At 71.7% G+C, this 57,055-nt stretch carries 39 protein-coding genes and 11 pseudogenes (1 of these 50 only partly in view); 22 read left to right on the forward strand and 28 right to left on the reverse strand.

Annotation, left to right across the window (positions count from 1 at the left end; all coding sequences use genetic code 11):
- Positions 1-112: 112 nt before the first annotated feature.
- Genes ACZ4W9_RS12875 through ACZ4W9_RS12885 form a run of 3 tightly spaced genes read right to left on the reverse strand, consistent with a single transcriptional unit; the run spans position 113 to position 9,945 of the window.
- On the reverse strand, positions 113-1,528 hold the full coding sequence (locus ACZ4W9_RS12875) for an NAD(P)/FAD-dependent oxidoreductase (protein ID WP_467935202.1): 1,416 nt from the start codon (positions 1,526-1,528) through the stop codon (positions 113-115).
- On the reverse strand, positions 1,525-2,010 hold the full coding sequence (locus ACZ4W9_RS12880) for a nuclear transport factor 2 family protein (RefSeq protein WP_467935203.1): 486 nt from the start codon (positions 2,008-2,010) through the stop codon (positions 1,525-1,527). Before ACZ4W9_RS12880 ends, ACZ4W9_RS12875 begins: the two co-directional genes overlap by 4 nt.
- A 6-nt stretch (positions 2,011-2,016) precedes the next feature.
- Positions 2,017-9,945, reverse strand: a complete 7,929-nt coding sequence (locus ACZ4W9_RS12885) for an SDR family NAD(P)-dependent oxidoreductase (RefSeq protein ID WP_467935204.1) — start codon at positions 9,943-9,945, stop codon at positions 2,017-2,019.
- A gap of 461 nt (positions 9,946-10,406) precedes the next feature.
- Between ACZ4W9_RS12885 and ACZ4W9_RS12890 the strand changes: the two are divergent.
- Positions 10,407-10,644, forward strand: a pseudogene (locus tag ACZ4W9_RS12890) (NAD(P)H-binding protein); the annotation flags it as partial.
- A gap of 19 nt (positions 10,645-10,663) precedes the next feature.
- On the opposite strand, the gene ACZ4W9_RS12895 reads toward ACZ4W9_RS12890, so the two are convergent.
- The 4 genes and pseudogenes from ACZ4W9_RS12895 to ACZ4W9_RS12910 form a co-directional block, all read right to left on the reverse strand.
- A complete protein-coding gene (locus ACZ4W9_RS12895; RefSeq protein WP_467935205.1) occupies positions 10,664-11,227 on the reverse strand; it encodes a GNAT family N-acetyltransferase in 564 nt (187 codons plus the stop codon).
- A 72-nt stretch (positions 11,228-11,299) separates the two neighbouring features.
- Positions 11,300-11,935: a YceI family protein gene (locus tag ACZ4W9_RS12900; RefSeq protein WP_467935207.1), complete on the reverse strand. Its 636-nt coding sequence runs from the start codon at positions 11,933-11,935 to the stop codon at positions 11,300-11,302.
- A gap of 118 nt (positions 11,936-12,053) precedes the next feature.
- Positions 12,054-12,968, reverse strand: coding sequence for a YceI family protein (locus tag ACZ4W9_RS12905; RefSeq protein WP_467935208.1), 915 nt, complete (start codon positions 12,966-12,968; stop codon positions 12,054-12,056).
- A 948-nt stretch (positions 12,969-13,916) separates the two neighbouring features.
- Positions 13,917-14,726, reverse strand: a pseudogene (locus tag ACZ4W9_RS12910) (helix-turn-helix transcriptional regulator); the annotation flags it as partial.
- 136 nt (positions 14,727-14,862) lie between these two features.
- Between ACZ4W9_RS12910 and ACZ4W9_RS12915 the strand changes: the two are divergent.
- A pseudogene (locus tag ACZ4W9_RS12915) lies at positions 14,863-15,766 on the forward strand (NAD-dependent epimerase/dehydratase family protein).
- Here the strand turns inward: ACZ4W9_RS12915 and ACZ4W9_RS12920 are convergent.
- Positions 15,730-16,512 carry a hypothetical protein gene (locus ACZ4W9_RS12920; RefSeq protein ID WP_467935209.1) on the reverse strand — a complete coding sequence of 261 codons (783 nt, stop codon included), beginning with the start codon at positions 16,510-16,512 and terminating at the stop codon, positions 15,730-15,732. The pseudogene ACZ4W9_RS12915 and the gene ACZ4W9_RS12920 overlap by 37 nt on opposite strands.
- 234 nt (positions 16,513-16,746) lie before the next feature.
- On the opposite strand from ACZ4W9_RS12920, the gene ACZ4W9_RS12925 reads away from it, so the two are divergent.
- A complete protein-coding gene (locus tag ACZ4W9_RS12925) occupies positions 16,747-17,256 on the forward strand; it encodes a DinB family protein (RefSeq protein ID WP_467935211.1) in 510 nt (169 codons plus the stop codon).
- An 86-nt stretch (positions 17,257-17,342) separates the two neighbouring features.
- Positions 17,343-18,254 (forward strand): IS982 family transposase, encoded by a 912-nt coding sequence (locus ACZ4W9_RS12930; protein ID WP_467935212.1) that lies wholly within the window; start codon positions 17,343-17,345, stop codon positions 18,252-18,254.
- A gap of 14 nt (positions 18,255-18,268) precedes the next feature.
- On the opposite strand, the pseudogene trpD reads toward ACZ4W9_RS12930, so the two are convergent.
- The 5 genes and pseudogenes from trpD to ACZ4W9_RS12955 all read right to left on the reverse strand — a co-directional run bounded on the left by trpD (position 18,269) and on the right by ACZ4W9_RS12955 (position 26,782).
- A pseudogene (gene trpD, locus ACZ4W9_RS12935) lies at positions 18,269-19,200 on the reverse strand (anthranilate phosphoribosyltransferase).
- 312 nt (positions 19,201-19,512) lie between these two features.
- Complete coding sequence (locus ACZ4W9_RS12940) at positions 19,513-20,601, reverse strand: RICIN domain-containing protein (RefSeq protein WP_467935213.1); 1,089 nt, start codon at positions 20,599-20,601, stop codon at positions 19,513-19,515.
- Positions 20,602-21,002: 401 nt separating this feature from the next.
- Positions 21,003-21,422 (reverse strand): annotated as a pseudogene (locus ACZ4W9_RS12945) (hypothetical protein); the annotation flags it as partial.
- Between the two features lie 89 nt (positions 21,423-21,511).
- Complete coding sequence (locus tag ACZ4W9_RS12950) at positions 21,512-22,108, reverse strand: RICIN domain-containing protein (RefSeq protein ID WP_467935214.1); 597 nt, start codon at positions 22,106-22,108, stop codon at positions 21,512-21,514.
- 1,338 nt (positions 22,109-23,446) lie between these two features.
- A complete protein-coding gene (locus ACZ4W9_RS12955) occupies positions 23,447-26,782 on the reverse strand; it encodes a CHAT domain-containing protein (protein WP_467935216.1) in 3,336 nt (1,111 codons plus the stop codon).
- Between the two features lie 273 nt (positions 26,783-27,055).
- On the opposite strand from ACZ4W9_RS12955, the pseudogene ACZ4W9_RS12960 reads away from it, so the two are divergent.
- A pseudogene (locus ACZ4W9_RS12960) lies at positions 27,056-27,243 on the forward strand (IS701 family transposase); the annotation flags it as partial.
- A 283-nt stretch (positions 27,244-27,526) separates the two neighbouring features.
- On the opposite strand, the gene ACZ4W9_RS12965 reads toward ACZ4W9_RS12960, so the two are convergent.
- On the reverse strand, positions 27,527-28,879 hold the full coding sequence (locus ACZ4W9_RS12965) for a hypothetical protein (RefSeq protein ID WP_467935217.1): 1,353 nt from the start codon (positions 28,877-28,879) through the stop codon (positions 27,527-27,529).
- A gap of 841 nt (positions 28,880-29,720) precedes the next feature.
- Between ACZ4W9_RS12965 and ACZ4W9_RS12970 the strand changes: the two genes are divergently transcribed.
- Positions 29,721-29,915: a hypothetical protein gene (locus ACZ4W9_RS12970; protein ID WP_467935218.1), complete on the forward strand. Its 195-nt coding sequence runs from the start codon at positions 29,721-29,723 to the stop codon at positions 29,913-29,915.
- Positions 29,916-30,547: 632 nt separating this feature from the next.
- On the opposite strand, the gene ACZ4W9_RS12975 is transcribed toward ACZ4W9_RS12970, so the two are convergent.
- The gene (locus ACZ4W9_RS12975) at positions 30,548-32,005 is read right to left on the reverse strand and encodes a uracil-xanthine permease family protein (RefSeq protein ID WP_467935220.1); all 1,458 of its coding nucleotides are present in this window, start codon (positions 32,003-32,005) and stop codon (positions 30,548-30,550) included.
- Positions 32,002-33,126: an aryl-sulfate sulfotransferase gene (locus ACZ4W9_RS12980; protein ID WP_467935221.1), complete on the reverse strand. Its 1,125-nt coding sequence runs from the start codon at positions 33,124-33,126 to the stop codon at positions 32,002-32,004. Before ACZ4W9_RS12980 ends, ACZ4W9_RS12975 begins: the two co-directional genes overlap by 4 nt.
- 192 nt (positions 33,127-33,318) lie before the next feature.
- Between ACZ4W9_RS12980 and ACZ4W9_RS12985 the strand changes: the two genes are divergently transcribed.
- Positions 33,319-33,873 (forward strand): helix-turn-helix domain-containing protein, encoded by a 555-nt coding sequence (locus tag ACZ4W9_RS12985; protein WP_467935222.1) that lies wholly within the window; start codon positions 33,319-33,321, stop codon positions 33,871-33,873.
- 407 nt (positions 33,874-34,280) lie between these two features.
- On the opposite strand, the gene ACZ4W9_RS12990 is transcribed toward ACZ4W9_RS12985, so the two are convergent.
- Genes ACZ4W9_RS12990 through ACZ4W9_RS13010 form a run of 5 tightly spaced genes read right to left on the reverse strand, consistent with a single transcriptional unit; the run spans position 34,281 to position 36,723 of the window.
- Positions 34,281-34,889 (reverse strand): alkaline shock response membrane anchor protein AmaP, encoded by a 609-nt coding sequence (locus tag ACZ4W9_RS12990; RefSeq protein WP_467935223.1) that lies wholly within the window; start codon positions 34,887-34,889, stop codon positions 34,281-34,283.
- Between the two features lie 22 nt (positions 34,890-34,911).
- Positions 34,912-35,565 carry a DUF6286 domain-containing protein gene (locus ACZ4W9_RS12995; RefSeq protein WP_467935225.1) on the reverse strand — a complete coding sequence of 218 codons (654 nt, stop codon included), beginning with the start codon at positions 35,563-35,565 and terminating at the stop codon, positions 34,912-34,914.
- 52 nt (positions 35,566-35,617) lie between these two features.
- Positions 35,618-36,022: an Asp23/Gls24 family envelope stress response protein gene (locus ACZ4W9_RS13000; RefSeq protein ID WP_467935226.1), complete on the reverse strand. Its 405-nt coding sequence runs from the start codon at positions 36,020-36,022 to the stop codon at positions 35,618-35,620.
- On the reverse strand, positions 36,019-36,186 hold the full coding sequence (locus ACZ4W9_RS13005; protein WP_467935227.1) for a hypothetical protein: 168 nt from the start codon (positions 36,184-36,186) through the stop codon (positions 36,019-36,021). Before ACZ4W9_RS13005 ends, ACZ4W9_RS13000 begins: the two co-directional genes overlap by 4 nt.
- Before the next feature lie 48 nt (positions 36,187-36,234).
- The gene (locus tag ACZ4W9_RS13010; RefSeq protein ID WP_467935324.1) at positions 36,235-36,723 is read right to left on the reverse strand and encodes an Asp23/Gls24 family envelope stress response protein; all 489 of its coding nucleotides are present in this window, start codon (positions 36,721-36,723) and stop codon (positions 36,235-36,237) included.
- A 156-nt stretch (positions 36,724-36,879) separates the two neighbouring features.
- On the opposite strand from ACZ4W9_RS13010, the gene ACZ4W9_RS13015 reads away from it, so the two are divergent.
- The 3 genes and pseudogenes from ACZ4W9_RS13015 to ACZ4W9_RS13025 form a co-directional block, all read left to right on the forward strand.
- Positions 36,880-37,458 (forward strand): RNA polymerase sigma factor, encoded by a 579-nt coding sequence (locus ACZ4W9_RS13015; RefSeq protein ID WP_467935229.1) that lies wholly within the window; start codon positions 36,880-36,882, stop codon positions 37,456-37,458.
- The gene (locus ACZ4W9_RS13020) at positions 37,449-38,147 is read left to right on the forward strand and encodes a hypothetical protein (RefSeq protein ID WP_467935230.1); all 699 of its coding nucleotides are present in this window, start codon (positions 37,449-37,451) and stop codon (positions 38,145-38,147) included. The genes ACZ4W9_RS13015 and ACZ4W9_RS13020 overlap by 10 nt, the downstream gene beginning before the upstream one ends.
- Before the next feature lie 361 nt (positions 38,148-38,508).
- A pseudogene (locus ACZ4W9_RS13025) lies at positions 38,509-39,027 on the forward strand (relaxase domain-containing protein); the annotation flags it as partial.
- 94 nt (positions 39,028-39,121) lie between these two features.
- Here ACZ4W9_RS13025 and ACZ4W9_RS13030 read toward each other — a convergent pair.
- A complete protein-coding gene (locus ACZ4W9_RS13030) occupies positions 39,122-40,021 on the reverse strand; it encodes a GNAT family N-acetyltransferase (RefSeq protein WP_467935231.1) in 900 nt (299 codons plus the stop codon).
- Between the two features lie 262 nt (positions 40,022-40,283).
- On the opposite strand from ACZ4W9_RS13030, the pseudogene ACZ4W9_RS13035 reads away from it, so the two are divergent.
- A pseudogene (locus ACZ4W9_RS13035) lies at positions 40,284-40,895 on the forward strand (IS701 family transposase); the annotation flags it as partial.
- Between the two features lie 87 nt (positions 40,896-40,982).
- Here ACZ4W9_RS13035 and ACZ4W9_RS13040 read toward each other — a convergent pair.
- Positions 40,983-41,390, reverse strand: coding sequence for a RidA family protein (locus tag ACZ4W9_RS13040; protein WP_467935232.1), 408 nt, complete (start codon positions 41,388-41,390; stop codon positions 40,983-40,985).
- A 144-nt stretch (positions 41,391-41,534) separates the two neighbouring features.
- Here ACZ4W9_RS13040 and ACZ4W9_RS13045 point away from each other — a divergent pair, with 144 nt between their 5' ends.
- Positions 41,535-41,915, forward strand: coding sequence for a winged helix-turn-helix transcriptional regulator (locus tag ACZ4W9_RS13045; protein WP_467935234.1), 381 nt, complete (start codon positions 41,535-41,537; stop codon positions 41,913-41,915).
- Between the two features lie 205 nt (positions 41,916-42,120).
- Here ACZ4W9_RS13045 and ACZ4W9_RS13050 read toward each other — a convergent pair whose 3' ends face one another.
- Positions 42,121-42,882: a DeoR/GlpR family DNA-binding transcription regulator gene (locus tag ACZ4W9_RS13050; RefSeq protein ID WP_467935235.1), complete on the reverse strand. Its 762-nt coding sequence runs from the start codon at positions 42,880-42,882 to the stop codon at positions 42,121-42,123.
- An 89-nt stretch (positions 42,883-42,971) separates the two neighbouring features.
- Here ACZ4W9_RS13050 and ACZ4W9_RS13055 point away from each other — a divergent pair, with 89 nt between their 5' ends.
- Positions 42,972-44,183 carry an MFS transporter gene (locus tag ACZ4W9_RS13055; protein ID WP_467935236.1) on the forward strand — a complete coding sequence of 404 codons (1,212 nt, stop codon included), beginning with the start codon at positions 42,972-42,974 and terminating at the stop codon, positions 44,181-44,183.
- Between the two features lie 110 nt (positions 44,184-44,293).
- Entirely contained in the window at positions 44,294-45,298 is a 1,005-nt protein-coding gene (locus ACZ4W9_RS13060; RefSeq protein WP_467935237.1) for an LLM class flavin-dependent oxidoreductase, read from the forward strand.
- A gap of 414 nt (positions 45,299-45,712) precedes the next feature.
- Here the strand turns inward: ACZ4W9_RS13060 and ACZ4W9_RS13065 are convergent, their stop codons facing one another.
- Positions 45,713-45,883 (reverse strand): transposase, encoded by a 171-nt coding sequence (locus ACZ4W9_RS13065; protein ID WP_467935239.1) that lies wholly within the window; start codon positions 45,881-45,883, stop codon positions 45,713-45,715.
- 333 nt (positions 45,884-46,216) lie between these two features.
- Here ACZ4W9_RS13065 and ACZ4W9_RS13070 point away from each other — a divergent pair, with 333 nt between their 5' ends.
- On the forward strand, positions 46,217-47,359 hold the full coding sequence (locus tag ACZ4W9_RS13070; protein WP_467935240.1) for a methyltransferase domain-containing protein: 1,143 nt from the start codon (positions 46,217-46,219) through the stop codon (positions 47,357-47,359).
- A 519-nt stretch (positions 47,360-47,878) separates the two neighbouring features.
- On the forward strand, positions 47,879-48,670 hold the full coding sequence (locus ACZ4W9_RS13075; RefSeq protein ID WP_467935241.1) for a hypothetical protein: 792 nt from the start codon (positions 47,879-47,881) through the stop codon (positions 48,668-48,670).
- Positions 48,671-49,061: 391 nt separating this feature from the next.
- Here ACZ4W9_RS13075 and ACZ4W9_RS13080 read toward each other — a convergent pair whose 3' ends face one another.
- Entirely contained in the window at positions 49,062-49,979 is a 918-nt protein-coding gene (locus tag ACZ4W9_RS13080) for a helix-turn-helix domain-containing protein (protein ID WP_467935243.1), read from the reverse strand.
- A gap of 161 nt (positions 49,980-50,140) precedes the next feature.
- Here ACZ4W9_RS13080 and ACZ4W9_RS13085 point away from each other — a divergent pair.
- From ACZ4W9_RS13085 to ACZ4W9_RS13100, 4 genes and pseudogenes are all read left to right on the forward strand, one after another.
- Positions 50,141-50,733, forward strand: a pseudogene (locus ACZ4W9_RS13085) (UbiX family flavin prenyltransferase).
- A 177-nt stretch (positions 50,734-50,910) separates the two neighbouring features.
- Positions 50,911-52,470 carry a UbiD family decarboxylase gene (locus tag ACZ4W9_RS13090; RefSeq protein WP_467935244.1) on the forward strand — a complete coding sequence of 520 codons (1,560 nt, stop codon included), beginning with the start codon at positions 50,911-50,913 and terminating at the stop codon, positions 52,468-52,470.
- A gap of 73 nt (positions 52,471-52,543) precedes the next feature.
- A pseudogene (locus ACZ4W9_RS13095) lies at positions 52,544-52,920 on the forward strand (threonine aldolase); the annotation flags it as partial.
- A 25-nt stretch (positions 52,921-52,945) separates the two neighbouring features.
- Complete coding sequence (locus ACZ4W9_RS13100) at positions 52,946-53,119, forward strand: hypothetical protein (protein WP_467935245.1); 174 nt, start codon at positions 52,946-52,948, stop codon at positions 53,117-53,119.
- A 317-nt stretch (positions 53,120-53,436) separates the two neighbouring features.
- Here ACZ4W9_RS13100 and ACZ4W9_RS13105 read toward each other — a convergent pair whose 3' ends face one another.
- Positions 53,437-53,937, reverse strand: a complete 501-nt coding sequence (locus tag ACZ4W9_RS13105; protein WP_467935246.1) for an NUDIX hydrolase — start codon at positions 53,935-53,937, stop codon at positions 53,437-53,439.
- 159 nt (positions 53,938-54,096) lie between these two features.
- Here ACZ4W9_RS13105 and ACZ4W9_RS13110 point away from each other — a divergent pair, with 159 nt between their 5' ends.
- The gene (locus ACZ4W9_RS13110) at positions 54,097-54,846 is read left to right on the forward strand and encodes a hypothetical protein (protein WP_467935247.1); all 750 of its coding nucleotides are present in this window, start codon (positions 54,097-54,099) and stop codon (positions 54,844-54,846) included.
- Positions 54,847-54,850: 4 nt separating this feature from the next.
- Here the strand turns inward: ACZ4W9_RS13110 and ACZ4W9_RS13115 are convergent.
- Positions 54,851-55,443 (reverse strand): annotated as a pseudogene (locus tag ACZ4W9_RS13115) (transposase family protein).
- Between the two features lie 167 nt (positions 55,444-55,610).
- On the opposite strand from ACZ4W9_RS13115, the gene ACZ4W9_RS13120 reads away from it, so the two are divergent.
- A protein-coding gene (locus ACZ4W9_RS13120) for a fibronectin type III domain-containing protein (RefSeq protein ID WP_467935249.1) crosses the window boundary here: on the forward strand, positions 55,611-57,055 show its 5' portion. It continues 823 nt past the right edge of the window; 1,445 of the gene's 2,268 nt are visible here — the first part of the coding sequence; its start codon is at positions 55,611-55,613; its stop codon lies off the right edge, out of view.

Consider the following 57,055-nt stretch of genomic DNA (forward strand, 5'->3'; position numbering starts at 1 on the left):
CCTCCCCCCCCCCCCCCCCCCCCCCCTCCCCCCCCCCCCCCCACCCCCCCCCCCCCCCCCCCCTGCCCCCCCCCCCCCCCCCCCCCCCCCCCCCCCCCCCCCCCCGCGTCTGTCAGGTCGTCAGCAACGCCGACTCGTTGGCACGCAGGGGCGGTTCGGCCGGTACCGGCGCCCCGGCGGGCCGTGCGGCGAGGCGCTGCACGGCCGCGACCACCTCGGGAGACCGCAGCCGGGTCAGTGGTGCGGACAGGGTGGTCACCTCCATCGTCGCGGCGGCCACGGCGGGCTCGGAGAGCGCCGCGGTGGACACCAGGTCCGCGAACTGACGGCCCGCGTCGGAGGGGTCGGCCAACCGGGCGTCGGTGACCTCGGAACGGCAGCCCGGGTAACCGAGGTCCTGGGTGGTCGCCAGGATCCACGGGTCGTCGACGACCGCGCTCACCGCACGCTGGACGCGCTTGGCGAGCTGAGGGCCGAGGCCGCCGAGACGGCGCAGCTCGCCGTCCAGGGCCTGCGCCGCCTGCGCGGCACAGCTCATGCCGTGTCCGTACACCGGGTTGAAGGCCGCCAGCGCGTCGCCCATGACGGCGAAGCCCTCCGGCCACCCGGCGACCTGCTCGTAGTGCAGCCGCCGGTTGTGCGTACTGCGGGAGCCCTGCACCTCCGTGACCGGCTCGGCGCCCGCGATGAGACGGCCGACGATCGGATGACGTACCGCCTGCGCGAACGCGGCGAACCCTTCCTCGCCGTTCGGAGGCTCGGCTCCCCGGGTCCCCGAGACGGTGACGATCCACCGGCCGTCCTCGATCGGGACGAGCACCGCGCTCTGCCCCGGCCGTCCCGAACGGTGGTCCGGGTAGACGCTCACCACGGGAAAGTCCCGCTCGGCCCCGGCCGGGGCACGGAAGACGCGGCTGGAGTAGCGCAGCCCCGAGTCGACGGTCTCCTCCCGCACGGGCGGCAGTCCCAGCTCCGCCAGCCACTTCTTCGCAGGCGAGCCGCGTCCGGTACAGTCCACGACGAAGTCCGCCGCCAGCTCCACCGGCCCGCCCGAGCCGTCGCGCGGCCGCACCACGACCCCGGTGACCCGGCCGCCCGCTGCCCGGGGGCCCACCACCTCGACGCCGTCGCGCAGGGTGATGCGGCTGTCGCGCAGCACCGCCACACGCACCGTCCAGTCGAGGAGCTCCCGACTGCACGTGATCATGAACTGGGCGCCCTGAAAGCGCTGCTGCCAGCCGTACGCCGTCAGCGACACCACGTCCGCCGGCAGCCCGATCCGGTGCCCGTCGGCGGCGAGGAGCCGGTCGGTGGTGCCGGGCAGCAGCGCGTCGATCGTCCGCGCGCCGCCGGACATCAGCAGATGGGCGTGGCGCGCCTGGGGCAGCCCCTTGCGCAGGTACGGCCCGTCGGGCATCGTGTCGCGGTCCACGACGGTCACGGAGTCCACATGAGCGGCCAGGACACGGGCCGCCAGCATCCCGGCCACCCCTGCCCCCATCACCACCGCATGCTTCGAGTCGGTCATCGGGAGACCACTTCCTGCTCCTCGGGCTCGGCGGGACCCAGGTACACCACGTCGGACTTGCCCCAGTAGCCACGCATGTCGTTGATCAGCCCGTCCGCCCCGACCTTCACGGCCATCACGTAGTCGAACCGGATCCGCAGAGCGGAGCCGCCCTCCTCCTCGGGCGGTGCGGGAATGTAACCCAGGCGGACCAGATTCGGTCCCCAGGGCAGGTAGTTCATGGTGGTGACGACAGGGACGGCGGCACTGGCACCGTCCTGCGCCGCGACCGGTGCGCCGAAGTCCTCGAAGGCCTGGCACTCGATGGCCGCGCCCGCGTGCGCACGCAGCGCCTCGATACCGGACCGGGGCCCGGTGCCGACCGGGTCCTCGTACGTGACCGCGGGCGAGTACAGGGCGAGCAGCCCTTCCAGGTCACCGGCGTTGATGCGGCGGCAGTGTTCCACCACCAGGTGCTTGCAGAGCATCTCCGTCTCGGACATGGCCGCTCACATGCTCACGTCGGTGGTGCCCCAGAAACTGCGGACTTCCTCGATCAGCCCCTCCTCGCCGACCGCGAACGTCATCACCGCCTCGACGGTGAGCCGTTTGCGCTCCGGGTCGGTGATGTTGACCAGGTCCGCGGTGAGCGACGCGGCGACATACCGGTCGTCTTGGGCGCAGACGATCGACTTGACGGTGTCCTTGATGTCGGCCTCGACCATGGTGACCTGGAAGAAGTGGCGCAGCGCCTCGTGGCCGCGCGCGACGGACACGCCTATCGGGTCCTCGATGAAGCCGTCGGGGGCGAACATGGCGACCACCCCGTCCACGTCACCGGAGTTCAGCCTGCGGTAGTACTCCGTGATGATCTTCTTGCGGGTGGGCTCGTCGGTCATGGTGCTCCCTGAATCGGTGGTGCTCGGCCGGAACGCGCCGAGCCAGTAGGGCTCGCGCTGGAACGGATACGTCGGCAGGTCGACCCTGAGGGCGGCCGTGTCTGCCAGCAGCGCGGTGAGGTCCAGGCCGGCCCCGGCCGCCCACAGCCGGGCGAGCTCCCGGTCCAGGCGCGCGGCGGGGGAGGAGACCGGATCCGCGTCGCGGGCCCCCAGGTCCAGCACGAGACCGGCGAGCCGCGGCGCGTCGCCGCTCGGGGCCGGTGCCGCGCCCGCGAGGAGGGCCTCGGCGTCGATCTTCTCGCCGCCGCCGTCCACCAGTGCCGCGATCAGCGGGGGAGCGGCCCTCAGGTCGTCCACGGTGTCCGCGCGGCCCGCCGCCACGCAGGCGGCCTGACCGAGCGTGAGACTGCCGGCGACGTGAGCGGCGGCGATCTGCCCGCTGCCCCGGCCGAGAAGGACGTCCGGGCGCATGCCCCGGCTCTCCAGCAGTCGATGGGCGGCGACCAGCGCCACGAAGGCGGCGGCGACGGTGTGCTCGTGCGCTTCGCCGGGCGCGGGCGGCGGACCGTCCAGGTGCGGTGCGAGCGCGCCGGCCGCCTCGTCCCAGGCGCGGGCATAGGCGGGGAACGCGGCGTGCAGCGCGGCCTCGACGGACAGTTCGCGCCCGTCGGCGTCCGGCAGCAGGACGGCGAGCCGGACCTCCTCGTCGTCCGCCCGGCCGCGCACCACACAGGGGTGCGGGTCGCCGGCGGCGAGCGCGTCCAGCGCGTCGAGCAGGTCCGTTCGCGTCTGCGCGAGGACGACCGCCCGCTCCTCGAACGCGGTCCGGGCGGCCAGGGACCGGGCCACCTCGTGCGGGCCGAGCGCGAGGTCGCCGGCCACCCGCTCCCGCAGCCTGCGCGCCGCCGAGGCGAGAGCGGGCCCGGAGCGGGCCGACAGCAGGCATGGCACGGGCAGGCCGGTGGTGCGGGGAGCCGGACCGGGCGACGGGACGCCGTCCGGGTCGGGCGACTGTTCGAGGATCAGGTGCACCTTGGTGCCGTTGCCGCCGAACGACGACACCCCGGCCCGGCGCGGACGCCCCGTCTCCGGCCACGCCACCGCCTGGAGGGGCAGCGTGATGCCCCCGCCCGCCCAGTCGACGTCCGCCAGCGGCTCGGCGGCGTGCAGCGCCTCGGGCACGATCCCGTGCCGCATCGCCAGGACCGCCTTGATGACCCCGACGACCCCCGACGCGGCATGGGGATGACCGACGTTGGCCTTGACCGACCCGAGCAGCACCGGACGGTCCACACGATGCCGCCCGTACGCCTCGATGACGGCCTCCGCCTCCACCGCGTCCCCCAGCGGCGTGCCCGTCCCATGCGCCTCGACGACGTCGACGTCCTGCGGACCGAGCCCGGCGTCCGCCAGCGCCAGCCGCATGACCTCGCTCTGCGACGGGCCGTGCGGCGCGGTGAGCCCGTTGCTGGCACCGTTGTGGTTCAGCGCCGAACCCCGGATCACCGCGAGCACGGGATGCCCGCGCCGCCGCGCCTCGGACAGCCGCTCCACCACCAGGACCCCGGCCCCCTCACCCCAGCCGACCCCGTCGGCGTCGGCGGAGAAGGACTTGCAGCGGCCGTCCGAGGCGATTCCGCCGAGATTGTCGAACGCGACCGGGAACGCCATCACGGTCACCCCGCCGACCAGCGCCGAGGAGCACTCGTTCCGCAGCAGCGCCTGGCAGGCCAGATGCAGGGCGACACCGGAGGACGAACAGCCCGTGTCGACGGCGAGCGTCGGTCCCCGCAGCCCGAACGTATAAGCCACCCGGGCACACGCGAAGGGCGAACCGGCCCCCGACGACACGTACGGCACGCTGCCCGCGGGGACCTGCCGCATGTCCGAGACGTAGTTCTGGGTGAAGGTCCCCACGTAGACACCCGTACGCGACCCGCGCATCCGGCGCGGGTCCTCACCGGCCCGCTCCCACGCCTCCCAGGCCAGCTCCAGCAGCAGCCGCTGCTGGGGGTCCACCACCAGGGATTCCTCCGGACTCATGCCGAAGAACGCCGGGTCGAACCCGGAGGCCCCGGTGAGGAAACCGCCCTCGGCCAGCAGCCCGACACCGCGCAGGGAACCGTTCCACGAGGCCATCCGCTCCAGGTCCCAGCCCCGGTCGTCCGGGACCGGCCCGATCGCGTCCCCGCCGGACACCAGCAGCTCCCACAGCTCGTCCGGCGACCCGATGCCCCCCGGCAGCCGGCAGCTCATCCCGACGACCACCACCGGGTCGTCGGTGCGGTCGGCACCGGTCACGGCCTCGGGGACCGCCGCCTCGGGAGCGTCTCCCGCGAGGCGGGTGCGCAGATACGTGGCCATGGCCTGCGGAGTGGGGTGGTCGTACACCAGGCCGACCGGCAGCCGCAGACCGGTGACCGAGGAGAGCCGGTTGCGCAGTTCGACCGAGCTGAGCGAGTCGAAACCCAGCTCACGGAAGAGACGCCCCGCCCCGACCGCGTCCCCGTCGGGATGACCCAGCACGGCAGCGGCCTGCTCCCGCACCAGCTCCAGCACGATCCGCGTCCCGTCGGCCACGGACTCCCCGGCCAGCCGGGCCGCCAGCCCCGTACGGTCCTCGGACCCCGCGCCCGAGCCCGCCTCACGGCGCTGCGGAGCACGGATCAGGCCCCGGTACAGCGGGGGCGGCCGATGCCCGGCGAGCCGGCGCGCGAGCGTGCCGAGATCCGTCGGCACCGGCACGAACAGCGCCGTCTCGGTCCGCACGGCGGCGTCGAACACCGCCAGGCCGTCCGCCGTGGACAGCGTGCCGAACCCCGCGTCGGCCATCCGCCCGCCGCCGTCCACGGCCACACGCCGGGTCAGCTCGCTCAGTTCCTCCCACATGCCCCACGCGAGCGAGGTGGCGGGCAGACCGTGCGCCCGCCGGTGCGCGGCCAGCGCGTCGAGACAGGTGTTGGCGGCGGCGTAGTTGGCCTGCCCGGCCGTGCCGAGGACCCCCGCGGCCGAGGAGAACAGCACGAACGCGGCGAGCGGGAGGGAACGCGTCAGGTCGTCGAGGTGGCGGGCGGCGTCCACCTTGGGCCGCATGACGCCCGTCATCCGCTCCGGCGTCAGATCGCCGAGGAGAGCGTCGTCGAGGACGCCCGCCGCGTGGATGACGGCGGTGAGGGGCCGATCGGCGGGCACGTCCGCCAGAACCGCGGCGAGCGCGTCCCGGTCCGCGACGTCGCACGCGACGGCGTCGGCCTCGGCGCCCAGGCCGGCGAGTTCCCCGGCGAGTTCCCGGGCGCCGGGCGCGTCAGGCCCACGCCGGCTGAGCAGCAGGACCCGGCGCACACCGTGCTCGCGCACCACATGCCGGGCCAGAATTGCCCCGAGCGTGCCGGTCCCGCCCGTGATGAGCACGGTCCCCTCCGGATCGAGAGGACGGTGCCCGGCGGCGGGAGCGGTGGAGGGCCGTCCGAGCCGGGGCGCCCGCACCGCTTGACCGCGCACCGCGAGCCGGGACTCCCCGGCGGCGAGCGCCTGCCTCAAGAGGGCGACGGACAGCGGGCCGTCGCAGTCCAGCAGCAGCAGCCGCCCGGGATGCTCGGCCTCCGCCGCACCGACCAGCCCCCACAGCGCGGCGGCCGCCACATCAGGAGCCTCACCGGCCTCCACGGCCGCCGCACCCCGGCTGACCAGGACCAGCCGGCTGTCCGCCAAGCCCTCCTCGGCCAAGAACGCCTGCAACGTCCCCAGCGCCCACACGGCGACAGCCTCCGGACCGTCCCCCGCCGGCACCGGCACGATCACGGCCTGCGGTGCGGGCAGCCCGCAGCCGGCGACCCCGGCGAGATCGGGGTGCACGACACAGTGGCCGCTCAGCCCGTCCACCTCACCACCGGTGAGCGACACCCAGGACCCGACGGCCACGTCACCGGCAGGCACCACCGGCACCCACTCGACACCGAACACGGTGTCCCGAGGCAGGCTCACGGGCATCCCCGCAACCCGGTCGGCGGGCGGCCCGAACACCACCGGCCCCAGCTCCGCCAGCGGCTGCCCGCCCGCGTCGGCCAGCGTGACGACGACCGTGCCGTCGGCCTCCGGCGACACCCGCACCCGCGCACTGTCGGCGCCGGTGGAGTGCACGACGACACGGCCCAGCGAGACCGGCGCCCGGTACCGCGTGTCGCCGTCGTCCCGCGCCAGGTGCCAGGCCCGCAACGCGGCGTCCAGCAGGGCGGGATGCACCCGGTGGCCGCGCACCTCACGGGCCGCGTCGCCGAGCGCGACCTCCGCGAAGACCACGTCCCCGTGCCGCGCCAGAGCACGGATCACCGCCGTCCCGGGCGAGCCGTCGTCGTCCGGGAACGCCAACGCGACCGCGTCGGACGGCGGCCACGCGCCGTCGAACCCGGCCGCGGCCTGAGGGAGCGAGGTGAGCGTGGCAGCGGCGTACCGGACCCACCGCTCGTCCTCCACCGCGGGGTGGCAGGCGTGCACCGCGACCCCGGCGGCCGCGTCGGCGGTCACCTGGACCCGGGTGGTGCCCTCCGGCAGGACCAGCGGCCGTTCCAGGGACAGCGCGGCCACACTCGCCCCGACCTCGTCGGCGGCCCGCACGGCCAGCTCCGCGAGGACACCCGCGCTCATGACGGCCGGGCTCTCGACCTCGACACCGCCGGTGAGGACGACCGCGTCACGGTCGGCCAGCCGCACCGCCACCCCCAGCACCGGATGCCGGGCGTCGTCCAGGCCCAGCGCACGCGGATCCGTCCCCGACCCCGGTGACAGCCAGTAGCGGGCCCGCTGGAAGGGGTACGTGGGCAGGGCGACGTCCCGCGCGTCGACGCCGTCGAACAGGGCGGCGAGGCTGATCCGGGTGGACCGCACCGCCACCTGCGCCAGCGAGGTCCGCAGCCGCGGCAGCGAACCGTCACCGCGCTGCAACGTGCCGACGGCCACGACGTCCGCCCCGGCCTCCTCCGCACACTCCTCCACGGCCGCCGTCAGCACCGGATGCGGACTGGCCTCGACGAACACCCCGTGCCCCGACGCGAGCAGCGCCCGCACCCCCTCCTCCAGCAGCACGGGCTGGCGCAGGTTGCGGTACCAGTACGCGCCGTCCAACTGCGACGTGTCGATCCAGTCCCCGGTCACCGTCGACCAGAACGGCACCTCGCACCGCCGCGGCACGATCCCCGCCAGCTCCGAGGCCAGCCGCTCCCGCAACGACTCGACCTGCGGCGAGTGCGAGGCGTAGTCGACCGGGATGCGACGCACCCGCACCCCGTCGGCCTCACACGCCTCCACGAAGCGGGTGAGGTCGTCGGCGCCGCCGGATACGACGGTGGAGCGCGGCCCGTTGCGGGCGGCGACCGACAGCGAGAGCCCGGCCCGCCCGGCCCGTCCCTCCACCTCGCCGGCCGCCAGCGCCACCGAGGCCATCCCGCCCCGCCCCGCCAGCTCCGCGGCGATGGCCTTGCTGCGCAGCGCGACGACCTTGGCCCCGTCCTCCAGCGACAGCGCGCCCGCCGCGCAGGCCGCGGCGATCTCCCCCTGGGAGTGCCCGAGGACCGCGGCCGGCCGCACCCCGTGCTCCTGCCACACATGAGCCAGCGAGACCAGCACCGCCCACAGCACGGGCTGCACGACCTCGACCCGGCCGAGCGCGGCCTCGTCGTCCAGGACGTCGCTCAGCCGCCAGTCCGTCCAGGGCGCGAGAGCCTCCTCGCACGCGGCGAGCCGGGACGCGAACGCGGGGGACTCCTCCCGCAACCGGGTCGCCATCCCGGTCCACTGGGACCCCTGCCCGGGAAACACGAACACCGTCTTGCCGCGCACGTTCGCCTGCCCTGCCACGACCAGCGGCGACGGCTCGCCCCGGCTCAGCGCACCGAGCGCCTCCCGGGGAGCGCCGAAGCCGTCGGCGAGGACGACCGCCCGGTGCTCGAACACCGTGCGCCCCGCGGCCAGCGCGGCCCCCACAGCGACGGGATCCGACTCCTCGCCGCACCACCGGGCGAGCTGCCCGGCGCGGGCCCGCAACGCCTGCGCGGTGGCCGCCGACACCAGCCACGGCACGGGACCCCGCGCCAGCGGCCCGTCCGACGGCCGGCCCACGGGCTCGGCAGGCGGCGGATCGTCCTGCGCGTCGGCCTGCTCCAGCACGATGTGCGCATTGGTGCCGCTGATCCCGAACGAGGACACCGCCGCACGCCGGGGCCGCCCGGTCTCCGGCCAGTCGAGAGCCTCTTGGGCGAGACGCACATGCCCGGCGCTCCAGTCGATGTGCGGGGAGGGGGCGTCGACGTGCAGGGTGCGCGGGATGTGGCCGTGCCGCAGCGCCATGACGGCCTTGATGACGCCGGCGACACCGGAAGCCGCCTGGGTGTGCCCGAAATTGGACTTGAGCGAACCGAGCCACAGAGGCGGCGCGCTCTGCGGCCGCCGGCCGTAGGTGGCCAGCAGGGCCTGCGCCTCGATGGGGTCGCCGAGGGTGGTGCCGGTGCCGTGGGCCTCGACCAGGTCGACCTCGTCGGGGGAGAGACCGGCGTCGGCGAGGGCGGCGCGGATGACGCGCTGCTGGGACGGCCCGTTGGGCGCGGTCAGCCCGTTCGACGCACCGTCCTGGTTGACGGCGCAACCACGCAGCACCGCGAGAACCCGACGGCCCGCGCGGCGGGCGTCCGACAGCCGCTCCACGAGCAGCAGCCCCACGCCCTCGGCCCAGGACGTGCCGTCGGCGGCCGCGGCGAACGGCTTGCTGCGGCTGTCCGGCGCCATCATCCCCTGGCTGCCGAAACCGTGGAAGATACTGGCGGTCGACATCACGGTCACCCCGCCCGCCAGAGCCAGCGAACACTCACCGGCCCGCAGCGCCCGCACCGCGAGATGCAGGGCGACCAGCGAGGAGGAGCAGGCGGTGTCCACGGTGAGGGACGGCCCCTCCAGCCCGTAGACATAAGAGAGCCGCCCGGACAGCACACTGCTGGCCGTCCCGCTGACGAGGTAGTTCGCCACCCCGTCGGGCAACTCGGTGACCCCGGTCCCGTACCCGGTGTTCGCGGCTCCGACGAAGACCCCGGTCGGGCTCCCCTTCAGCGAGCCGGGCACGATGCCGGCCCGCTCCAGGACCTCCCACGACGTCTCCAGCAGCAGCCGCTGCTGAGGATCCATGGCCAGCGCCTCACGGGGCGCGATCCCGAACACGGCCGGGTCGAACAGGTCCGCCCCCTCGACGAACCCGCCCCGCGGAACCGTCCCGTCCATCGCGGCGAGCTCGAGCACCTGCTGCTTCCAGCCGCGCCCCGCCGGCAGATCCCCGATCGCGTCGGTCCCGTCGACGACCAGACGCCACAGGTCCTCCGGCGAGGTCACATCCCCCGGATAGCGACACCCCATCCCCACGATGGCGATCGGCTCCCGGTCCGCCTCACTCAATTCCTCATGGCGCGCACTCAGCCGCTCGTTCTCGGCACGCAGCCTCTCGTTCTGGGTCAACGACGCCCGCAGGGCCTCGACGAGCTGATCGGCAGGGGCGGTCATCGCGGACTCCGCTCGTTGCAGGGGGAGTTGTTCCCGGATCGCCGACAGCCAAGGTGACGCGGCACGACGGGGCCGCCGCACAACCTATTGACCTCGCCGCCCCGCCCCAACCCCTACTGCCGCTCCCCACCCCCTGTTCCCGGAACTCCGCCCCCTGCGGGACCTGGACACAGCCCTGCCCACGGCCGGGGACGGCGATCGCGGGGTCCAGGGCCGGCCCGCTTCCCTTACCGCACGGGCCGGCCACGGTGCACCCGGCGCGCCTTCCGGCCGTCCGGACACCGCCCCGGCGCCTGGACCGCCTCCGCGCCTGCCTGCCGGTGAGGTGTTCGCTGCTGCTTCCGTGGCTGACAGAGGGCCTTGCAGACGGCCTCGGACTCCGCCGTGCCGACGCCCCACCCCAGGACCCGCAGTCCGCCCGCATCCGGCGCGCGGTAGGGGACGGCACCCTTCAGCTGCTCGCGCACTTTTCCAGCCTCGTGCTCGATCCGTTGGCGAACCGGCGTCTCGGCCGCACTCCGCACGAGGACATGCGTCGCATGGAGGCCCTCGTCTGTCAGACGGACCTCGACTGGACCCTCGTCCGGCCCTCCGGTCTTTTCGTCCACCCCGCCGTCACGGCTTGCCTCACCCCCGGAGAGCAGCGCCGGCGGCGTGTTCACCGCTCGTGCCGACCTGGCCGCGAGCATGCTGCACGAGTGGCGCCGGGCGTGCGACCTCAGCGCTGCCGCTCCCACTGTTCCTTGGTGATCTCGTATCGTACGCCGCCATGTTCGGAGCCCTCGACCATCTCCATGTCGGACGGAGTGGGAAGGGTGTCCGCGAGTGACATGTCGAGTTTCTCCATGACGTTGCGCGAACCGCGGTTCACGGACATCGTCTCGGCCCAGACCATGCGTACACCGAGTTCCGTGAACGCTTTGGTCAGCAAGGCCCGTGAGCCCTCGGTGGCATAGCCCTTGCCCCAAGCTGCCCGCCGCATCCGGTAGCCGAGTTCGACTTCGTCGAGCGGGCCCTCCGGCTCGGGACGCAGGATGTACCAGCCTATGAATGCGTCACCGTCCTTCTCGTGCGCGGCGAACAGTCCGAGGTCGCCCCACTTCTCGTAGCCGGCGAGGATGTTCGGCAGATGGCGTTCGCGGATGATCTCCGGCGGGGTGGGACTGCCGCCGGTCAGATAGCGCATCACCGCCGGGTCGCTGTCCAGCTCGATCAGCAGGTCCGCGTCATCGGCGGTGAAGCGGCGCAGGATGAGACGTTCGGTCTCCAGGTAGGTGTCCACGAGCCGATCATGCCTGGAGCGAGCCGAGCGACCCAATGGTTTTCCTGCGACTCCGAGTGCTCCCGGCGCCGCCTACGACGTCGACCGGATCGCGGAGATGTCGAACTGCAGCCGGACCTTCTCGCTCACCATGGCGCCTCCTGCCTTGAGGCGCTGGTTGTAGACCAGGCCCCACTCGGTGCGGTCGATGGTGGTGGTGCCGTCGAATCCGGCCCGCTCGAAGCCGAACGGGTCCAGAACGGAGCCGAGGTAGTCGAGTTGCAGGTCGACGGGCCGGGTGACGTCGCGGATGGTCAGGTCCCCGGTCATGCGGAAGGTCTCTCCGCCTTCGTGCACGGTGGAGGTGCTGTGGAAGGTCATTTCCGGGTACTGGCGCGCGTCGAAGAAGTCGGCGCCGATAATGTGCGCGTCCCTTTGCTCCACGCCCGTGTCGACGCTCGCGACCCGGATGACGAGGTCGGCCCGCGACTCGGAGGGCTGGGCTCCGTCGAAGTACAACGTGCTGTCGTAATCGGTGAAAGCCCCCCGGACCGTCGTGACCATGGCGTGCCGTACGGAGAATCCGATGTGGCTGTGGGGGCGGTCGATCGTCCATCGCCCGGTCAGGGCTTGAAGTGCCGGGTCGAGTGCGGCACCCCCGGACGTGGCCCCCGCGAGAGCCGGGGGCGGCTCGCTGACGGCGGTCTGGCGTCGGCCGAAGATACCCATGATCGTGAGCCCTTTCCCATCCGATTGCTCTGTGCTGCCAAGGCGTCGCCGGGGCGCTGCCCTGATCGGTGACCCCGCCCGAGGTGGAAGCGGTCGACGGTGAACCCGCTACGCGGCGTTACTTCGGTGGCGTGGGCGTGTCGTGGGTGCGGTACATCGCCTGTACGTCCAGCTCCAGTTGGACGGTCGGCCCGACGACGGCGATGCCGCGGGCGAGCATGGAGCGCCAGTTGAGGGTGAAGTCCTCCCGGTGGAGTTCGGCCTTCGCGAGGGCCGCACAGCGCAGCTCCTGTTCGTAGCCTCCGTTGATCGACCCGAGGTAAGTGGTGTCGAGGCCGACGGAGCGGCTGGTGCCGTGCATGGTGAGGGTGCCGTGCAGGGTCCACTTGGAGCCGCCGCGGTGGGCGAACCGGGTGCTGGTGAAGTCGATGTACGGGTAGCGTTCGACGTCCAGGAAGTCGGCCGAACGCAGGTGGTTGTCGCGGGTGTTGTTGCCCGTGGTGACACTGGAGGCGTCGATGCGCACCGCCACCTGTGAGTCGGCCATGTTCGGAGCGATGCGGATGCTGCCCTGGAAGCGGGTGAACCGCCCGTGGACATGGGCCATGCCGACGTGCTTGGCGATGAACCGGATCGCGGTGTGCGGAGGGTCGAACAGCCAGGTGCCGGCTGTCGGCAGTTCCAACTGGCGGGCGGGCTGGAGCGCGACCTGTGCGGTCGGCCGAGCCACTCCGGCCGCGATGTCGAGGTCCTCGCGGGCGGGTGACAGGCCCTCGGCCACGATCATCACGCTGTAGGAGCCGGGTGGCAGCGTCGCTATGAAGTAGCCGTGGGGGTCCGTGACGCCACGCGTCGCGATCCGGTGGCTGTCCAGCGCGGTCACGGTGACCTCGGCTCCGCCCATGGGCTGCCCCACGGGATCGAGCACCTCGAAGCCGAACGCCCCGGCGCCGGGCGGCAGCGGGACCGAGATGCTCGACACGGCACCGGAGGCACCACGGGAACGCCGACGACGGAGCAGCCCGAGAGCCATGGAGTACACCCTTCTTCTCCTGCGTCTCGGTTACGCGACTCGCTCGGAGTTCTTGCATTCCCGGTCGCTCAGAAACGTGGACGACAGGAGGACGGACGCAAAGCCAGTAGTTCGCCGACGATCATAAAGCGCTCCGCGAGCAGGTCACCCGAGCCGGTGTCGAAGCTGGTCAGCCTGCTCGAGGACGGTGCGGGGCCACATATCGGTACATCGGCCGACCATATCGCCACAGCTCGATTCGTTGCCTTGAGGCAATGCTGTGGTGAAGGGCACGGAAAAGAGCCCGGATGTTCACAACCGATCTGCGGTTTCATCACGAGCCTGACACAGAACTCGCCGTGCTGCAGCCCTTCCGCGGGTCGGTGAGAAGGAGGCGCCGCCAGACGTCGGCGAGTATCTCGATATCCACACTGCCCGTCGATCGACCTGCTGCGCGTCGGTCTCGCGTGCACCGAGTCACCTGACGCGGGGACTCGCTGCTCCGGGTTCCGCTCCTCGTCGCAGGGGAGGGACACGCCGCGCGCGGCGCCCCACAGCCACTCCTCGCGGGTGAGGCCCGGCTCGCGCAGGGCCGCGTCCCGGCAGGCGGCGATGTGTTCGGGCCGGGCCCTGCCGATGACCGGGAGGATGCCCACCGGGTGGCGCTGCAGCCACCACAGGAGAACGGTCTGTGGTGTGGTCCCCTTGCGCCGGGCGAGATCCGCGACGAGCCGACTCACCGGTGCGTCGGGGTCGGCGAGGAGGCTGCCCCGGGCGAGCTGCCCATGCCAGGTGCTGCTCCTGGGGAGCGGGGGCCTGGTGGGGGGACGTAGTTCGCAGCGTTGAACGCGGCAGAACAGGACGCGGTGTGCTGTCGATCGCCTCGTCCAAGCGCTCGCCGTGGCCATCGGGCAGGGAACGGACTGGGAAAAGTGCGCACGCGGTCAGGAGCGCCTCGGCGTCAGGTCCTTGCAAGCCCACCACCCGCAGCAACTGCAAGCGCTCATACGACTCCGTGCCCGGGCGAGCCGTGAGATGACGAGCTGCTGGTTGTGGTCGGAGTTGACGAGGACCTCGCAGTCGAGTTCGAGGATACCGATCGCAGGATGCCGGAAGCGTTTCATGGTGGCACGGCGCACGGCGACCTCGTGTTTGTTCCAGAGATGGGTGAACTCCTCGTCGGCGGAGCGTAGTTCGGCGACGAGGTCGGCGGGTTCGGGGTCCGTGGGGCGGGCCGAGGCCACCGCTCGCAGGCCGGCGACGTGCTCTCGGGCGCGCACCGGGCGGTCCTCGGGCGGGAACAGCTCCTGGGCCGCCGGGTCCAGGAAGAAGCGGCGGATCATGTTGCGGTCTCGGGGCGGGCGGGCGAGAACGTCTCCGCTCAGCGCCCGCGACAGCGCGTTCGCCGCAGTCGGTCACCACGATCGCCGGGGTGTCGTGCAGCCGGTCCAGCACCAGGAGCAGGCCCGGGCGCACGTGCGTGCTGGTCGCCTCGCGGCGCGGCGGCTCCTGACCGGTGAGGTGGAAGAGGTGGTCGTGCTCGTCCTTTGTCAGACGGAGGGCGCGGGCCAGCGCGGTGAGCATCTGGCGGGACGGGCGCGGGCCCCGGGACTGTTCCAGCCTTGTGTAGTAGTCCACGGACATGCCCGCCGGCTGGGCCACCTCCTCGCGGCGCAGCCTCGGCGTACGGCGGCGGGCGCCGGCCGGGAGACCCACGTCGGAAGGGGCCAGGCGGGCACGAGCCCGACGCAGGAAGTCGGTGAGTTCGACTCGGTTCACCTCTCCAGGGTGGGGGCTCCCGGCCGGCTCATCCAGGGACTGCCGATCCCCTGATGCAGAAGTCTCTGCCGGTCGTTCCCGCATCCGCCGAGGCTGGTCTTCAACGACAGGCGACACAGTGCGTGAGGAGCACATGATGCTGACATTGGTGACTGGTACGACGGGACAGGTCGGACGCCGCTTCGTGCCGCGGCTGCTGGCCCAGCGGCAGCCGGGCGAGCAGGTGAGGGTCCTGGTGCGGGACGCGGCTCGTGACGAGCGCTTCGCGGGGCTGGGCGCCCAGGTCGCCGTAGGAGACATGCGCGACGCGGAGACACTCGGCGAGGCGCTCGCCGGCGTGGACGCCGTGGTGAACGTCGCCGCCTCCTTCCGCGGGGTGCCCGACGAGGAGGCGTGGGCCGTCAACCGGGATGCCGCGGTGGCCTTGGGCCGCGCCGCGCAGGCCTCCGGCGTGGAGCGGTTTGCGCAGGTCAGCACGAACAATGTGTACGGCGTCGGACGGGGCCGCCCGCTGACCGAGGAGGACGAGAGCCGGCCGGGCGGCGCGTTGTGGGGCGCCTACCCCGAGTCCAAGGCCGAGGCCGAGCGCGAACTGCTTGCGCTCAAGGGCTTGGACGTACGCATCGGGCGGCTCCCGTTCATCTACGGGCGACGACGACCCGCACCTTGCCAACTCCTTGCGCTGGGCCACCGGCTGGGCACCGCACCAGCGCCTGCAGATGACCCACCACGCGGACGTCGCCCAGGGCCTGATGCGTCTGCTGTACGCGCCGGGTATCGCCGGCCGGATCTACAACATCGCCGATGACGCCCCCGTCACGACGGTCGAGCTGTACCAGCTCAACGGCGTCCAGGTGTCTGCCGGGCTCCAAGAGTCCACGGACCCCGACCCGTGGTTCGGGATCACGTCCAACCAGCGCATCCGCCGGCTCACCCGGCCGCTCGGTCGGGCAGCTCTCCTCGGCCTGTGCGGGTGGCTCGGTCTTCCCTGTCCCGTCGGGGATCAGAAGACCTCTTTTCCGCTGTTGAGCAGCATCTGATGGTATTGCTTGTAGTAGTTCCCGAGGTCAGGGCTCGTCAGGCTGTATCCGCGCACAACGTCATCGTCCATCGTGATGGCGCAGAAGACGGTTCTCTCGTCAATGACAGCGATGCTCAGCACGTTGGTGACATCGATCTGAATATATTTGAGTCTGTATGCTCCCTTCCGGAGGCGACGCTTGCTGTGTTCTCGTTGCTCTTCTACCCACTCGCGCATGGCAGGGGTCGCGGGTTCGGGCATGACCCGGAGGAGCTTCCTGTGCGACTTGGCGTGCACCCAGGAGATGCACGCTCTGAAGTAGTCGTCCGCCGCCTTGTCGTAGGTGGGAGGAACACGCCGGAAGTAAGTGGCCCGGACCTCGAAGTCCGCCTCCTTGACAGCGCTGGTCAGAGCTTCGTAGAACTCCTTGGCGTTGCTGTAGTGGGTGGCCGTTCCGTTGGCCTCGGCGATCTTCTTGATTTCCTCTCGGTTGCCTTCGGTCAGTTGCCGGATCGACTCCATGCTATTGAATGCGAGACCGGCAATAAAAAGAGCGATCACCGGAACCCATCCGTTTGCAGTCCATGCCGCCTTTACCACATTCCATACGGTTAAGAACCCGGCTGCGAGGATCGGCCCCCAGATGGTTACACGAGCGCGCCATTTCTCGGCACCTAAACCGGCCGTTGATCTCACCACGACTCCCCTTTCACGGTCAGGACCTGCACCATGACCAGCATCCTCAGGCGCTTCTTCGCCGGTCAATCATGTCCACATGGTGAGACGGTTGCGGATGCGCGCCACGACGTCGAGGCGGACACGGGCTAGATGATCGATTCCAAGGGGTAGTTGCGGCTGCGGGGCTCAATGAGTTTTTCTGGTTCCTGCGTTCGGCGATCTCCGTGGGAGCAATCAGGTCCGGCTGACGGCCCTCGTCTGGGACAGTCGACGGGAGTAGATACTGGCCCTCAACGCAGGCACGGATGAGGAGCGCAACCAGTGACCAGCGACAACCGCATAGGACCGCCCAGTTTTGGCAGCGAACGCGACATGCTGCGGGATTTCCTCGACTACCACCGCGCAACCCTCGTCATGAAGTGCGAAGGGCTCACTGACGAGGAGCTGCGACAGCAGTCGATGCCGCCGTCCACGCTTTCGCTGCTCGGTCTGGTGCGGCACATGGCGGAGGTGGAGCGTGCTTGGTTCCGTCGAGTGTTCGAGGACCACGACGCGCCCATGGTCTGGTCCGACAAGATCGACTTCCAGGCGGCGTACGACGCGAGTGCGTCGACCAGGGACGAGGCGTTCGCGGCCTGGGAGGCCGAGGTGGAGAACTCGCGCCGTATCGAGCGGGAGGCCAAGTCCCTGGACCAGGCCGGGTATCAGCCCCGATGGGGCGAGGAGGTGTCGCTGCGGATGGTGATGGTGCACGTGCTCCTGGAGTACGGCCGCCACAACGGGCACGCGGACTTTCTGCGTGAAGGTGTCGACGGGACCGTGGGCGCCTGAGTCCGCGGGAGCCATTGCTCTCCACAGGCTGATCCGTTCCAGAGAATCACCCGCGGGGTTGGAAGGAGGGAGTCCAACGTCAGTGTGTGAAGACAGAGTTGGACTCCCTCGCCACGGCACTCTATGTGAAGACCGACGACCTGCTGAAGGACTCACCGCACCTGGCACCCTGGCGTCCGGCGGTCGGGATCGCTCCGCAACTAACCGATGCCGAGCTGGTCACGCTCGCGATGATGCAGGCCATGCTGGGCTTCACCTCCGAGGCCAAGTGGCTCCGCCACGCCCGCGCCCACCTGGGGCACCTCTTCCCCTACCTGCCCAAGCAGCCCGGCTACAACAAGCGCATACGCAAGGCCACCGAGCTGCTGCGGCGGGTGACCCGGGTGCTGGCAACCGACACCTCTGTATGGAGTGATGACGTGTGGATCGTGGACTCCACGCCGGTGGAGTGCGGACGCTCCCGCGAGACCGTCAAGCGCTCCGACCTGGCCGGATGGGCCGAGTACGGGTACTGCGCCAGCCACAGCCGCTTTTTTTGGGGCCTGCGCCTGCACCTGGTGTGCACCCTGCAGGGCCTGCCGATCGCCTTCGCCCTGACCGGGGCCAAGGCCGACGAACGCGAGACCCTGCTGGACCTGCTCGCCGCCGAACCGGAACTGGTCGCCGCCCGGGCCGGGCAGACGCTGATCGGCGACAAGAACTACTTCGGCCGCGCCTTCGAGCACCAGTTGGCCGAGCAGGACATCCGGCTGCTGAGGCCGGCCCGCAAGGACGAGCCGGAGCGGGCCGGGACACCCCTGTTCAAGCCGTTGCGGCAGGTCATCGAGTCGGTCAACGAGACCTTCAAGGGCCAGCTTGACCTCGAACAGCATCGAGGCCGCACAGGCGGTGTCATCGCCCGCGTCATGCAACGCATCCTCGCGCTGACGGCCGCGATCTGGCACAACGACCACACCAACCAGCCCGTGCTACGCTCACTGACCGCCTACGACCACTGACCTGTTGGAATCGATCACCTAGTACTGCAACGGTGTTTGCGGTGACTGATGGTCAGGTCAGGGGCTGTATCCGCGTTGTCTGTAGTGGCTGGTGCGGGCCTGGTGCTGTCGTCGGCGGCGCCAGGTCGCAGGAGGTGCTCGACGGGTGTGGGCCGGCGGTCGGCGGCGGTGGTGATCTCGTGGAGGTCGTCGTCACCGCGCGCGAATAGGGCCCGGGCGCCGCGATCGGTGAGGATGGCGGCGGGGACTGGGGCGAGACCCCGGTGGGAGGAGCCGACGAGGGTTGCTCCGGGATCGGCCGGATGGGTCAGCGGCGCCGAGTGGTTGATGGTCGTCGGGACGCCGAGCGCCTTACGGACGGGCCCGGCGTGCCGCAGACCGCGGTGGAGCTTCGCTACGAAGGTGAAGTCGATCCCGGCTTCGCGCACGCAGCGGGCGACAGCATCGGGGCACAACTCCAGGGACAGACCGAGAGCCTCGGGAACATCGGCACTGCCCGCCTTGGAACTGACACTGTGACCGCCGTGTTTGCGACGGGGATGCCGGTGGCGGCGACGACGATGGCGGACAACGTCGAGACGTCGACGGTGTGGGCGCCGTCGCCTCCCGTACCGACGATGTCGACGACCCGGCTGCCGTCGACCGGGGGCGGAACGACCCGCTCCATGAGTGGGTCGAGGAGCCCGCGCAGCTCGCCTGCGGACTCGCCCTTGGCGCGCACGGCCACGAGGAATCCGGCCAGTTGCGCGGGCTCGGCGGCGTCGTCCACGACCTGACGCATGGCCCAGGCCGTGTCCTCGGGTCCGAGTCGGTGCCGGCGGGCAGGCGCGGCCAAGCGCGGGCGGCGGGTGTCACGGGGGTCTTCTCGGTGCAGCCGGCCCCTGGTGGTGCGGGGGCGAGGGGCTGCGGGACGGCCTGAGGTCCGCGGCTGTGCCCGGCTCGGCATGACCCGCGCACTGCTTCGGACAAGGTTCGCCACGCTGCCACCGAATTCCTCCTGCGGCTCACCGACTCGCCCACCAAGCCGCCCCGGCGCTGTCCGAACCTCATGAACAGCAACTGCTGAGACGTCGAGCTGACGCCTGCCGGTGGTCTTCTTTTGCCCCCTGCATCACCGCCTTTTGGAAGTGGTCGGTCGCATGCCACTTGGCCCCAGTCGTCGGCCTTGATCGCGGACCGAAGCGCACTACGGCACCATCCGCGGCCTGCGCGCCGGCGGCCCGAGGAACCTCTTATCCGGGGGTGCGGCGGGGGAGGGTCAGGAAGCGCTGCCGCAGCCGGAGAAAGTGCTGCTGGTCCGGGCCAGGTAGATGCTGGCGCCGCCCTGGTCGTCGCTGAGCAGCGGGACGGTCAGGGTGTCGTCGGCGGTCCAGGGGTAGCCGTTCACGTCGAAGGTCCAGGTGCCGGTGACCTTCGTCGCCAGCTCCGACAGCGCGACCCAGCCGTACTGCGCCGGCGGCACGCTGATGGTGAGGCTGTTGCCGAGTTCGTCGGTCAGGCTCTGGGTGACCTTGCCGTTGATCTGTGTGCTGATCTTCGCGGTGACCGGGGTCGCGCCGCCGGTGCCGAGCTCGGTGCCGAGGCTGAAGCCCAGCTCGGACTGCCAACCGGTGGTGCGCTTCATGGAGAACGTCCAGGGCACCGCCGCCGTCGTGCCGTTGTACCAGACGGGCGAGACGCACTGCTGCGGCAGCGGCGCGGCCGGGGCCTGGACCCGGGTGCGCCAGGAGCAGCTGGAGGTGTCCTTGACGCAGCGGACCGCCGCGTGGTCGACGGCCGCAGCGATGGCGGCCTGCTGGGCGCTCGCGGGCAGCCGCCACTGCTGGGCCTGGCTGCCGTTGCAGCCGTAGGTGTCGGTCCAGGCGTCATTGTGCTGTGCGTTGTACCATACGTCCAGACACTTGTCGTCCTGGGCGTTGCGGACCATGAAGGCGCCGGAGCCGCCGGCGACGGGCTGCAAGTACCAGCGTTCGCCGCTGCGGCCGTCGCAGGGCTGCTGGGTGAGTGGCAGCCCGGCGGTGGCGCATTTGCCGGTGTCGTCGTTGACGAGGGTGAAGGAGCCGTCCGTGCCGAGGTTGGCGCTCCACTTCTGGTGGTAGCCGGGGGCACTGTTGGTGACCAGGAAGACGCCGTTGCCGGTGTTGCCGTTCTGCACGTCCAGACCGCGGCCGTTGCTCACCGAAGTCAGCGTCAGGCCCGTCAGCTGAGCCGGGTCGGGGGCGACGGTGGCGGCGCTCGCGGGGGCCGCCGTCCCGGCGGTGACCCCCACGAGCACCGCGAGCGCGCCGAGTCCGACGGCGGCCGCGCGCCGGGCCCGGAACCATCGGGATATGGGCTGGTCTACCATGGGCTGTCCTTTCGCCGGTTGCAAGACCCGGGGAAACTAGCCCGCGCGGGTTCCGGCACGGCGTGCAATCCCGGTAATCGTCCGGGTAAACCCGCTCTTTCCCGTCAACGGCCCTTTCCGGACACCCCCCGGTGCCCCGCGTCAGCGCCTCAGGGTTGGCGGAGAGACGGTCCAGACCCAGCAGGGCCGCGCCGAGCACCGGGCGCGCGGTGACGACCCGGACCCAACGTGGGCGCGCGGGCCGCCAGCAGGGCCCGGTCGCCGTCGTCCAGTCGGGGGTGCCCGGCAGCGAGCGCGCTGCCGCTGAGCAGCATCGGGGCCAGTTTTGTCCAGTGGCCTTGCCCTGTCCGCCGCGTGTCACAGCGCCTCCTCGGTGAGCAGCCGCAGCCTCAGTCACTGAAGATTCGGCCGACGGCCGGGAACCGCGCGGTACGGTCGTCAGGCCGCATCCCCACGCAGTTGACGCTCGCCCCGCAGACCACCGCCACGCCCAGTGGCTTGGCGACGCCCGCCCGCAGAATCGCGAAGGTGTCGTTGCGGACTTCCACCGAGCCGCCCCAGTCGGGCTCCTCCAGCCCGGTCGCCAACTGTTCCTCCTCCACGGGCAGACCGGCGTTGGAGAGACAGGCGGAGACATGAGTGATCCGGTCGAGCCCCGCCTCGGCGAGCGCGTCGAAGGCCGCCGGCACGCCCACCCTTTCCTCGGTCTCCGGGTGTCGCTGAGGCGGGGAGTTTCGGACGCCGGAACCTGGTGACTCAGGGACGCTCTGGGCCACGAGCTTCCGCAGGGTGGCGGGGGTGGCGTGCGGTGCACTGGCCATCGCTCTGGTGGTCCGGGCTTCTCGGTGTGCGATGCGCGAAGCGGATACGCCCGGAGTCCCGAGAAACGCAGCGTTCCCCGGGTGCGGGGTCAGCGCAGGGTGAAGCGCTGGTCCTTGCCCTTGTTGCACGACCAGAGGATCACTGGGGTGTTGTTTGCGGTAGAACCGCCCTTCACCGACAGGCACTTGCCGCGTTGGTTTCCCTGGTTCGGATGGACGTTGCACTTGCTGAGGTTGCCCGCGCAGTTGATCCAGAACTCCTGGTTGATGCGGCCGTTGCAGCTCCACAGGATCGGCTGGCGGCCCTTGCTGTAGTCGCTTCCCTGAATGTCCACGCAGAGCCCGCCGTTACTCACCGGCCTGATGGTGTAGGTCGGGGGAGTGGAGCTGACAGTGACAAAGGACCACTTCTGGTTGGCACCCCCCACGCACTTGTACTGGTCGATCTTTGCGCCCTTGCGGATGCCTCCGTGCGCGGTGATGCATCGTCCGCTGGTGTGCTCGGGCTTCCAGTACGCCGAACTGGGCAAGTAGGAGGAGGCTACCTTGGCGCTGGACCCATCGGGCTGTGCGGTGGCCGGCTGCCGCGGGCTTTCGGCGCTCGCGCTTTGGGCATTGGGAGCACCGGCCAGCGCGAGCAGCGCGGCGCCGGCCAGTGCGGGCAGGGCTGATTTGAGGCTCATCATGAGGTCTCCGAGGTTGGAGGTGGAGGGCGGGGAAATCGGATCCAGCCGTCCCGTGTGCATGGGGTGTCTCGGCACGCTTCCGGCCGGGGCCCAGGGAGCGCCGATCAAGGCGAGCGCTGTACGCCACGCAGCCGCTGGTGCATTTGTTGCCTTGCTCCGCCGAACAAACGGCGCAGCGACTCCCGCAGGGGGCGCGGCTATACCCAGCTGATAATCGGAGTGCATTGTTCCCCGCTGCGCATCGGATTGGTGGTCGTGCCTTCACTCACGAAGATAGGCAGATCTGTCGCCGTGCACATCCAGCACAGGTTTACCTTGGTGTTCACCCGACGCGGTAGGGACGTCAACTGAAGTGGTAGAGTACGGCTTTCCTCGGCACTGATAACAGCGCCTAAAAGAACGGGCGCTTGGTGCCTTCGGTTACACGTTTCCCGTCTCGCCGTCGGCGATGAACCGTGTCAGGGAGCGCTCCAGCAGCTCCAGGAACTTCCGTAGATCATCGGCCACCTTGTCGAGCTCCGGCTCGCCCAGCGACGCCGTCCGTGTCCGGTAGACAGCCCCATCAGGGCCCGGCGTAGGCCAGGCCGCCGCCGTTCGATCCGATGACCAGGCCATGGGACTTTCGGTCTGTGCCGGCATCGACGATGCCAGTCCTACTGGAGCTGCTGCAGGACGAACATCATGGCCACCGGTGACGGTGCCCCCGTCCTCATCGACCCCGCAGTGTCCTATACCTGACCGGAGGCCGACCTCAGCATGCTGTGGTGCTCGCCGCGCCCAGCCGTCGCAGAGCGCTTCTTCGCCGCCTACCGGGAAATCGCCGGGCTCCAGGACGGTTGGCAGGCGCGGATGCCGATCCTCCATCTTCGCGAACTCCTCAGCACCATCGCGCATGGTGACGACGACTAGGACGCTGCTGAAGCAGTCCGAGAGATCGTGAGACCGTTCCGGAACCGCGGGGGGATCGTGCCGCGCGAGACAACCTGATCTTGTCGGTGCCGAGGGCGACGCTTCCCAGGGCCACGCGATGAGACATCTTTCGAGCGTCTGGAGAACCGTCCCACTTCGGTTCGACTGCCCACCCGGGGGCGGGGCTGTCCACGGCGGGGGCCAGCATCGGCTCGGGCAAGGACCAGCTCATGCTCTGATGCCTTCCGCACGGCCACTACCTCCCCGGGCCGGGCGACGAGCACTTCACGCCGCTCGTCATCGAGAGCGGAGCGGATGTTCGACCAGTGCGACCGAAACAGGTTGAGCAGGTCCTCGGCGTTCACGCGGTACTACTTGTGCGTGCGTGCCGCATACGAAGAACCGGGGTGCCCTTCTGCGTGCGTGTCGCTACGAAGGGCCGGGATGCCCCTGGTGGATGAAGGAGGCCCAGAGCGCCGGCCGGGTGAGACCCGGCAGTTCGGCCTCGCCCGGGGTGAGTACGTCCAGCACGCCGTCGGGCAGCCGACGCCCCGGATCCAGCATCCACAGCTGCGCCGCTCGCAGGGCGCCGGCCGGATCGAAGCCCTCGACGGCCACGAAGTGGTGGAAGACCGCCATCATCAGCGCGGAGGTGTTGTCGGTCGTCGTCCACCGTGAGCCGACGACGTTCCGCGCGCCCCGCGCTATGAAGGCCGTTGCAAGGGTCAGTGCCTCGTCGTGGTCGCGGGTGCTCAGATCCGTCTCGCACGCGCTCAGGACGACCAGCGGCCCGCTGGCCGGCCGAGCCGTGTCCTCGGCCGGGCAGTCCAGCAGGCGCGTTACGGTCAGCATGCCCGCGTCCGGCAGGGCTCCGGGGCCGCCCAGCCCGGCGGGCCAGGACTCGGAGTCGCCGGGGAACGCCAGGCTGAGCGCCGAGACGGTCGGACGCGAACCCGCGGAACCGTGCGACGCCACATGCAGCAGCGAGAGCGACCGCTCGTGTCCGGCCGTCAGCAGCTCCAGCAGTTCGGCCGGAGTTCCGGGCGCCTCCGGGGGAGCGGGCGGCTGGTAGAAGTCACCGAACAGCCTCGCCCGCGGATAGAAACCGGCGTGCAGCGCGCTGATCTCCCGTTCCGCGTGGGTCAGTGTCAGCCGGGGATCCGCCACCAGCACCGGCGCCGAGTCCACCGGGATCCTCTCGCGCCCCGCCGCGAGGAGGAACTGACGGCCCGAGGCGGCGTAGCTCACCACCATGTCCTGGCAGGCGTAGCGGTACCCGTCCCCGTCGCGCACCCGCGCCGCGTGCCAGGGCACCACGCCCAGGTTCCCGCAGGGCACCAGGACGACCCGGGGCGCGGCGGGCGGATGGTCCGCACTTTCGCCGGCGCCCGAGCGGAGTCCGGCGGCCAGCTCGCAGACTTGTGCCATCACCCCGGACCAGGCCCAGTCGCAGAGCTTTCCGAGGGCTTCCTCCCAGGCGTGCTCGGCGGCTTCGTTCCGGGACCGGGACCGGGCCGCGGCCGCGTCCAGGTATCCGGCCAGCGGCCCGCTCCCCTTGCCGGACAGGGCGGGCACCAGGGCGCTCACCGCCCCCGTCTCAGGGGCCAGGACGAGGGCCATCCCCGGATTCTCCGCGTCCCCGGGCACCAGGTAGACCAGCATGTCGGTGTCGGCCGCGGCTGCCGCGTCGCACAGTTCCTCGATCGTCGGGATGTCGAACAACTGCCGACGATCATCGTCGCGCCGGTAGCCGAGCGCTTCCAGCGCGCGGCGGCGCAGACTGCTGGGGAGCTGCCCGTCCGGCTCACCTGACCGCGAGGCGGACGCCTCGCCCCAGGCGTCGGCCAGCTCTCGCCTCCCCCGCGCCCGCAGCAGCTCGGGCACCCCCGCGGAGGCCGAGGCGGCCTGGAGCACCAGCGCCCGGCTCCATTCCAGGGCCTCGACCGCCTCGGCCGGGCGACCGCACACCGCGGCCCAGCGGGCGACCAGGACCCCGCGTTCGCCGCCGCTCCTGGCCGTCACCAGGCCGTGCTCGGCGCCGGACTGCAGGAGAACGTCGGCGGCGACGGAGTGCAGGGAATCCAACGCGGCGGTGAAGGCCGCATCCAGGTCGGCCGGGTCCTCGGTGTGGTCGGACCGGCAGGCGTACGCCTTGGCGAGGTGCCACAGGACGTTTCCCGCGAGCAAGGTCTCCTCGCCCCGCCGGATTCGCTCACGGATCCGTTCGAAGCCCGCGATGGCCTGATCGAGATCGGCGGGATCCTTGGTGTGGTCGTACAGGGAGAGCAGGCCCACCGCTGTCGGGAACTCGCCCTCCTCGCTCGCGGGCGGGATGGCGAGGCCTGCGCGGATCAGCTCGGGGTCGTTCTCCTCCCGGCCGCGCTGGATCCGGATCAGGCGGGTCAGCTCCCGGGTCAGCTCCTTGAGGGACGGTGACAGATCCTCCAGCCGCACGGCTTCCTCAAGGCAGGCGTACCTGCGCCGTCGATCCGAGGCGTCGCCGCGCAGGGCGCCTCGTGTGTCGTAGGCATGGGCCAAGGCCAATAGGATGTTGACGGCGATGTCGTCGTCCCGCGGTGCACTGTTCCGAAGGCTCACCAGTTCGTCGAGGACCGCGTCCAACTCGGCCAGGTCTTCTGCCTGTCGGGCCCGCTCCAGTCGGGACAGCGCAAGGACGGTCCGGGTCATCACGGTGAGACTCAGTGGGGACCGGGTCTCGGCGAGGCGCTCCACCGCCGCTTCGAGGAGCTGGTGGCCGACTGCCGCGTCCTCGAGGCTCCCGCCGACCGCCTCGGCGCCGCCCACGACCGCGGACCGCAGCGCGTCCACCATGGCGTCCAGTTCGTGCCCCGCCGGGAGCCGGCCGGAGACGCCCGCCATGCGGCCGAGCGCCGAGTCGAGCAGGTCGGGGTCACCGTTACGGAAGGCCGTCAGCGCTTCCCGCAGGGCCTGGGGAATGGCGTCCAGTGCGCGGTCCTCGGGCCGGAGCGGGGGGTGCACCGGGTCCCGGTCCAGTTCCTCGTTCATCTTCCGGAGCGTCTCCGGGCTGATGAAGCCCGGGTGAAGGGCCTGGAGCGCGGACAGTACCCGGGCTCTTTCCCGTGACTGCGCCTCCGCCGTGCCCGCCTCGGACCGATCGGGTTGGCCGGACCGGAACTCCTCAATCGTGGACGCTGGTTGCTCCCGGAAGCGTTCCCGGGCCTTGCTCACCGCCGCGATCTGATCGGCCCAAGGGAAGTCGTCCGGAAGCACGCCGGCGAAACGCTCGCCCGTCACCCGGGAAGCACCGCCCGGCCGCAGCATCTCCGTCAGCAGGCCGAGTGCGGGGACCGCTCGGTCGAGGACCTGCCGCAGCTCGGGCGGCATCGGCAGAGCCTGGACGTCGGTGAAGAGCCGGGGCAGTTCCGCGACGTCGAAACTCCCACCGTCCTTGAGATACCAGTCCATGAAGGCCGCGTGGTCGGGAAGCCCTCCCGCGCGCCCGCCCAGCTCCGGGCCCGGGAACAGCGTCACCAGCAGCCCGAACGCAGCACACCGCCGCTCCCATTCGGGTGCCTTCGGCTCGGCGTCGCGGATCTGGCGCATGTACCTCAGCACCCGCCCGCGGTCCTCGGCCGCGCCCCCGCTCGGGCCGGCGTACCGCAGCGCGAGCAGCACGCCCAGCCGTGCGACCACCGTATGGCGCACTGCCTCGCGGGAATCCAACAGTCGCTCCAGCTCGGTCAGTTCACTGATCGCCCGGTCCTGGATCCCCGGTTCGGACATGACTTCTAACCGGGCCGCTGCCGGGACCTCGGTGAACGGAATCAGCGGATCGGCCCGGGCCGCGGCGTCCCGAGCCCACATCCGCAGTGCCTGTGCCCCACCGCTGTCGTCACTCATCGCTTCCCCAATCGAGCCGCCTGCCCCGTCTCACGGTCCTCGCATCATGCCCAGTCGAGCGCCGTCGGTGGCGGATACGGGGCACCGGACGCAAAACGACCTGGATTCAACCACATACCGACCGCAACCCGGCCGGTGGGCGGAGATCGCCGGCTGGTCGAGCACGACTACCGCGAACTCCAACACCGTCTGGGCCTCGACCACTTCGAAGGCCGCACCTGGCGCGGCTGGCACCACCGCTTCACCCTCGTCACCGCCGCCCAGTCCTTCCTCACGCTCCGGTGGCCCGACCCAAAGCACACACGCCGGCCTGACTCGCCACCAGGTCCTCGACGCCCTCCCGCGGCGGACATCGCCCCCGGCGACCGCACTGGCGGCTGCGGGACCGCCCTGGACGGCCTCGCCACGGACGAGACCGGCGACAGCACCATCTCCGTCGAGGACTACGCCGTCGCCCTCCTCGAACCCGCGGGCTCGGCTGCCGGCTCCTGCTGTGGTGATCGTTGTCGGACCGGGGGCGGGGTGCGTTCGGCGCGGGCCTTCATGCTCGGAGGTGACGAAAGGGTGGCGTTGCGGCGGCCGTTCCCGGTCCTGGAGCGGCGCTCGCGGTGGTGTGGGCGTGCCCGGTCAGGAGCGCCAGACCACGGCGTGGTGCGAGCCCGCCAGGTAGGTGGCCAGGGGCGTTCTGATCGACACGCCCGCCAGGGTCCCGCTGTTGTTCACCAGCGTGGCCGCGCTGTAGGGGTCCCCGGGTGCGGTGCCCAGCATGGTGGGCGTCCCGTCGGCGGCCCAGCGTACCGCCAGCCTGTTCTCCCGGGCGGGGTTGCCACTCCAGAGGTCGCCCGCGACGAGTCCCGCGTCGTTGATGTCGGCGGGGGAGCCGGCGGAGGCCGGGTACTCGGCGGGGACCGCCAGCACGGTGACGGCCCCGCCCGGATTCCAGCGTTCCGCCGTGCGGGCGCCGGTGTCCTGGTCGTAGTGCGTGACCGTCACGGAGCCCCGGGCGTTCAGGGCCGTGGCGGCGGCGGAGGGACCCAGGTCCCGCAGGACGCCGCCCGGATTCCAGCGCACGGCGTGGGACTGCATGTCGCCCGCGGGGTACGCCCTGCGGCTGTCGCCGATGACCACGCCCGCGTCGTTGATACCGGTGGCGTCACTGGCGTCGTGATCGGGCCAGCGCTTGCGGGCCGCGGCCCCGAGGTCGGCCGGTACCCCCGACGCGCTCCACTGCACGGCGTGCCGGGCGGTCAACCCGCCGTTCCAGGAGTACCCGACGACGACGCCGGCGCGGTTCAGGGCCACGGGCACGCTGTAGGCGTCGCCGGACAGCGGGGGCAGCTTCACGATGCCGCCGTCGGGCCCCCAGACGACACCGAGACCCTCGTCGCTGCCACCCTCACCGCTCCAGGAGACCCCGATGACCGCGTCCGCGTCGTTCAGGGCGACGGCCCGGCTGTGGGCGTCGCCGGGAAGGGGCGCCAAGGGCGTGACGACCCCGTCCGGGCTCCAGCGGACGGCGTGGCCGTGCCGGGCCGCGGAGGCGGTCGCCTCGGGCCATGAGTAACCCGCCGCGCTGCCGGCCGCGTTGACGCCGACGGCTCTGCCGTACAGGTCGCCTGGGGCGGGTGGCAGGGCGGTGATGCCGCCGTCCGCGCCCCAGCGCACCGCGTGATCTCTGAAGGAGGCCCGGTAGACGCCGTCCGCGGGGCTGGAGTAGCCGACGATCACCCCCTCCTCGTTCAGCCCTGTCGGGTCGCTGTACCAGTCGCCCGGCAGGAACGGGAGCTGGGTGAGGGTGGGAACGTTTGTCGCGGCGGGGGCCGGGGAGGCGGCCGCCACGACGCAGACGGCGGCCAGGGCGGCGGCGGTGAGACCCGCGCGCAACCGCCCCGGACGGAGGTGCGGGTCCCGCCCCGGATGGACGCGCGGGTCCGGTAACGCGGGTGACGAGGGGGTCCGGCTCGCAGTGTGCGCGGTCATGGCTTCTCCGTGAGGTGGACGGCCGCGGGCGACGGTACGGGGCCGAGCGTAGTGCGCACCACCTTGGTATGGACATGCCGGAAACATGAACACCTCCGAGTACTCCAGCGCGACTTCGTGCTCTATCCGCTCGAGTGGTCGCCGAGTCGGCGCCGGCAGTGGCTGCGGCGGGCGGTGACTTGATGACGTCTGCGCCAGTATGGCCAGTGCGGCAGCCTGTGGGGGCACGTGCTGGTGGGTTCAGCACGCCCGCACCGTCGTACTGCCCGGCCCCGGGCTTCGCCGTCCTGTACGGCGACGCGGACGCGTGGGGGAGGTGCTGCTCGCGGCGGGTCCACCCGTCCCGCGCCGGTTCCGTTCGTCCAAGGGCCACTGTTCGGTCCGCCCTGTTCAGCTTGGCCGCCGCCCGGCCCGCCGCCCCGCGCCGACGGCCGCGCGTGCCGGCCCCGCGCGGCGGCCGCGGTCGGCGTCTCGTCAACCGGGTCGGCCGGTCTCCGGCCGTGGCGCGCCGGAAGCTCTCTTCTGGACACCCCAGGGGGAGGAACTGCTACCGACCCAGCCCCGAACTGTCTCCCACTCCACTGCCTGACCCCTGCCGGACTACGCTGACCTCCCAACCCGGCATCGCCGGCTGCTTCGTGCCTTGGCGGCGGGAACGCTCGCCGAGCGCGGCCTGCCGGGTTCCCGGGACGTCCTGCGCGCCTACGTCGGGCTGCCCGGCACCGACTGAGCCGCACGGTGCAGCGAAAACGGCTGCCGCCTGCCGTGGGCGGTCATGAGCACGCAAGCCGTATGCTGCGATGGTCCGGCGAGCCGCCCGTTGAAGGGAAACCGTCCCACCGTGTTCCGAGAGACCCCCGTCTACGACCGCCTCGTCGCCGAACGCGGCGACATCCCCGTCCAGGTCCGCGGTGAAGCCGACCGGATACGCCGCGACCTGGCACAGGTACTGCCCTGGGCGGCCACCGCCCATCCGAGCGCACCGCAGAACGTCTTCGAGCCCAAACACCTCCCCACCGCCCTGCGAGGACGGTGACAGCAGTGGCCGAAGACAGCACCCGGGTGGCGACGAGGAGACAAGCGGGCACGTGACGTGTGCGAAGGCATGCTTGATCGCCGAGCCCCCGTCCGACTGAGACCTTCCGGTCATCGACTGCCCGCCCCGGCCGGTGTATCCGCGTTCCGCCACCCCGCCCGGTCAGTCCCCGCCCCGCCCTGATGGGCCCCCTCGCCCGCGCTCCGCAGCTCCGCGCGCCTAGTGTGCCTGTCCGGCCCCGCTCGCGGCGCGCCTCCAGTGCGGCAGCTGACGACCGCGAGACGGTGTAGACCCGCATGGTCGTGGTAACACCAGCGTCGGAACCCGGCCACCGGACCCTTAGTGGGCGCCGTAGGTGTCGGTCGTGCGCAGGACGGAGGGCCGGGCGGGCGGGGCGGCCAGCGCTGGAGCAGGTAGTGCTCGGTGATGGTGTCGGGGACGAGGCCGACGGCGAGGTCACGGCCGCGGGTGTGGACGCGCAGCCGGTAGTTGCCGGGGCCGGCCGCCGCCAGGGAGGGCAGGTCGTCGTCCGGGTCGGTCGTGAGGGAGATGACGTGGAGGGCACCGGTGCACATCGAGGTGTCCGAGACCGTGACGCCTCACTTCCAGGAGTGGCGCAACAGGCTGGAGCGTTACGGCGTGGAGGCATTCCCGGTCATCTGGTGACCGATGGCCCCGCCGCCTGACTCCGGCTCTTCCGCGTTGCGCGAGCAGGTGCCGCAGGACGCCTGCGTGGTCACTCCGGTAACACGCGGTTCCGCCGGGACGGGGGCTCGAGGCACCCGGTCGAACCGGCCGAGCAGCGCGGTGAGGAGGACCGCCGTCAGGGTTCCGGCGACGACGCCGCTGCCGAGGATCGTACGGGCCCACTCGGGGAACCCCGCGTACAGCTCCGGACTGAGCAACGGCAGCAGTCCCACCGTGAGCGCGAGCGCGGCCGTCAGGTTGCCCGTACCCGGGCCGGACAGGTCGGCTCGGCGGAGCATCTCGACGCCCATGACGGCGATGACGGCGTAGACGACGAGTGCGGAGCCGCCCACGACGGCCTCGGGTATGCCGGCCAGCGCCCGCGACACGGGCGTGGCCAGGCCGGCGACGATCAGGAGCACGCCTGCCCCGGCGGTCACGAAGCGGCTGCGGACCCCGGTGAGCCGGCCGATGCCGATGTTCTCGGCGCTGGTGATCATGAGGGAAGTGCCGAACAGCCCGCCGGCCAGGGAGACGAGGGCGTCGGCGCGGGCGACGCGCGGAACATCCCGTTCGGGAGCGGGGGTTCGGCCCACGGTCTCACTGTTGAGCACGGTCTGCCCGGTGATCTCGGCCAGCGTGGTGAGGCTGAACACGAGCAGGGGAAGGGCGGCCACGAGGTCGAAGCGCGGTGGACCGAAGGGCAGGAAAGCGGGCAGCGCCAAGCCCTTGCCTGGCGCGGGGGCGAAGGCGCCGAGGCCGGTCGTCACCGCCAAGACGGTTCCGGCCGCCATCCCGATGAGGACGGAGGTCTGACGCCAGACTCCGCGCAGCAGCACGTACGCGGTGACGGTCGCCGCGACCGTGAGCGCGGCCAGGAGCACCGCGCGCGGCTCGCCCCTGCCGTCCGGGCCGGTGACGAGCCGGGCGGCGACGCGGATCATCGCGATCCCGATGAGCAGGACGGTCACGCCCATGACCAGGGGTGGGAGGAGCCGTACGACACGGGTGTACAGGGGCAGTACGGCGAGCAGCAGCGCTGCCGCCAGGAGGACGGAACCGGTGGCGGTCGGCGCGCCGTGTTCCTGGGCGATCTGGAGGAACAGTGCCGTCGCGGCACCGCCGGGCAGCATGACGAACGGCAGGCGGCCGCCGATCCGCCACACCCCGAGGGACTGGAGCAGGGCGCCCGCGCCGCACAGCAGCAGGACGGTGCTCAGCAGCGAGGCCGTAGCACCGGGCGGCATCCGCAGGGTGCCGGCGACGAGGAAGACGGTGGAGACGGGGGCGGCGATCATCGCCAGGACGTGCTGGGCGGCGAGCGGCACGAGCCGCCGCAACGGCACCCGCGCGTCGACGGCTTCGGGGGAGCGGGGGGCGGGAGGGGCCGGGATGCTCGTCATGCCGTCGCGTCCAGCCACGGGATGTCGGCCGCCGTGTAACGGTAGGCGCGGAAGACGGCGTTGGGTTCGGACGGGAAGAGGCCCCGGACCTCGCTTTCGCGGTAGCCGGCGAAGTACGGGACGACGTACTCCCAGCACAGGTAGCCGTCCTTCGTCACCTCGAACAACCGCCCGGACGGAGAGTCGGTCACGAGCGTGTTGCCGTTCGGCAGGCGCTGCGCGGAGCCCATGAAGGGTGCGAAGAAGAACTCGCGGGCCGGGTCGTGGTACTCCCACACGATGTCCCCGCCCGCCCGGTCGATCTCGATGACGCGGGAGTACGGCACGTCGTGGCCGGGCCGGAAGACGCCGTTGTCGAAGACCAGCAGCCGGCCGTCGTCCAGTTCGGTGGGCGCGTGCTGCTGGCTGACCGTGCCGGGGCGGCTGCGCCAGAGGATCTCGCCGCTCTCGCGGCTGATGACGACGAGGGCCGATACGCTGCGCAGGCTGGCGAGGATGTTGCCGTCCCGCAGGGGCGTGACACTGTTGATGAGGGGCCAGTGTTCACGGGCGTACGCCTCGTGCAGCGGGAAGGACGCGCGGTCGAGGTGCTCGGCGGCGCGCCAGGACCACAGGAGTTCACCGTCCGGGCCGACCTCCCTGATGGTGTCCGCCCAGACGGTGCCGCCCGCGGCTTCGGAGCCGGGCGCTCCGCCCCGTACGGCCGCCGCCTGGGCGCCGGTCAGGGCCTCCAGGGCCGTATAGAGGATCCGGCCGTCTTCGAGGTGGTGGGCGTCGTGGTGCTGGAGGGGGTCGCGATGCTCGCGCAGTACCGTGCCGTCGGGTGCGGCGCGGAGCATGACGCCGCCCCGGTACTTGTGCCACATCGGGAAGAGGGCCTTCTCTCCCGGGAGTACCCCGTTGTAGGCGAGGGTTCCGTCGGCCAGGAGGCGGGCGTGACGGCCGGGCCGGTAGGGGAGGTCCCAGCGGTGGACGGTGCGGCCGTGGATGTCGACGAGGTAGATCTCGCCGGTGCCGGTGAGCGGTGCGTAGAGGGTGTAGCCGTCGCACACGGCCGTCTCGTCGAGGGCGATGAGGCCGGTGGGACGCCGGCGGCGTGAGTTCTGGTCGATCGATGGCACGTCGGACCTCCTCATTGCTTCAAATTTTCTTTGATGTGATCAATCGACTTTGACAGTAGAGAGGTTGTGTGACGGGCGTGTGTCGGCGGTACGAAACCGCCTGCGGCCTCTCGGCGTGTGCCGCGTAAGGTGCCGTCAGGCATCGGCGACCAGCGAGAACGGCGCCGCGGGGCGGGAAGGGACGGGACGACCATGGAGGCCGGGAACACACCTCGGGTCGGTGCTGCCGTACGGCGTCGCCGCCGGGCACTCGATCTGACGCTCGCCGAAGTGGCGCGGCGCAGCGGGCTCTCCTCCCCGTTCCTGAGCCAGATCGAGAACGACCGGGCGCGCCCCAGCATGCGCTCGTTGCAGCGGATCGCGGACGCCCTCGCCACCACGGCGGTACAGCTCCTCGCGGCCTCGGACGAGACCCGCACGGTCGACGTGGTGCGCGCGGGCGACGACAGTGGCCTCGACCTGCAGGCGCGCGTCCGGCCGGTGGTGCGCGGCCGACATCAGCTGCACGCGCTGGAGTTCGTCGGCGAGCACGAGGCGGACCGCGAGTTCCTGCACCGCAACGACGAGCTGATGTACGTGGCGGACGGCTCGGTCGAGGTGGAGGCCGAGGGGCGGATCCACCGGCTGGGGCGCGGGGACACGCTGCTGCTGTCCGGCGGCGTCCGGCACCGCTGGCGCTCCACCGAGCCGGGCGCGCGGGTCCTGGTGGTCGCTGTCGGCGACCACGTGGAGGTGGTCGAGTCCTGAAGGGGGACACGGCGCGCCGGTACGCCAGCCCCGGTCCGGCGCGGTTCAGCCCCGCGGCAGCAGGCAACAGGGCCCTGCTGCGAGAGCGTATCCGGCTCCAGTTGGTGCCCACGGTCCCATCGGCTCCTACTCACTGCCCGCTATGCCGCACTCGCTGATCGACCGGGCGAGCAGTCACCAGCGGTCCGACCTGGCCAACTGCGGCAACGCCGACAGCCCGGCATGGGCCGGTATCCCCTCGGCCTGCCGTGCAGCGTGGTCTCGGTCCGGCCGCGACCGGAGCGTGTGACGAAGACTGTCCGGGCCGGCTCGGGGTCCGGGTCGTGAGCGTGGTCAGCAGCCGGCCGCCGGGCGCAAGCCGCTCCACCCATGCGGGCGGGGCGCACGGCACTCCGACGGTCCGCGGCTCACTCCGTGCGGTGCGGCGGGTGGCGGGCGACTTTCACGCGGACCTCGGTGGGCATGTCGGGCAGGCCGGTGGACCGGTGAGCGGTCCGCAGCGGGCCCTCGCACAGGGCGCCGAGGACGGCGCCGGGGGCGCCGTGCGGGGTGAGGGTGAGTCCGACGCGGGTGCGCGGGCGGGCGGGGCGGCCGGTGATGCGTACGGCCGCGTGCCGGACCTCCGGCAGGGCACCGGCCTCGGCCGCGATCGCGTCGCTGAGGGCGTGGTCGCGCAGTTCGACGCCCTCCCGCGGGGGCGTGCCGCCGACGGGCAGCGCGCCGGGGCGGCGCCGGTTCAGCTGGGTGAGCAGCCACCACAGGGCGAGCAGGGCGGCGATGGCGAGCGCGGCGATGACCGCGGGCCACCACCACCAGCCCTGGCCGCTCCAGCGGGCCCGGTCGGCGGAGCCGAGCAGGACGTCGTCCGGGGCGGTCAGGGGCCAGCCGTCGGGCGGGCCCAGGTCGTGCCGCCGGTAGAGGTCGAACCCGGCGAAGAGGATCAGCAGTCCGCCGCCGAGCAGGACCAGTCCGGCGAGGGCCAGCAGAGTGCGGTTGAGTGCGGATCGCGGGGTCATGGCGCGGGCTCCGGGTTCTGCGTCAGCCGGTGCGTCGCCGCACCCGTACGACGATGCGGGGAGGGGCTGCGAGGGCGAGCCGGTCGCGTTCCTCGTCGAGGGCGGCGGCGAGGTCGTCCTTCACTTGGCGGGGGTCGCGGAAACGGACGTCCGCGCGGGCTTTGACGCGGTGGCGGCGCACCCGGACGCGCGCCGCGCCGACGCCGGGGACCCGCAGGGCGGCGTCGCGCAGCAGACCGGCGGCGCCGTCGCGGTCCAGGGAGGCCCGCAGCCGGCGGCAGCCGGCGGTCGAGCGCAGGGGCAGCCAGTGTCGCAGCCCGGGGGTGAGGGCCAGAGCGATCAGCCAGAGGCCGGCGGCCGCTGCCGCGGCGGCTCCCGTGAGCATCCACACGTCGTCCACGGGGCGGGTGGCCAGCGCGTCGGTCAAGTGGCGCCGCCAGGCCGCCGAGGGGCGTCCGGCCCGTACGGCGACGACGTCGGCCAGTGCCGCGACCGCCGCCACCAGGATCACCGCGGCGACCAGTGCGGCCGGCAGGCGGCGCGCGGACCACGGGCGGTGGGTCCGGCTCCCTCCGCCGCGCTCCTGGGCCGTGGTGTCCGGCTCGGGTCCGGTGTGCCCGGGCGGGCCGGGGTCGGGTGCGGTGTCACGGCCGGGCGGGCCGGGGTCGGGTGTCATCGGGGGTTCCCTTCCCGCGCGGCGGGCCGGGCGGTCCGGGGCGCGTGGCCGTTCACCGGACCCGCCCCCGGCCCGGGTCGGCGGCGGTCACCAGCCGCCGGACGGTGAGGGCGACCTCTCCGACGCGCAGGCCGGTCAGGTGGGCCACCCGTTCGGCCACGTCCCGCTGGATGCGCTCACAGACGTAGGCGAGGTCGGCCGGGTAGGGCAGGTCCATGGTCAGGTGCAGGCGCACCGATCCGTCGCGCACCGCGGCGGTGACGCTCGGCGCCGCCGGCGCATCCGGGCGGGGCGGCACGGCCGCGCGCCGCGCCTGCGCCGTGCGGGCGGCCCGGGCGGCGATGCGCGCGACCACCCGGTCCGGGATGACAGTGGCACCCCGCTCGGCCGGGGGCGGCAGACCGGTGGCCGGTGCCGGTCCCGGCACCTCGCCGGCGGAACCGGTCCGGCTCCTCACCGCTGCCTCCGTGTCCCGAGGCCGAGGTCGCCCTGCAAGGCGAGGCCGGCGATCAGCCCTGCCGCACCGAGGACCAGGACCAGCAGGAAAGCCCAGAAGCCGCCGAAGTAACCGGCGAAGCCCAGGGCCATGCCGGCCACGAGGCCCGTCGTCGCTGCGTTCATCTCGCACTCACCCGTCTCGCCCGCGCCCGCCCGGGACGCGGGGGTGGATCACCGCACGCGGCCCTCGTCCGGTTCGGCTTCTTCTTCCTCGTCGGGCAGGTGGACGTCGTCGACGGCGATGTTCACCTCGACGACCTCCAGGCCCGTCATCCGCTCCACGGCGCCGATCACGTTGGTACGCACGCCACCGGCGACATCGACGATGGAGACGCCGTACTCCACGACGACGTCCAGGTCCACGGCGGCCTGCCGCTCGCCGACCTCGACCTTCACCCCCCGCGTGACCCCCACGCCGCCGCCTGTGCCGGGCACGCGGTCCCGCACGGCGCCGAAGGCGCGGGCCATGCCTGCCCCGAGGCTGTGGATGCCCGGTACCTCGCGGGCGGCCATGCCCGCGATCTTGGCCACCACGCCGTCCGCGATGGTGGTCTTCCCCCGCGTCTCGGCCGGGGCCCCGGCCCCGGTACGACCCTTCAGCGCGCTCACGCCCGCGTCGGGCCGGCTGCCCCCGCCGACGCTGGTGATGTTCTCCGTCATGGCGGTCGCCCCGATCGGTTGGTCGGACACCGGTGTGGCGCCCTCGAAAGGTTGGATACGGCAGGCGGGGTATTTCTCACACACATCTGATGTGACATGCATCACAGCGCGGTGCCCGGGTTACCCGGACGGTCCGAGCCCTCCGCGGACAACACCATGACCGGACGCACTGCTTATCCACCGCCGGAATACGGGCTGCCAGACGGATTCCTGGCCATACGGGCGGCCGAGGGGGACGAGGACGCCTTCGCCGTCCTCGTCCAGCGGCACGGCGGGCCCCTCCTCGCCCTGGCCCGCGGCATGCTCGGCAACCCCCAGGATGCCGAGGAGGCCGTTCAGGACGCCTTCGTCAGCGCCTGGCGGCGGCTGCCGGAGTTCCGCCGCACCGCGGAGTTCCGCACATGGATGTACCGGATCACCGTCAACCGCTGCCTGGCCGTGCGCGGCCGGCGCCGGCCGCCGCCCCTGCCGCTGGACACGGCCGCCGAACCCGCGGCGCGGGACGCCCGGAGCCAGCCCGCCCGCTGTGCCGAGCAGGAAGCGGCCGTCGCCGCCCTGTCCCGCGCGCTCGGCGGTCTCCAGACCGGGCAGCGGCTGTGCTGGATCCTGCGCGAGGTGCAGGGCCTGTCCTACAAGGAGATCGCCCAGATGACGCGGACCAGCGAACAGACCGTGCGCGGCAGACTCTTCCGGGCACGCCGATCCCTCCAGGAGGCGATGGGCCCATGGCGCTAGACGACGCGCGGGCGCGCCCCGCGGCATCCGCCCGGCCCGCCGGCCCCCCCGTCGGTGCGCCGCCGTACGCGGGTGACGTGGTGCTGCCCTGCGGCCGGCTGCTCAGCCGGGTCTGGGAGCAGGCGCGGGACGCGGCGCCGGCCGCCGACCCGCACACCACCTCCTGTCCGCACTGCCGCGAGGCCGTCGAGGGACTGGCCACGCTGGACGCGGCCACCCGGGCGCTGCGCGCCGAGGACGCCGCCGCCCACCAAGCGCTCGTCGGCCGTGTCATGGACACCGTCAGGGCGGAGGTACGGCTGGGACGGCTGCTGCCCTTGGCCGACCCGGACCGGGACCTGCGGATCACCGAGCGCGCCGCCGCCCGGGTGCTGCGGGAGGCGGCGGACGCGGTTCCCGGTGCGCGGACCGCGTCCTGCCGGCTCGCGCCCGAGGGCGAAGGCGTCGGCGTGCGGGTGACCATCACCCTGGCCGCCGCCGCGGACCGCCCGCTGCCCGACCGGGCCGGTGAGGTGCGCCGGTCGGTCCTCCACTCGGCCGGACAGGATCTGGGACTCGCGCTGACGGCCGTCGACATCACCGTCGTCGACCTCCTGGCGCCCGACCCGCCCCCGCACCCGGGTCCGGCGAGCGGTGACGATGTGCGATGTCCTCCGCCTGGCCGGCCGCGTTCCTCGGCGTCGCGGTAAAGGCGGCCCTCGCGGTTCCCGACGTGGCGCCCCTGCCCCGCTTCTCCCACCACCTGGCGATGGCCGCTGCCCCGCCCGGACGGGCGCCTTGCCGAACCGCGTGGCGCCCGAGGCCGGCTCTACGACGTCGAGGGACCCGGCGAGCTGCAGGCTGCGACGTGGGCCCAGCCGGCATCCCGTTCTGCGCAGCCGGGCCTCGGCGCACCACCAGCTGGTCGAGCTGGAGGCCAAGTCCGAGATCATCCGCGAGCCGGCCCGCACCCGGCGAATCCGCCTTCCATGAGAGGCCCCGGCCGCTACCACCCGCTGCTCACCGCGGACGGCCGACCGGGCGGGCGATCGAGGCCGCGCACGAGCGCGCGAGCGCGCGACCGAGCGGGTGCCGGAGTGGATCGAGGACGAGGTGGCGATGATCCGGTACGGCAAGGACGGCATTTACCGGGTGCGGCCGCCCGGCGGTCCGGTCGCCGCACGCTTCCGCCACTACGAGGCTCGCGCCGGTCGGCCCTTGCTCCATGACCATCTGCTGCTGTCCGTGAAGGGGCAGGGCCTGAACGGGAAGTGGGCCTCGATCCACACCACAGCCCTGCACGAGAGCACGGTCGCGGCCTCCACGCTCTCCATGCGCGAGCGCCTGGCGTTCGTCCTGCACGACATGTTCGCAGTCCCGTTCCATGAAATCGGCCGGATCCTGGGCAAGTCCACCGCCGCCACCAAGATGGTCGCGATCCGCGCCCGCCGCAAGGTCCACTCCACGGACCGACCGGCGGACTCCGGCCGCGAGCATCGAGAGGTCGTCCAGGCCGTCGGCGCCGCCGCCCGCAGCGGCGACTTCGAAGCGCTCTCGCGTGTCCTCGACCCGAACGTGGAGCTTACTGTCGTGCGTTCACCCTGTCGGCTGGCATGTTGCCGGGCATTGGCGAGCGGTCCGGGCCTGCCCTCGGACCGGACCGCTCACCGCGTGCTACTCCTCGCTAGGCGGCTCGGCCCGCCGGGTGGAAGTTGATGCGTTCACGGATGACGGGGAAGCCGGCCTTGGTGAAGTTCGCGGCCATGGGGAAGTTGGTCTGGTCCGTCGCGCCGGTGATGAACTCCGCGCCCTGCTCGGCGAGGAAGTGGGTGCACTCCGCGAGGAGGTCGTAGGCGTAGCCGCGACCGCGCTGTTCCGGGATGACTCCGATGAAGCCGATGGTCGGGCCGGAGGGGTTGTGGGCCGGGATGTGGATGCCGGCCAGGTCGCCTTCCGGGGTGTGCGCGATCTGCCACCACTCCCGTGGGGAGGGGCACCAGTGGAAGAAGTCGAGTTCCTCCTGGGCGGCCCGGTCGAGGCCGCCCTCCTCGATGGCCCTGAGCGCGTGGGCGTCCAGGGTGGCGGAGTGGATGCGGCGCAACGCGTCGAAGAACACGGCGTCGTCGGGTTCGGTGCTGAAGCGCAGGCGTCCGGGCCGCTCGGGCAGACCTCGCTCCGGGGTCCAGCGGTACAGGAAGCGTTCCACCGTGAGCTCGTAGCCTGCGGCTCGTGCGGCGGTGAAGCGCGCCTCGGCGTCGGCGCGCAGGTCGGTGTTCTCCCGCCAGCCGCCGGGCAGGTTGATTTCGAGTTCGACCTGCCAGGGAGCGGAGCGCAGGAGTTCGGCCCCGGCCTCTTCCTCGCCCTCGGCCACGTCGAACCAGTTGATGTTGACGGGCTCCGAGTCGTCGGGTCCGCCCCACCAGGCGCCGCGTGCGACGACTTCGCCGTCGCGCAGGGCGACGCGCTTCCAGTCGGGGCGGAACCGGGTGCGCTGATGGCCTTCACGGGCGCCCAGGGGGTCGGGGAGTGTGTCGAAGAGATGGGCGTCGCTCGCGGAGAGCGCGCGGATGACCGGATCGGTCATGAATTCCTCCGGGATACAGGCTGCTTGGAGCGCTCCCGGTCAGAACTCACGTGCCACGCCGGGACAGCGGAAGGGGGAGCGCTGGAAAGGTGTGAACCGCACGGCACTCGCCTCCTTCCGTTCGTCTCAGGGCGTGAAGCCACACAGTACGTGATCTTCCGGGGGTCCGTCCACGGATTTCCGCACCCCTTGAAGGAGGACTTCCGGGCGGTACCCGGCGGCTTGTCGGTGAGGTGCGGTTTGACGCGGGGACGCGTTACCGGCGGTCTACCTTGTCTACGCGGGTCGGCGGGGACCCGCAGCGGTCGACCGGGAGTTGTACATCCCGCGCTCAGGGCAAACGATCCGGTTCCTGGACGCAGGGCATCGTGCCGGCTGGGTTTGCGGACAGCCGTTGCCAGGCCCGTTTGGGGAGGCTGTCATCGATCTCACCGATCCTCACCCCGGCAGCACCCAGATGCTGATCCGCCGCAACCGCACCACTGGTGAACCTGCCTTCCACCGTTGTTTCTCGCCCGGCCCAGTGTCCTCGACGACGCTGGTGCGGATCGCGGGTTCAAGGCGGCGTGTGGAGGTGACCTTCCAGGTCGAGAAGGGGCTCGCCGGGCTCGACGAGTACCAGGTCCGCCGCTTCGTCTCCTGGAACCGCTGGGTCACCCGCGCCATGCTCGCCCACGCCTTCCTCGCTGCCGTCCGTGCCAACGAGCACGCCCGGCACCCCGCTCCGGAGGAGCTGGGCCCGCTCACCTGCAATGAGATCCAGCGCCTGGTCGTGCGCCCCGTGCACGACGCCGCCCACCGGCTCGGCTGGTCCGACCGGCGGCGACGTCATCAGGCCCGGTCCCGAGCCGGTCACTACCACCGGCAAGCCGCGAACCAGACATGGTTGGCCGAGCACGATGGTTGGCAACTGAGCACCGCAGTTGGCCACTTCGGTGCTCAGCGGGCCAATGGTGTCTGTTCAGTCGAGGACCGCGGTGGCTTCGATCTCGACCAGATGGTCGGGAACATCCAGTGCCGCGACGCCCAGCAGCGTGGCTGGCGGGACCGGGGTGGTGCCCAGCTTTGCGGCCGCCCGGGAGATCCCCTCCAGCAGTAGCGGCATCTTGTCGGGGGTCCAGTCAACGACGTAGAAGGTCAGTTTCGCCACGTCATCGAAGGAGCCGCCAGCCGCGGCCAAAGCGGTGCCGATGTTGAGGTAGCACTGCTCGACCTGTGCGGCGAGGTCGCCTTCACCGACCGTGACCCCTTCGGCATCCCAGGCGACCTGCCCGGCGATGAAGACCAGTTTCGACCCAGCTGCGATCGACACCTGCCGGTAGACATCGATCTTGGGCAATCCACTCGGGCTAATCAGGTTGACGGCCATGCTGCCTGCCTCCTCGTCCTGAGCGCCTGTGGGCTCGTGTCCGTCCCCAACGAGGGCACCTGCGCTCTCTTGTGGTTACTCAGGAACCGTAGGAGAGTGGGCGCTGACATGGAAGAACGCACTTTCCAGTGACTGGGGAACCCGATGGTGACCAAACAGATCAAGGGCTCATCCGAGGAGACGGACCTCAGACGCGCGGACTCATTGGCGCGAGAGATCTTCTCCGACGTTGCCAACAAGTGGGCATTCCTGATCATCGAGACTCTCGGTGCACGCACCCTGCGCTTCAGCGAACTGCGGAACGAGATCGAGGGCATCAGCCACAAGATGCTCACCCAGAACCTGCGCATGCTGGAGCGCAACGGCCTGGTCGAGAGAAACGTGCACCCCACCGTCCCGCCGCGTGTCGAATACACCCTCACCGAGCCGGGCCAGGGCCTACGCGCAACCGTCGACGCGATGTGCGACTGGACGCACCGTTATTTCGGGCACATCGAGGCCGCCCGCCACCGCTTCGACGCCTGACAGCTGATCACGATCGACAGCTGGGGTATTGGAGGGATTGCAAGCAGCTGCCGCGCGATCCGTCAGTGCGTGGGCTGCTTGGCTGCGATCCGCTTGGGGTGGGGGCGAGGCGCAGACCATCACCCGGCCCCGAGCAGTGAGCGGGAGGCGGGCCACGATGCCGGCGTCCGCCGTGCGGGGGCGGCGCGCCCGCACGGCGGAGCGGTCATACGGTGTTGACCGTGGTGCCCGCGCCTTCGAGCGCGGCTATCTCTTCGGCGGGGGCGGTGGTGTCGGTGACGAGGGTGTGCAGGAGGGCGGCGGGGCCGACGTAGGCGTAGGCGGTGCGGCCGAGTTTGGCGCCGTCGGTGGCGACGATGGTGCGGCGGGCCGAGGCGATGCCCGCTTTCTTCACCGCGGCGTCGTCGAGGTCGTAGGCGGTCAGGCCGTCGGCCGCGCTCAGTCCGCAGCAGCCGATGACGGCCGTGTCGAAGCGCAGGGCGGCCAGGGAGGCGAGGGTGAGAGGGCCGGTGAGGGCTCCCTCGGCGGCGCGGGGCTGTCCGCCGGGCACGACCAGTGTGGCGGGGCCGGGTGTCTCCCCGAGCAGGTGGATGGCCTGGAGGGACAGCGGCATCACGGTGACGGGCCGCTCGCGCAGGAGGCGGGCGACCTCCAGGCAGGTGGTGCCGCTGTCGAGCAGAACGCTCTCGCCGTCGGCGATGAGCGCGGAGACCTCGGCTGCGATCCGGCGTTTGGCGTCGACCGATTCGTGGGCGCGCAGCGCGAAGGGGGGCTCCTCGCCGCGGAGCAGCAGGGTGCGTGCCCCGCCGCGGACGCGTTCGAGGACGCCCTGGGCGGCGAGAGCGTCGAGGTCGCGGCGGATGGTCATCTCCGAGGCGCCGGTCAGCTCGGCGAGCTCTTGGACCGTGGCGCCGCCGGAGTCCCTGACGGCCTTCGCGATCAGTCCGTGCCGGTCTGCGTTGCTCATACCGCGATTGAACACCACCAGGGAGCGAACAAAAAATCTGTTCATTAGTTTGCCTTTTGAACATAGGAGACGTTCGTTACCGTGGGGGCATGCAACGTTCGCTTCGAGCCGCCCGTGTGGCGACCTACATCTACTTCGTCCTGTGCGGCACCTTGATGGGCACCTGGGTGGTGGCCATCCCCGCGATCAAGGACCGTGTGGGCATCAGCCACGCCACCCTCGGCGGCCAGCTGGTGCTGCTCGGGGTTGGAGCCTTCGTCGGGATGCAGGTGGCCGGCCCCCTGACCGACCGCCTGGGCTCGCGCATCGTGGTCCCCGCCAGCGGCATCCTGTGCGGCGCTGCCCTGGTCCTGCCCGGCCTCGCCCATGATCCCTGGACGCTGGCCGGCGCGCTGCTGGTCTTCGGGTTCTGCAACGGCTGCCTGGACGTGAGCATGAACGCGCACGCCGTGCACGTGGAGAAGGCGTACGGCCGGCCCGTCATGTCGGGTTTTCACGCCACGTTCTCCGTCGGCGGCGTCCTCGCCTCGCTCGCCGGAGCGGGCGCGGCGAGCGCGGGCCTGAGCCCGGCCGCGGGCATGGCCGCCATGGGAGCCGTGGGCATCGTGACCGCCCTGGTCTCGGCAGGCGCCCTGCTGCCCGCCGCTGAGAGCCCCGACGCCGGCTCCGGCTCCGCTACGGCGCCCGATGTGGCACCGGCCGCCAGGCACCGCGGCACCAGGGGGCGGGTCTGGCTGCTGGCCGCCCTGGCGCTGATGGTCATGCTGTGCGAGGGCGCCGCCAACGACTGGAGCGCCCTGCATCTCAAGGACGTCCTCGGTGCACCCGCCAGCACGGCTGCCTTCGCGTACGGCACCTTCGCCGCGGCCATGACCCTCGGCCGGCTGCTTGCGGACCGCTTCGTCGCCCGGTTCGGCTCCATGGCGATCCTGCGCCACGGCGCGGCCACGGCCGCCGCCGGCATCACACTCGTGGCCCTCGGCCCGTGGGTGTGGGCCGCGTTCGCCGGCTGGGCACTGTTCGGGCTGGGCCTGTCAGGCTGTGTACCGCAGCTGTTCAGCGCGGCCGGGCACGCCGACCCCGCAGCCGCCGGCGCCAACGTCTCCCGCGTTGCCGGACTCGGCTACGTCGGCATGCTCGCCGGCCCCGCTGTCATCGGCTGGCTGACCCACCTCGTCGCCCTGAACCACGCCTTCGTCCTGCTGACCCTGCTGTGCGCGACCACCGTCGTGGGCGCCCGCGTCCTGCGTACCGGAGCCGTCCAGACCCGCGAGGGCGAGCCGGCAGCCGGCGTCCACTGACCGCTTGTGCGGCACGGACCCGACCCCGTGTCGCACATGCCGCCCCCCAGCTCCCCGGTCCGCCGAGGACCGGGAGGCCGCAATCCGCCGCCGTCCCGAAGGAGCCCCTGATGCCCGTGCCCCACACCCAGCCCGCTCGCGGCCGCGTCGGTGTCCTGCTGCCCCGTGACCTCCCCGCCCGTGACGTGGTGCCGTACGCGCGGCGCGCCGAGGAACTGGGTTTCGAGCAGATCTGGGTGGTGGAGGACCTCGGCTGGCGCGGCGGCGTCGCCCAGGCCGCCACCGTCCTGGCCGCTACGACGCACATCAGCGTAGGCATCGGCATCCTTCCCGCCGGTGCCCGCAACGTGTGCTTCACCGCGATGGAACTGGCCACCCTCGCCCAGCTCCACCCCGGGCGCCTGATCGCCGGCATCGGCCACGGCATGCCCGACTGGATGCGCCAGGCCGGATACTGGCCCGCCAGCCCACTGACACTGATCAAGGAATACACGACCGCCCTGCGCCTGCTCCTGCGAGGCGAACCCGGGCCCGCGGGCGGCCGCTACGTACGGTGCGAAGGCGTCGTCCTCACCGAGACCTCCATCCCCGAGGCCATCCCGCCGGTCGTCCTGGGCGTGCGCGGCCCCCGATCACAGCAGGCCGCGGGCGAGGTCGCCGACGGACTCCTCCTGGCCGAACCCGCCGCCCCCGCCTACATCACCGCCTCCCTGCAGCACATGGACGGCAGCGCCGCCTCCGCCGGGGGCGACCGGGAGATCGTCACCTACGACGCAGCGGCCGTCGACGAGGACGAGGAAACTGCCCTCACCCGCGTCCGGCCCGGGCTGGAGGCCATCGGCGAGCCGGACTGGGCCGCGCACATCGAGCCCCTGCCCTTCGCTGCCGACCTGCGCGCACACCGCGCCGCCTGCCCCGACGGCCGCACGTTCGCCCAGACCATGCCCGCCGACTGGGTCCGTGAGCTGAGCATCGCCGGCACCCCCGACCAGGCCCGCGCGGCGATCGCCGCCCGTCACGCGGCCGGCGCGACCAGCGTCGTCCTCGCCCCCGCCGGCCCCGACGCCCTGGCATCCCTGGGTTCCCTCGCCCGCGCCCTGCCCCACCGCCCCTGACACCTACCGCCGGACCTGGAGGAACCCTCGCTACGTCCCCCGCCCCCTCGTGCTGTTCGACCTCTTCGGCGTCATCGCATGCGACCAACGCCCAGGCGCCATGGAGGAGACGGCCGCCCTGAGCGGCGCACCCCGTGCGTGGCGGATCTTCAACCGTCCGAACCGAATGGCCCCGGAGGTCCGGACCCTCGGCCCGCCGGGGCGGGAGGGCCGCCGGCACGGGCTGCACGGCGGACCAGCTCCAGGCGTGGATCGGCCACGACGCGGAGGACTGGCCCGACAGCCCTCTCCTCCTCATCACCGACGACCAGGCCCTGGCCTCCGAGGAGTTCCCGCCGTGGGCCGTGAACAACCAGCCCGACGAGGGCGACGACCCGTTCAGGAGCACCCTCGCCGCAGCCGGCTCCTTCATCGTCACACCAGCCACTCGATGTCTCCCGCCGCGTCCGCCTTCGCCTGCGCGGCCTGCAGCATCCGGCCGCACGCCCCGTCCGCCGCCCACCTGCGAAACCGCGCGTGCAGCGTCGCCCACGGACCATTGCGCTCGGGCATGTCCCGCCAGGCCGTCCGGTTCGGGACTTCCACACGATCCCGTTCAGGACCCGGCGGTCGTCCAGCCGCTTCCGCCCTCGCAACGACTCCGGCGCACCCGCACAACCCCGATCCGCGATTCCGTCTGTCCACGGACGTGCCGGTTTCAGCCGCTGGTTGGCTATTTCCGGCACCCGGCGGACAGCGCCCATCGGGAGCCTCACCATGGAAGCACCATCTTTCCGGCCGATTTTGGGGAGACAGCGATGGGTAAGCACGAAAAGCCGCCGGCCGACCCGGGTACGGGTACCCCGCCGCCCGGCAACAGCGACGGACAGGTCCCTCCGCCTCCGCCCAGCACCGGCAAGCGCAAGAAGTAGCGGTACGGTGCTGACGACCGCATCCGGCATCGACAGGCTGCGGCGGTCGCTGGCCGCTGCCATGGACCAGCGGGGCGACTGGCCCGAACGGTCCCCATGGATCCGTGAGGCCGTCGATGCCCTGCCCCGGCACCGGTTCGCCCCCGACCGCGTGTGGCGGTGGGACGGGCACGCCTACGTGCCGGTGGACCAGCGGATCGATCCGGCCGGCTGGGCGAGCGAGGTGTATCCGGGCCCCGACACGGCGACCGTCACCGAGGTCACCGACGGACTGCCGGCATCCAGCCTGTCCAGCCAGGCCGTCGTGGTCGACATGCTGGACTCCCTGCTCCTCGAACCCGGCCACCGCGTCCTGGAGCTGGGAACGGGCAGCGGATGGAACGCAGCCCTGCTCAGCCGACGGGCCGGACCCGATCGCACCGTCAGCGTCGAGGCGAGCCGCGACCTGGCACAGACGGCACGCCGGGCACTGTCCGCAGCCGGACTCACCGCGCACGTCGAAGTCGGTGACGGAGGCCAGGGCTGGGCCCCCGCAGCACCCTACGACCGGATCATCGCCACCTACGCCGTCGAGCGGATCCCGTGGGCCTGGATCGCACAGACCCGGCCGGGCGGACGCCTCGTCACCCCCTGGGGCCGGCTCGGACACATCGCCCTTACGGTCGCCGGCGACGGCCGGTCCGCGACAGGCTGGGTCCAGGGCCTGGCACAGTTCATGCCCGACCGCGGTGCGCTGCGCCGCGAACCGGACTTCACACAGGTGCGCGCCCGCAGCGAACCGGCCGAGGAGCGACCCTTCCCCCGCGACCTCACCCCGCTCCACGACAACGCACACCTGCGGTTCGCGCTGCGCGTCGCCCTGCCTCACCTGAGGACCACGCTCGCTCACGACGCTGACGGCCTCAACGCATGGATCCACGACGCGGAACAGTCCTGGGCCATGCTCTCGGCCATAGGCGGCGGCCGGACGATCGCCACCCAGGGCGGCCCCCGACGCCTGGCCGACGAACTCGAGGCGGCCTGGGACACATGGCTGGACCTGGGCGGCCCCGACCTGTACGACTTCGGCCTGACCGTCACCGACGATGGTGCGACGCAGTACATCTGGGTCAACGACCCCGCGGCCGAACCCCACTGGCTGATCCCCTGACACAGACCATGCGGACGATCGGACCTGCGAGGACCGGGTCATGGCCGCGCGCGGGCAGGTGGGATCTGCCGCGTGCAGGAGGGCCGGTCGTAGTCAGCCGCCGCGGACCAGTACGCGGTACGCGTACCGGCTGCTGGGCGGAGCTTGTGACCTGACGGCCCAACGCCGAGGCACCTCCCGGGAGCCGTCACCGCCCTGCGCGCCAGGACCCCGCCCGGTGGTCCAGGTCCCCGCCCGGCCCGGCACGCCCGGAGCCGAGCCCGACGTCAGCCGGCCACCCTTCCTGCCCGCCTGAACATCAGGCGAAAAGCGCCCACGACAGCTTCAGCATCGGCATCTCCCGTCCCGGACACGGTCGGCAATGCTCTGCGTCTTCTGCCGGATGGCGAGTACATCAGCCCGCGCCGAGGCACATAGCAGCATGGAAGTCAGCTGAACAACAGTGTTTCGGGATAGTCTCGCGGCCCAACCGGCTCACGCACGCGGCAGTCCGCCGCTGCCGAGGAAAGGTTCAATCATATGCCCGACGCGACAGCGCCTTTCAGCGAACTGGCATCGCAGTACACCACCAAAGTCACGGCCGACCTCGCACACAACGAGCAAGAACAGGCACGCGTCAGCTCCGAAATCGAAGCCCTCCAGGAGAAGTTGGCCGGCCTGCAGCGGGACCACGCGGTGCTGGTGACCATGCGAGAGGCGCTCGGCCTCACGCTCCAGGGCCCGGCCCCTGCTGCGCCCGCCACCACAGCTGTCCCGGCCCCCCGGAAGAACACCGCCCGCTCCGGCGCAGCGGGAGCCGCCACCCCGAGGTCAACCGCCTCGCGTCCTGCCGCGTCCGGGCCCGGCAAGACCAAGCAGAGCCGGCGGAAGAAGTCGGCCGCCGCCACCGGCCCGGCGCATGCGAACACCGAATCGCGGACGGAGGCACAGCCGAAGGCCAAGGCGAAAACAGCCACGCAGACGCAGCCCGGGGCTGCGGCCGGCAAGAGGAAGGCCGACAAGCAGCCCACCCTCGTGGACCTGGTGCGCGAACACCTCACCGGGACGAACGAACCGCGCTCGGCCGCGGAGATCACCGCCGCCCTCGGTGAGACTCACCCTCAGCGCGGCGCCAAGGCGACCGTCATCCGCAACACCCTCGAGAATCTGGTGGCCAAGGGGCAGGCGGAACGCTCCAAGCAGGGCAGCGCCGTCTTCTACACGGCTGCGGGCAAGGCCCAGGAGCAGCCCTCCGGGCAGCTCCCGAAGGTGTCTTCCGCGGCGACCGGGCAGGAATCCGAGGCCGTCGCAGCCGCCGTTCAGGCCAGTTGAGTCGGTGTGGCCGGGTGGCTGCACACGCGGCACCCCGGCCGAACCGTTCGCGGTGATGGGCGTGCTCGGCTCCGGCGTCGGCGGCTTCTCGGCCGCGATGCCCGGCGTCATCCTGGCAGCCACCCCCAAGAGCGAGACATCGAGCGACATGAGCTTCAACTACGTTGTCCGCAGAGTGTCGGGTACTCCCTGGGCAGCGCCATCGGCGGCCTGATCCTCGCCGCGGGCACCGGCCCCGGCCGCCTCTTCCCCGACGACAGCGCCTACACCACCGTGGCGCCGGCCGGTATCGGTGCCATGCCTCAGGTGATCGTGACCGTGGCCGTCATGACCGCCGTGGCCGTCGTGTCCTGGTGCGCCACGGCGGGTGAGGTCCGTCCCACCGCGGCGGTCACGGTGCCGGGGGCCGTTGTGTCTGCGTGCGCGCGCGTCTGCGGAAGCCGAGGGGTGTCTCCGAGGTGCGGTGGCGGAAGAAGCGGGTGAAGACCGTCGTGCTGGAGAAGCCGAGCCGGTCCGCGACCGCGGACGCCGGGAGCTGTGTGTGCAGCAGCAGCCGTTTGGCCTCCAGGACCAGCCGGTCGTCGATGAACGCCTTGGCCCCGCGCCCGACTGCGGCGTTCGTGGCGCGGGTCAGCGACCGCACGCTGTAGCCGAGGCGGGCCGCGTACGCCTCGACCTGGTGGTGACGGTCGAAGTCCTGCTCGACGGCGTCACGGAAGCGGCGGAAAGCGGCGTTTCCGGCATGCCTGCGCTGCCCGCCCGGCAGGTTCGCCAGACGCAGCACCAGGACCGACAGGGCATGTCGGACGACCGCGACGTGGACCTCCAGCGGCAGGTCACGCAGTCGGTGGTACTCGCCCTCCAACAGCTCCAGCGTCCGATCCAGGGGCTGCGCGGTATGCGGCGCGGGGGACATCGGCAGCCTCCAGGCCCTGCGGTCCAGTTGCGCCCCGGTGACGGTGGCCGCGTCGAGGAAGCTCGCCTGGAACAGCACCACCGCCGTATCCGGTACGTCCGCGCCGCCTCGGCACCCGTCCGGGAACCGTACGAACTGGCCGGGCCGGATCCACAGCCAGCTCCCGGGCGCCACCTGGCAGTCGGTGGTGTCCACCACGCAGCGCAGAAGCCCCGAGCGCACGGACATCACGAGGTGGAACCCCAGGCGCACGGGCGCGTCGGCCGTCGTACCGAGCCGCCCGATCCTGGTCAGCAGCCCGGGCAGGTCGGTGACCTCCACGCCGGGCGGCCCGCCGGGTGTGGAGGGGAAGGGGAAGGCGACGGGGCCGGAATCCTGTCCGATTCTGCTCATCTCGTGCCCGAGTCTATCGCCGGGCAGCGTGCGCAGATCCCTAGCGTGAGCTGTGGAACGGCCGGGGCACGGGCGTCGCGCCGAGCGCCGACGGCTCACCCGGACGACTGCTTCTGCGCACCCGGCCACCGGGCCGTGCGCCGAGCGGAGGAGGACGGCGGATGCGACTGATCGTGGGGATGACCGGGGCGACCGGGGCCGTGCTCGGGGTGCGGCTGCTGGAACGGCCGGCCGCCGATCCCGGGATCGAGACCCACCTGGTGATCAGCCGCTGGGCGCACGCCACCATCGAACTGGAGACGGGCCGCACGGTGCGTGAGGTGAGCGCACCGGCCGACGTCACCCATCGCCCGGAGGACCAGGGCTCGCCGCTGTCCTCCGGTTCCTTTCGCACCGACGGCATGGTGATCGTGCCGTGCAGCATGAAGACCCTGGCGGGGATCCGTGCCGGGCACGCCGACGGACTCGTGGGCCGTGCGGCGGACGTCGTGCTCAAGGAAGGCGGACCGCTCGTCCTGGTCCAGCGCGAGACCCCGCTCAACGCCACCTGGCGAACATGCTCGCGCTCGCGCGGATGGGCGTGCGCATCGTTCCCCCGATGCCCGCCTTCTACAACCGTCCGCGCACCGTCGACGACCTTGTCGACTACCTGGTGGTACGCGTCCTCGACCAGCTCGGTGTCGAAAGCCCCGCCCACGGCCGCTGGACCGGCATGCGCGCAGCCCGCGCCGAGCGACCCGCCGGCACCCCCTGACCGGCCCACCCCGTTCACGGACCGGCCCGACGCCGCTGCTCCGATCGGCGGCGCCCTGAGCGGCCCAACACCCCGCCCCCGACCGGCGCCCCCCTTGACCTGCCCAGCGACCCACCCCTGACCGGCCCCCAACCCCGACCCGCCCCACATCCAGACGAACAGGAGCCCGTCCGCGCCATGACCCCGCACTCCGATCCCGGCCCCGCCCCCCGCACCCGCCGTGACCTCGACCCTGCCCCCGGCAGCACCCAGCACCCCGCTCCCGACCCCGCCCTCGACTTCCGGGCCTTCGTCGCACGGCTGCTGGCCGACGGCGACGCGGTGGAGATCGGCAGGAGCGTCGATCCGCACCTCGAAGTGGGCGCCGTGACCCGTCGGGCGTACGAGACGGGCGCACCTGCCCCCTTGTTCACCTCCCTCACCGGCGCCGCCCCCGGCCACCGCGTCCTGGGCGCCCCGGCCGGACTGGGCGACCCCCGGTCGGGCACCGCCCACGCGCGGCTCGCCGCGCACGTCGGGCTGCCCCGCGACGCCGGGCCGCGCCGGATCGTGGAACACCTCGTCGCCGCCATGCACGCGGACCCCGTCGCGCCGGTCGAGGTCGCCACCGGCCCGTGCAAGCAGAACGTCCGCACCGGTGACGACGTCGACCTGGAACTCTTCCCCGTACCCCTGCTCCACCAGGAGGACGGCGGACGGTACTTCGGCACCTACGGTTTCCACGTGGTGCGCACCCCGGACGGCTCGTGGACGAGCTGGTCGGTGGCCCGCACCATGCTGCGCGACCGCAGGACCCTGGTCGGTCCCGCCATGGCGCAGCAACACGTCGGCATGATCCGTGAGGCGTGGCGCGGGACGGGCCGGCACACACCGTGGGCGATGGTCCTGGGCGCCCCGCCCGCGGCGCTCGCCGCCGCGGGCATGCCGCTCCCGGCGCACGTCGACGAGGACGGCTACGTCGGCGCGCTCACCGGCAGCCCGGTCGAGGTGGTCCGTACCGAGACGAACGGACTGTACGTGCCCGCCAACGCCGAGATCGTCCTGGAGGGTTACCTCAGCAGCGACGATACCGCCCCCGAGGGGCCGATGGGGGAGTACCACGGGTACGCGTTCCCCGACGGCAAGGAGCAGCCCGTCTTCCACGTCGAGGCGGTCACCTACCGCGACGATCCGATTCTGCCGGTCTGCGCGGCCGGGGTGCCGCCGGAGGAGAACCACACGATCTGGGGCACCATGATCGCGGCCGCCGCCTTGGACGTGCTGCGCGCCGCCGGGCTGCCGGTCACCCTGGCGTGGTGCCCCTACGAGGCCGCCACCTGCTGGCTCGCCGTCTCCGTCGACCGCGCCCGGCGGACCGAACTCGGCCTGGACCGGGCCGGGTTGATCCGTTCGATCGCCAACGTGCTGTTCGCCTCGCACGCCGGATGGCTGGTGCCCAAGGTGATCGTCGTCGACGACGACATCGACGTCACCGACATCGGCCAGGTCGTCTGGGCGCTCGCCACCCGCAGTCACCCGGACACCGGCCACCACACCTTCCCGCAGGCCCCGGGCATCCCGATGGTCCCCTACCTCACCCCGGCGGAGGTCCGCGCCGCCCGGGGCGGCAAGTCGGTCACGGACTGCCTGCTGCCGGACGACTTCCGCGGCACCACCGCCTCCTTCCGCACGTCCTACCCCCGCGAACTGCAAGAGCACGTGCTGGAGAACTGGACGGACTACGGCTACGACGCCTGACGGTGCGGAAACCTGACCGCAGCGGTGACCGCGGGGCGCGCGGTGACGAACACCGGCCCTGGCTGGATCCACGGTCGACATCCTGTCCTTCGGCGGCACGAAGAACGGCCTGCTGTTCGGGGAGTGCGTGGTGGTCCTGGACCCGTCCCGTGTCTCGGGCATGCCGTATCTGCGCGAACGCTCGGCGCAGCTCGCCTCCAAAATGCGTTTCCTCTCCGTCCAGTTCGGGGCGCTTCTCAACGGAGACCTGTGGCAGCGCAGCGCGAGGCGCGCGAACGCCATGGCCACACGGCTGAGCGTCCTTCTGTCACGTATGGAGGGAGTGACGGTCCGCTTTACCTCAATGACGAAAGCCGCGGCGAGGTGCGGCCGGTGTGTTCCTACGACACCACGGAAGAGGACGTCGACGACTTCGCCGCTGCTGCCGAGGCAGCGATCAGGTCGGCCTGAACCGGACCGCCGACGGACACGTGCGGTGTCGCCGAAGGCAGCCGCGGCCCTGGCCCCACAGCTCCTGACCGGTCAGGACGACCGGCTGAGGTCGGTGGTGGAACGCCAGGAGCCCGGCGATGCCGTTGCGCTGGATCTCGGGCGCGCCGGTGAGGATTCGGAACATGCGGACCTTGTGGAAGAGGTACTCGATCTCTGACGGACAATCAGCTCGTCGTCGAGAACGTCAGGGGGTCTTCGCGGTGGCAGGCACAGGACATGGCAACTACTGCGGTCCCGACCTATTCTCACCTCGCGATCTCGCGGCACCCCTGACAGCCGTGATCACCGAGGACGTCCCCGGCAAGCCGCTGCATCCTGGTCTGTGAGACGCGCGCCCGTCAGCCTCGCACGTTCGCCCGCACTCTCGGCATCCATATCAGCGTTGCCGTCGAGTGGCAGCGGGCCGCAGCCGAGGGCTGGGGCGCCCATGCCGCCCAAGTCAGCGGTCGACAGGACTCCTGAAGACGGGCTCGGTCAGCCCGTGAGATCCGTTCCACTCCGGACGAAGCCCAGGTCTATCGGCGTTGCCGGTGCACCGCCTTTCCGCACGTCGGCGAGCAATTCGGGCAGCTGTGGCGGCCACAACGGCTCGGTGTCACCGGACAGATCCTCTGGCGACCACCAGCGCCACCGGAGGATCTTGTCTGCGGCGTGCGAGGCGGCGAGAGCGCCGACCGGATCTCGGCGGGGACCGTACGCGAGAAAGATGTGTTCGTGCTGGCGAACAGGGACACCCGCCCGGGTGAAGTCGTGTTCCCAAAGGCACAGCAGGGTGCTGTCGAGCTTGATGTCGGCCCATCCGGTCTCTTCACGCAGCTCACGCTCGGCTGCTTGCCGTGGCGTCTCGCCCGGCTCCGTCCCGCCGCCGGGCATCGCCCAGTGGACACCGACTTCCTCGTTGTCATACCGGAACAGGAAGACTGACCCCGCCGGGTCCAGGACCGCGACTCTGGCTGCGTGTCTGGGTATCCGCATTGGGTCAGCCTGTCAGCACTGAACGCCGCTGTCGAACAGGTCAGTGGTCCGGGCATTCCGAGAGTTCCAATACCCCGACTCCACCGCTAGGGCAGGCCGAATCCGGCTGGCGCGACGACCTGGCCGTCGAACGGCTGGAGATGGTCATCGACCAGATCGATGACCGATCTGGCGGCCCTCGACGCCGGCGAGCACGTCAGCGGTCCGGCCGCCGACGAATACCGACGCCGCCTTGCACGGGCGGCGCCGTTCGCCGGACGCGCGGTGAACACCGTCCGCAATGCCGAGCGCCTCTTGGTCAGCGCCGGCCCCTCCATCCACCACGGCCGGGCCATGACGTGCGTCTACCGCGCGGAGACCGCCGTGTGCCGCCGGATCCGCATCGCGGCCGGGCTGCCCGCCGACGATCCCGACGAGTCCGAATGCGAGCCCTCCTGCCGCAACCTCGCCTACACCGACCGCGACATCGCCGCCCTGCACGACCGGCTCACCCGCCAGCGGTACGCGGCCACCGACCCGTTGGTCCCGCGCCCCGACGCGAGCGAGCACGAGCACAGGCGGAGAGCACGCGCGGCATCATCAGCCAACACCAGGCCAGCCGCCCCACGCGCGGCGGCACAACCCGGGGAGGAACCTGATGGGCGGCAAACTCCGCGGCTGACCATCAGCGAACTTGCCCTCAAAGCTGGCCTGCGCCGCGACATCGTCTACCAGCACGTCGACCTCGTGGCCTCCTACCAGGCCCAGGACAAGGCCCGCGAAGCAATCCCCGAGGCGATGGCCGCGATGGCCCGCGAACTGGAGAGGACACAGATCGGGTGTGGCTGGACGAGTTCGAGCTGTAGGCGGATCCGGTGTGTGGTGAGAACCGCGTGGGCGAGATCGTCGAGGGCGGTACTTCGGAGCTGAGCGGTCATGCGGTGAGGGCAGGGTTGCGCAAGCGGGCAACGGCCTGGACGGCGTGGTGGAGACCGTCGCCGCGTTGCCGGCAGTCGCGGAGGATCTTGTAGTTCTTCCTGCGGGAGAAGGTGTGCTCGACGCGGGCGCGGATCTTGCGATGCTGAGCGTTGTCCTCTTCCTCGTCTTTCAGCAGCGGCCGTCCGGGGCGTTTGCGGTGTGGGACGATCAGTCCGGTGTTGATGTAGGCGCCGTCGCCGAGGACCGTCGCACCTTCGCAGTGGACGGCCGGTCCGGAGTCCCGCCAGGCTTTCGCGTCTGCCGTGGTGCCGGGCACCGGGCACACCGCGGCCACCACCAAGCGGGTCTCGGCGCCTCCGATGACCGCCGCATGGTGAGGTTCGTGCGGTAGTACACGGCCACCAGCAGCACCCGCTCGGCAGCGGCAGCCGCCACGGCCGACCCCGCCCGCACCCCTCACCACCACGTTCCCGGACCGCCTTCAACAGCCGGCCGAACTGATAGCCCCGCAACCCGGTGAACGTCTCCACCCCACACCCGCCCAGCCCTCAACACCCCACCTTTACAAGGAAGATGTCCAGCACACAGCCTTTGGCGACACCCTTTAATGACTACGTTTCGTCACCTGCGCAGCCCTACTCCGTCGGTGGCTTCACCGCACGAACCACCTATCGCAAGTGATCTTTCAAATGGCACCATTGGGGCGTCATACACGCCTTGTCCTCATCTCCTCATCGAAGTGTGAGCATCCGTAGATGCGAATATCCCTCGGCACGGCGCGCCGTACAGGTGGCGCGGCCGTGCTCTCCCTGGCCACTGCCCTGGCCGGGCTCGCCTTCCCCGCGACCGCGCATGCGGCCGTGAGCTGCTCGCCCGGCGTGTGGAAGGCCCAGTACTACGCCAACACCGCCTTCTCCGGCACTCCGAAGGACACCGTCTGCGATACCGCCATCGCCGAGAACTACGGCTACGGCGACCCCTCCGGCGTGACCCTGCCGAGTGACTACTTCGGCGTCCGCTGGACCACCACCCGCAACTTCGGCTCCGGCGGTCCCTTCGACCTGAGCGTCGCCGTCCAGGACGGCGCCCGCGTCTACCTCGACGGCACTCGCAAGATCGACCTGTGGCGCAACGTCAGCTCGACCCAGCGCAAGACCGTCCGCCTCACGGTCCCGCGCGGGACCCACACCCTGCGCGTGGACTTCGCCGCCTTCACCGGCACCGCCAACGTCTCCTTCTCCTACACCCCGGTCATCGGCGCCACGTACGACAAGACCGCCCCCTTGGCACCGGCCGGCGGGAAGTCGAGCTACTCGGCGTCCACCCTGAAGACGACCCTGACCTGGTCCCGCAACTACGAGATGGACCTGGCCGGTTACCGCGTCTACCGCCGCGTCGCCGGCACCAGCGGCTGGGGTCTGCGCAACTCCACTCTGATCACGGGCACCACCTTCACCGAAGCGCCCCCGGCCACCGGCGCCACCTACGAGTATGCCCTCCGCGCCGTCGACCGCTCCAACAACGTCTCCGCGCTGTCCGCCGTGACGAGCGTCGTCAGCGCCGACAGGACGGCCCCCGCCGCGCCCACCGGGTTCACGGCCACGTACGACCCGTCTGCCGGCGCCCGGCTCTCCTGGTCCGCGGTGAGTGGGGCGAGCTCCTACGAGGTGCAGCGAGCTGTCGCGCCCGAGGGGCCGTTCGCCTCGGTCGGCTCACCCACGCGGAGCTCCGCCGTGACCGACCCGGCCGCCGCCGTGGGCACGACCTACTACTACCGCGTGCGGGCCAAGGACAGTGCGGGCAACGCCTCCCCATACTCCGCGCCCGTCCAGCTCGACGCCACCGAGGCCAAGCCGCTGCCGCCGACGGCCGTCTCCGCCAACGGCTGGGTCGACCGCAACACCGTAAGCTGGCGGTACGACGGTGACGCGTCCCATCGGTTCCACGTCTACGCCGCCGAGTCGGCCGACGGTCCCTGGACCCGGCTGACCGAGACGCCGGCCACCGGCTCCGCCTACGACGACTACGCGGCGCCCGTCCGCGAGGTGCGCTACTACCAGGTCAGGACGGTCACGATCCACGGCACGGAGTCGAACCCGTCAGCGACGGCCTCGGCCACCCGCACCGGCGACGTCACCCCGCCGCACATGCCGTACGGCCTCAACGCCTGGGACGGCTCGGACGGTGTGCACCTCGTCTG

It is taken from the genome of Streptomyces sp. NPDC029296 (assembly GCF_055569255.1).

What these genes read in the sequence shown, in the direction of transcription:
- ACZ4W9_RS12875 (WP_467935202.1), bottom strand. Translation starts at nt 1,528, where the DNA reads ATGACCGACTCGAAGCATGCGGTGGTGATGGGGGCAGGGGTGGCCGGG.
- ACZ4W9_RS12880 (WP_467935203.1), bottom strand. Translation starts at nt 2,010, where the DNA reads ATGTCCGAGACGGAGATGCTCTGCAAGCACCTGGTGGTGGAACACTGC.
- ACZ4W9_RS12885 (WP_467935204.1), bottom strand. Translation starts at nt 9,945, where the DNA reads ATGACCGCCCCTGCCGATCAGCTCGTCGAGGCCCTGCGGGCGTCGTTG.
- ACZ4W9_RS12900 (WP_467935207.1), bottom strand. Translation starts at nt 11,935, where the DNA reads ATGGGTATCTTCGGCCGACGCCAGACCGCCGTCAGCGAGCCGCCCCCG.
- ACZ4W9_RS12905 (WP_467935208.1), bottom strand. Translation starts at nt 12,968, where the DNA reads ATGGCTCTCGGGCTGCTCCGTCGTCGGCGTTCCCGTGGTGCCTCCGGT.
- ACZ4W9_RS12940 (WP_467935213.1), bottom strand. Translation starts at nt 20,601, where the DNA reads ATGGTAGACCAGCCCATATCCCGATGGTTCCGGGCCCGGCGCGCGGCC.
- ACZ4W9_RS12950 (WP_467935214.1), bottom strand. Translation starts at nt 22,108, where the DNA reads ATGATGAGCCTCAAATCAGCCCTGCCCGCACTGGCCGGCGCCGCGCTG.
- ACZ4W9_RS12955 (WP_467935216.1), bottom strand. Translation starts at nt 26,782, where the DNA reads ATGTCCGAACCGGGGATCCAGGACCGGGCGATCAGTGAACTGACCGAG.
- ACZ4W9_RS12965 (WP_467935217.1), bottom strand. Translation starts at nt 28,879, where the DNA reads ATGACCGCGCACACTGCGAGCCGGACCCCCTCGTCACCCGCGTTACCG.
- ACZ4W9_RS12975 (WP_467935220.1), bottom strand. Translation starts at nt 32,005, where the DNA reads ATGACGAGCATCCCGGCCCCTCCCGCCCCCCGCTCCCCCGAAGCCGTC.
- ACZ4W9_RS12985 (WP_467935222.1), top strand. Translation starts at nt 33,319, where the DNA reads ATGGAGGCCGGGAACACACCTCGGGTCGGTGCTGCCGTACGGCGTCGC.
- ACZ4W9_RS12990 (WP_467935223.1), bottom strand. Translation starts at nt 34,889, where the DNA reads ATGACCCCGCGATCCGCACTCAACCGCACTCTGCTGGCCCTCGCCGGA.
- ACZ4W9_RS12995 (WP_467935225.1), bottom strand. Translation starts at nt 35,565, where the DNA reads ATGACACCCGACCCCGGCCCGCCCGGCCGTGACACCGCACCCGACCCC.
- ACZ4W9_RS13005 (WP_467935227.1), bottom strand. Translation starts at nt 36,186, where the DNA reads ATGAACGCAGCGACGACGGGCCTCGTGGCCGGCATGGCCCTGGGCTTC.
- ACZ4W9_RS13010 (WP_467935324.1), bottom strand. Translation starts at nt 36,723, where the DNA reads ATGACGGAGAACATCACCAGCGTCGGCGGGGGCAGCCGGCCCGACGCG.
- ACZ4W9_RS13015 (WP_467935229.1), top strand. Translation starts at nt 36,880, where the DNA reads ATGACCGGACGCACTGCTTATCCACCGCCGGAATACGGGCTGCCAGAC.
- ACZ4W9_RS13020 (WP_467935230.1), top strand. Translation starts at nt 37,449, where the DNA reads ATGGCGCTAGACGACGCGCGGGCGCGCCCCGCGGCATCCGCCCGGCCC.
- ACZ4W9_RS13030 (WP_467935231.1), bottom strand. Translation starts at nt 40,021, where the DNA reads ATGACCGATCCGGTCATCCGCGCGCTCTCCGCGAGCGACGCCCATCTC.
- ACZ4W9_RS13040 (WP_467935232.1), bottom strand. Translation starts at nt 41,390, where the DNA reads ATGGCCGTCAACCTGATTAGCCCGAGTGGATTGCCCAAGATCGATGTC.
- ACZ4W9_RS13045 (WP_467935234.1), top strand. Translation starts at nt 41,535, where the DNA reads ATGGTGACCAAACAGATCAAGGGCTCATCCGAGGAGACGGACCTCAGA.
- ACZ4W9_RS13050 (WP_467935235.1), bottom strand. Translation starts at nt 42,882, where the DNA reads ATGAGCAACGCAGACCGGCACGGACTGATCGCGAAGGCCGTCAGGGAC.
- ACZ4W9_RS13055 (WP_467935236.1), top strand. Translation starts at nt 42,972, where the DNA reads ATGCAACGTTCGCTTCGAGCCGCCCGTGTGGCGACCTACATCTACTTC.
- ACZ4W9_RS13060 (WP_467935237.1), top strand. Translation starts at nt 44,294, where the DNA reads ATGCCCGTGCCCCACACCCAGCCCGCTCGCGGCCGCGTCGGTGTCCTG.
- ACZ4W9_RS13075 (WP_467935241.1), top strand. Translation starts at nt 47,879, where the DNA reads ATGCCCGACGCGACAGCGCCTTTCAGCGAACTGGCATCGCAGTACACC.
- ACZ4W9_RS13080 (WP_467935243.1), bottom strand. Translation starts at nt 49,979, where the DNA reads ATGAGCAGAATCGGACAGGATTCCGGCCCCGTCGCCTTCCCCTTCCCC.
- ACZ4W9_RS13090 (WP_467935244.1), top strand. Translation starts at nt 50,911, where the DNA reads ATGACCCCGCACTCCGATCCCGGCCCCGCCCCCCGCACCCGCCGTGAC.
- ACZ4W9_RS13105 (WP_467935246.1), bottom strand. Translation starts at nt 53,937, where the DNA reads ATGCGGATACCCAGACACGCAGCCAGAGTCGCGGTCCTGGACCCGGCG.
- ACZ4W9_RS13110 (WP_467935247.1), top strand. Translation starts at nt 54,097, where the DNA reads ATGACCGATCTGGCGGCCCTCGACGCCGGCGAGCACGTCAGCGGTCCG.